This window comes from Colwellia sp. 6_MG-2023, from assembly GCF_030547765.1.
Taxonomy (GTDB): domain Bacteria; phylum Pseudomonadota; class Gammaproteobacteria; order Enterobacterales; family Alteromonadaceae; genus Colwellia.
In genome coordinates, this window is record NZ_JAUOPP010000023.1 from 1 (window position 1) to 57,671 (window position 57,671).

A 57,671-nucleotide genomic window follows, 5' to 3' on the forward strand; every position below is an offset into this window, starting at 1 on the left:
AAATAAGCCAACCCTTAATATTAATGACGTAGAGAAGAATGCTATGGTTAGGGCTTAACCCGATCTGAGGTTAATTACATTAGAAGTAATGTCTACATCATGGTCATAATCGTAACCAGAAGTTACTGAAGCAGAGGCTCCGGGTCTAACATCCCAATTTTCTGTACTTGAAAAAATAAAAAAAGTGCGTATGTCGGTATTATCTGAGAAATTCAAGGTTAATTCTAAGCTTTCAATACTTACAAAATCTGTTGCAGAAAAATCGAAATAATCATAAAAGCGACCACAGCCACTGCTATCATCTGTAATATTCACAGCGTTAGCTGTTAACGAATCACATGTATTACTTGAGTTAAGACTGTTTGGCGAATATTTATCGGCAGCATTACCGTAGTCATGCACTATGTCAACACTTGAACTAATAAGGGTAGCCTGTGAAAAAGTGGCAACTAAACTTAAGGTGGTTATTACAACTAACTTACTTATTAGATTATTCATAGTGCTGGTCCTATTTGTATTTAATATTATTAATATATTGAAGCTGATAATCATAAAGCAAAAATTAAACCTTGTGTTAAAAGTCAACGTTAAATTATTTATAAGTTATTGTTATAGATGAGTAAGTTGTAATTTTTTTATTTATTCTTTTGAACGGTTGTGTTTTTTTTAATCTAAGTTGTAAAATTTTACGACAGTACTAAAGCAGTAAAAAATAATATAAATTAGATATAATAAAAAGGGGTCGGTGACACTTGCTAGCTACTCTCATTCAAGTTGTCACTATATTTTTAAAAGCTCTAACTCCACTCTATGATGTCTAATGTCTTGAATGAGGCATAAGTTTATTTCTTTTTCGATGTTGGCCAAACAAAGGGAGCGTTCTTGTTGGTATCAGGCTTTTTAGAAGTCGGTTGTGCCACTTTATTATCTTGCGCGAGTATCGCTCTGATTATTTTTCCGGTTTCTTTATGCTTACTACAAAATGTTTTTAGGTATAAAATTTCCACTCTACTGCGCGCCCACGGGGTTGTACGTAGAAATTTCAAACTTGATTTAAGACGTGGTTTATTCATAAAACAACGAATGTTAAGTAACTCACCCATTTGTTCCCAACCAACTTTCTTTTCTAGTTCGGTTAAGATTTGTTCAAGTTTTATACCGTATAGTGGGTCATTACTGTTATCCATAGTTTGCCTAAAGTCTGCCTAAGATCAAAAATAGCATTGTAACAAGTTTCCTTAATATTGACAGGTTTAAGCGCTTAACTCAGATAATACCGAACAAATAACGTTATGGAGGTGTTCTTGTTTTTGTTGGAAAGGTTAGTGGTGTAAAGTACGCTTAAGAATTTAAAGCGGAATATTGCATAAATATATAAATAAATGAAAATATTTTTACTGACACATGAACGTGAATTACATAGAGGAACCAATACTGGCTCGCTTGCGATAGGCGATTCTAGTGACATTGTTGAACGTATACTTTGGGAAAGAGTAAATCCTAATAAAGGACTGACTAAACTAATAGAAAATAATGAGGCGTTGTTGTTATATTCCACAGGGCAGTCTACATCAGAAGTGTCATCGACAGTATCGTCAGCAGAATTATCTGCCATCTCATCAGCTATTTTATCGGCTAATTCATCGAGAAGCATTCAAGACTATGAAAATATTATTATTATTGATGGTACGTGGCAGGAGTCACAGAAAATTTTCAATCACAGCCCTTATTTAAAAAATGCGCCAAAATTCACCTTGAAAACGGCCAATGATTCTTCATATAAACTTAGAGCTAATCAACCTAAAGGGGGATTATGCACCATAGAATGTATAATCGAAGTATTGAAAATGAAAGGGCAAGATAAAATAGCATCAGAATTAGCTGTAAAGTTTGAGCAATTTAATCACTAAAAGTTTAATCAACAAAAACTTAACTACTAAATATTTAACAGGCATGAAAGCATGCGAGGAGGCGTTTATCTGTTTTTATGCATTAGTGATATGAGCTTTTATCTGGGGCTTAGATATCGCTGAGCATTGATGTGAATTAAGCGAACATGTTGGCTTATAACGTAAACAAAGCATCGTTTTCCTTGGGGTCCATCGTGAGGCTACACTATTTAATTACATGATCGTGCGTAAAAGAGTACTTTTATTTATACACTTTGTATTATTTATTTTATTTTTACATCCAAACCAAGCGATATTACGGTTCCTAACAGTGTTGTGATTACTACCGACACTAACGATCCTATTAGCACATACTCAGTCATACTTCGATCGTCAGATTTATTCAATTCACCGAATCTAAATATTGATTTAGCAGCCAATACAAACCCTATTGCCGCATAACTCCCAACAAGTGTAAAGGTGAGTATTAGTACTCGTTCTAAATAACCTATCAACTTACCGCCGGCGATAAGGCCATTAACACTTGCCTCATTATTGGTTGCTGAAATCGGATACTTTTTCAATATGCTACCAATCACAATGGACGTTGGTTTTAGGATGATCAAATAAGCAAATATGATCATGATAGCATCAGAAAACTTTTCATGTTGTATCATAGAGCCAATAGTTAAATCGTCCGTCATGTGAAATGAAATACCTGCTAGTACAAATATATGTAAAGTCTGATCAATAACAAAGTAGGAAAACTTATGACCGTTAGGTGTAGATACTTTCCATAGGTCTATAAAAAAATGACTTATGGCTACAATAACGACCAAGAAACTTGTTGATTGCCAACTAAGGCCTAATGCCATGGCAGGAATTAATAGCACGACACCGTGTAATAATGAGTGCAAATATAACTCAGGTGCGCGATGTTTTTTTTGTTTTTTTGCATCTACCCATTTTTTGGGTTGTAGATAAAAATCACCAATGATGTGTACAAGTAAAAAAGGGATTAGCGTATCAAAAAAATCAAACATGTTTGAGACCTATAACTCGGTTTATGAATCGGTAATTTAACTCGCTGATTAGTGACCAACCTGATGCTTTCAGTGATTTACTGGCTGTCGCAGCAGCAATATTAAGCCTACTTGATAGTTCATTTACTGATAAAGCGTCATTTGTTCTAAGCATTGGTAGCATAACTTCACATTGGCGTGCAGTTAATTCAGTTAGTTGTCTATCTAAATATTTAAAGAGTAAATTAAAGTTTTCTGAGAGCTCTAAGTGATCAGAGTCAAAATACAGTCTATCATTTTTTAAGTTCTTTAATCCTCGACCAGAAAGAACGAATGCTTCCCCCATCGATTCAGAAACAGACTCACGTAGATCAGCATTTGAAGCAATAGCAAAGCTAATACGGCTATCAAATTGCTTACCTAGCGCTTTAATAGCAACGCGATAGATAATAGTGTATCTGAGTGAGTTTTCAATATCATGTACTACGGTTTTAAATTCGTCACCTCGTTCAATACTATGTACATTTGATTTATTACCTTCGTTGATCCATGTTTGGATATCTTTGATCCGTGTAAGCAGTCGTTCGAATTGCTCAGAGCTTAGCTCCGTTGAGTTGATAATATCGCCACTGATTACTGAGATAGGTTTATAAGTAGATTTCACATTAAAATTCCTTGCTACACATAGAGTGTAATTTAGTCTTTTTTGGCTAATAATGCAAATTTAGCCTTTTTTGGCTAAATTGTTGGTTTTAGCCTTTTATGGCTAAAAAAACAAAGGAGGCTGAGCGTTTGGTTACTGAATTATTTTTTAATTATTATTTAATTACTTTTCGCGACTATTGTTTGCGTGCGGTTGTTTAAAAAATTGCTTGAATAGACTTTAAGTAGGTTGAAGCATTCGCTATTCATTAAAGTATACGTCAGAATTTCGTGTGATTTTACTTTAATTCAAGCCATGTTAGTTTAAAAGATATAAAAGTTAAACGAGGGTTGAGCCGAATTAATGCATTTATACGCTTTGTATAATTCATTTTATGTTTAAAACGGCTCAGATCTTATTTATAACAGTGATGTACTTGTACTTGTACTTGTGCTTAGATAGTAAACTAGTTACTAAGTCTAACCGCTAAATTTCTTTAACAACGCCTTTTCCATGAGAAACTTTTAAGTTAATTTGGCTTTTACTTTCGGTCTCAGCTTGCGTAGCTTTAGTAAAGAAAGATTTATCGTCTGAGTCTAAAGAATACTGATAGGTGCTTTCAGTAGGCACTTTAACAACGATATTACCATGTGAGTTTCGTCCTTCAATTTCAAATCTTGCTGACGATGTTTGTGTTAAGCTGATTTGCCCATGCGCATTTTTTGCCTTTATAAATTTAGCATCACCTTCATAGTATATTGGTCCATGCTTATTACTTAATACGATACGTTCTGAGTCTGTTGTATTGACGCGAATATTACTATGCGCAGCTTCAACGTCCGTCATTTGGCCTTTATGTTTTACAAAATCAATTTTTGAATGAGCACTATCAAACTCAACTTGGTCAAATTGACTCTCTTCAATATCAGCCTTGCCATGACGCCACTGCGCTTCCATTTTATTGCCTACGGCCTTATCAATATCTAAAGTACTATGGCTACCATTAAGAATTAATTGATCTGCATTGATCGTTTTAATAGCTAAACGACCATGGTGTAATTCCAACTCAGCTTGCTTTGCTTGTAAATTGGCGATATCTACCTCAGTATGACTAGCATTTAATGTAAGTTCACTGTAACTGGCGTTATCAAGAGTCATTGAACCATGTGAATGCTTGATAAGTAGATTATTTACACTTCCTTTGCCAAGTTGAATAACAAGCTTACGTTCAACAGAACAATTACTTCCCCAAACACTCGATTCTTTAATTTCAGCCGATAGTTTTAATGTGCTACTGCTGTGGTCTTTTGTGAATTTTTGTAAACAATACTCAGCCTTACCTTTTTTTAGTTTTTGTTCCATGCGAAGTAAAATTAAGTCACTTTCGTTTGCTGTAATACTAATTTTAGTATGATCAAAGTCTAACGAGAGGTTTTCAATATCGTTTAGTTCGTACTCAACTTCACTGATGACGGGGTTTGATGCTGCAAACACTAATGAGGAAGAAGCCAGTATCGCGCAAAGTATTAATGTTTTGCTTATGTTTTTAGTTATATTTTTGGTTATGCTGTTCATGTCAGTATCCTGTATTTTTATTATAGTTTATTGATTAATAAGGTTCTTATAACAGTAATTATGCCAATGTTTTATGTGTTTGATTTAAAGGATTTTAATAGGCGTTGTATTTTTAATATATTTTATAATATAAAATATTAACAAACTAAATGGTGATTACCACTATATAGTGGTTTATTTAACTAAATTAATCTTACACGTACGTTAAGGGAGCGTTAGCAAGCCTATTTTAATACATCTTAACCATGTTAAAGCATTCTGTTAGAATAGTAGGCTATCAATTAAAGTATACCGAGCCAGCATGTCAGAATTTCAAGCATTTTCACTTTTAGAGTCAATTATTGACCGTGTTAATCTTAAAGGTTATAAACAGCCTACACCGATCCAAAAAGAATGTATTCCAGCCCTTATTAATGGGGATGATCTGCTTGGTATAGCGCAAACAGGAACAGGAAAAACTGCGGCCTTTTCATTGCCTATTATCAATAAATTTGGACGCAATAAAATAGATATTAAGGTTAAGAGCACACGTTCGCTTATCTTAACGCCTACCCGAGAACTTGCTTCGCAAATAATGGAAAATATTGATGATTATTCTGAGGGTTTAGAACTTAAAACTAAGGTTGTTTATGGTGGTGTAGGAAGACAAGGTCAAGTTGACGCTATCGCAGCCGGACTTGATATTTTAGTGGCAACCCCTGGAAGGTTATTAGATTTAATTGAAACGGGCGATATAAACTTTAAAGCGTTAGAAGTGTTTGTGCTAGATGAAGCCGATACTATGTTAGATATGGGCTTTTTTAAAGATGTTCAAACCATTATATCTAAACTGCCGAAAAGCCGACAAACGCTTTTGTTTTCAGCAACCATGCCTGCGGAAATAGAAATACTTGCTGAGTCTATCTTAAATAATCCAACAAAAATTCAAATAGCGGCTGAAACCGTTACCATTGACTTGGTTAATCAAAGTGTATATCAACTTGAAAAAGCGAATAAAGTACCTTTGTTATTTAATATTCTCGAAAATTCTGCCTATGAAAAAGTACTCATTTTTTGTAAAACAAAGTATGGTGCAGATATTATTGTTAAAGCACTAGAAAAAGCGTCAATAACGGCTGCTAGCTTGCACAGTGGTAAAACACAAGCAGTGAGAGAGGAAGCGTTACAGAACTTTAAAGATGCTAATTTAAGAGTGTTAGTAGCGACTGATGTTGCTGCTCGTGGTATTGATGTTGATAATATTACGTTAGTAATTAACTATAATCTTCCTGAAGATCCAAGAAACTATATACACCGCATTGGCCGAACGGCTCGTGCTGGTAAAAATGGTATGGCCATATCATTTGCTGTAGAAAATGATGTAAGACAGTTAAATAATATTGAAAATAGCATAGGGCAAGTTATCCCGGTTGTTATCGAACAGCCTTTTCATAAAGAATTTTCAAAAGTGGTTAAGCCTGTTAAAAAGGCGATCAAAAAACAGGTTAAGAAAAACAGTAAGAAGCCAACTAAATCGAGAAGAAAATAAATGAAGTTTCAGCTACAGTAATGCACAGTTAATCAGTTAAAGGTCAAAATATTCCTTTTTTTTACAATAATTGTGTGCCGTAGTGTTATTATCCCCTATAAATAGAATCATTATATTGTTTTTTAAATACAGAGCTGAGTTAGGAAATAAATGAAAGAACATTTGCATAACATTTATACAGATGATTTAGCTGATGTTGAAGGATATCGGCGTTTTATTTTTATTGGCTCTTTTATTGGTTGCTCATTCTTACTGCTGTTTTCTTTTATTGATTATTTTTTATTCGATTTGTATTTGGATAGTGCTGTTGAAGCTATTGGCGCTATTGTATTATTTATAATACACCGTATAGAAACAAAAAGGCCGGCCCAATTATGGCCCGTTATTTTAGGAATTGTGACGGTTGCTTTAGTTGTTATGGTTGGCACTTTTGCTAGCCCCTCTGCTAATGGATACGTTGTTTGGTTGTCGTTATTCCCCTTTATTTGTTTCTTATTATTAGAGAAAAAAAAGGCTTTTATCCTTTCAATATTTCTTAATGTGTTGTTTGTTGTTGCGCTTATTTATTTTTCTGTTTATTACCCTGAAAAGGGCTTTAATATTTATGGTATTGTAGCAGCTGCGGGAGCATTAACTTGCGGCACAATACTCGCATGGGCCTATGCGGATAATAGAACGAAAATGATACACCTATTGGCTAAGCAGGCTAAAACGGATGCACTAACATCTTTGCTTAACCGACGTGGGTTAATGTCTTCCTTTAACCTTTACATCGCACTGTATAAAAGGCATAAACAAGATCTTTGTGTGTTTATTCTTGATCTAGATAACTTTAAATTAGTAAACGATAGCTTTGGTCATGATGTAGGTGATCTTTTAATTATTGAGTGCGCTAATGCTATTAAATCTGAGCTTAGAGATGTTGACTGTGTGGCTCGTTTAGGTGGGGAAGAGTATATTGGAATATTGCCTAACACTTCTTTAGAAGAGGCGGAAGTTATTGCTCATCGCATAAAGAAAACGATTGAAGAGTTAGCGATTAACTTGCCTGATAACTCATGCGTTAAAATAACAGCAAGCATTGGTTTAACATGTACATCTGAAAATAGAGTGTCGTTTGATGCTTTATATAAATCAGCTGATCAAGCGCTTTATAAAGCAAAAAACAACGGGCGTAATCGTGTTGTGTTAGCAGAAAAAACAGTCACGAGTTAAGTTAACTAAGTCTTAATTTATATAGTGATAAATAGGAAAAATAACGTTTTATTAAAAGCTTTAACCGTATTTATAATTGTTCAAATACTGTTAAAGGTCTGGTTGTTGTTATTTTTACACTCACTGATTGTCCTTGCTGCAAACTTACGTCGTGGTGAGTTCTTATCTTAAGTAATTTTTCACCTATTTCAACTTGATATAAACGACTACTTCCTTCATAACGCATTGATACTATTTTGCCATTACCTTGCTCATCTTCTTGTACTAAAATATCTTCTGGTCGTAATAATAAATCAACATGGCCACTCAGTTGTGCGTGCTCTACTACTTGTTCAAAACCGATATCTGACACAATTAGGTTTTTTCCTGTCGCGATTTCAGCGGAAAGAAAATTTGCTTCTCCTAAAAAACGTGCAACAAAGCGATTAACAGGGTGGCTATAACAAAATTCAGGTTTGTCAATTTGCTCTAATTTTCCTGCGCGCAATACACCAATACGATCGCCAACAGATAAGGCTTCTTCTTGATCATGAGTTACCCAAATAGCGGGAATACCGGCGGTTTTTAATGCGGTACGAATTTCCCAGCGTAAGTCATCTTTTAGTGCTGCATCTAAATTAGATAACGGCTCATCTAATAAAATAAACGCAGGTTGATGCGCTAGCGTTCGTGCTAATGCAACGCGTTGTTTTTGACCACCTGATAAGTTACTTGGTTTAACATGACGAAAAGCTTCTAAGCCTAAGGTTTTTATCCATCGGTCAGCTTGAGTGGTATCAGTTAATCGAAAGCCAATGTTTTTTTCAACGGTTAAATGTGGGAATAGGGCGAAATCTTGAAATACCATACCGACATTACGTTTTTCAGGGGCAATCTGTTGTTTTACATTGGCGGTCCAACTTTTATGGAATACTTCACCTTGCGCAATAGGTATTAAACCGGCAAGTGCTTTTAAAATTGTTGATTTACCACAGCCAGTAGGGCCCACTAGCATGAGTATTTCATCGCTAGCTAATTCTAAATTTAAATTGTCTATTACGGTCGTATGACCATACTTGATTGATAAGTTATTGATTGTGAGCATTAACGCTGTTCTTCCTCATTTAATTCAACACTATTCCAGCGTTCTGTACTAAACATAAGCGCTAAACCTAGCGCTGATATGAAAATTAATATTAAACCTGGAATGGCAGCTCGACCAAAATAACCGGCTTCATAGACACGCCATAAATAAGTCGCTAAGGTTTCAAATTCAATAGGGCCAAGTAGCAAGGTGGCTGGTAATTCACGCATTACTTCAAGAAAAACTAAAGCACCTCCGGCAACTATGCCACGCATTGTTAAGGGCAAAGTAATACGTTGATAGGCTTCTTTTGGACTAGCCCCTAGTACGCGTGCTGCGTTTACTAGTGAGCCGTCTAAGCTTTCGGTAGAGCTGCGTATTGTACCTACGGCTAGCGGTAAAAATCTTAATACGTAAGCTAATATCAATAAAGCGAGTGTTTGGTATAAAAATGGTAATTGTAAACCTGCATAGATTAAGGCTGTACCCATTACTATGCCCGGGATACCAAAACCAATAAAGGTTATCCGCTCCATAATACGACCCATTGTACCTTTAATCGCTGCATAAGCTAAAGGTAAAGCCAATATTACGGCAAAAAATGCGGCTAATAAGGATGCATAAGCGGAGTTTAATGCATAAGTAAAATCAAAGTTACCAGTGCCTTCACGCCATAACCATAAAGAGAAAATTGCAAGTGGCAGAACAATTGCTAACATCACTATTGGTAAAGTTGTTAATAATAATAAATTAGCTTGCCAAGGTTTAGGCCAAAAAGTTAAGTGTCGACCTGGAGGCTCTTGACTACCTTTAACTTTTGATTCTAAGTATAAAATTAACCCAACGACTACTAATAACTGTAAAGACAACATAGCCGCTTGGCTTAAACCAAAAGAGTTGTATTCAACATAAATTTCACGGGTAAAGGTATCTAATCCCATAATGGCTGGAGTGCCAAAATCAGACAACGCGTACATGGCAGCGAGTAATGTACCTGCTGCTATACCGTTACGAATACGAGGCAATACTACATGCCATATGCTTGATAGTAGTGGCATTCCTAACGTTCTTGCAGCATAAACTTGACTCGCGTCTAAACTACTTAACGCTGCGCGCGTACTCAATAAAACGAATGGATAGGTATATAAAGCCATGATAACGCTAGAGCCAAATAAACCATTAAGTGCAGGTGTGGCGATTCCGGTGACATTTTCTATTTCGCCGCCAGTGCCAAATGCGGCATAAAAAGTAAACGCGCCTAAATAGCTAGGTAGGGCAAGTGGTGCTGCTAACAGAATTAACCAAAACTTTCGCCATGGAATTTTTACATAGGTAACGAGTAACGCTAATGGTACACCTATGAGTACCGCGCCCACAGCGGTGAATAGCATTAACAATAAGGTATTGCTTAATATTTCTAGGTTTCGAATATCAAACATTTGTACGCTGTCAGATGCCAACGCAAATAGAATAATAACGGGAAAAAAAGCTAATAAAGCAATAACTAAAGAAATAGTATACGATAATGGCCAACGGGTCATATTATGCCAGCTTTACGCATTAAGTTTATTGTTGGTCTTAAATCAGCAAGCTTAGTTAGGTCAACATTAGGTGGAGAAAGTTGAGCTAAATTTGGAATACCAGCAGGTGTTGGTAACTGACCCGCGAGAGGTAGTTCATAAGCTTCGGTAGATAAATATGTTTGCACTTCTTTAGATAATAAATAGCGAATAAAATCAGTCGCCGTTTTACCTTCTTTTAATGCTAGTACGCCGGAAGCATTGATTAAACAACCAGCATCATTCTTTGTGAATGCTAATGCTAATCGAGCATCAGGTTTACCTGATTTTAATCTTAGGGTGTAATAATGGTTCGCTAAGCCTAGATCAACTTCACCACGTTCAACGGCCATAACAACACCAAGTTCACCGGCATATTGTTTAGTTTTGTTTTTCATTCCTTTTAGCCACTGTGTTGTGGCTCTATCACCTTCAATTAAACGCATAGCGGTAATAAAAGATTGAAATGAAGCATAAGCTGGCGCCCAAGCAATGGATAAGTCAGTATCGGGTAAGGTCATAATACTATCAGGAATTTGCGCTGCGCTAATACGATCAGGATTATAGGGCAGGGTTCTAATGCGTCCTGAAATAGGTGCCCAATGACTAAAACGAAATTCAGGTTGTAACTGTTGTGTTAAATCACCAGGTAGTTTTTGCGCAAGACCAGCATCAACTACTTGCCCAATAGCACCAGAATCAACCGCCCAAAAGAGGTCCGCCTGACTAACACCGGCTTTAGCTTCTGCCATGATCATATTTGCTAAAGCGGCTGTTGGTCCGCGGCGGATGCGTAAATTAAAGTTAGGATTACGCTTTTTTATTGCATCTAAAACATCTTCATATAAACCACCTTCACCTCTACCGAGATATAGGGTTAACTCTCCTTTTAATTCCGGTAATTCAGCGACTGGAATAGCACTACTTATCGCAGCAAAACCACGAGCAGATAAAAAAGGAAAGGCGCTTGCTGCACCTAAATAAGAAAGTGTTTTAATAAAGGTTCTACGTTGCATAACTTAAAATACAGCCTTTTTGTTTTTTGCATTTTTTTCTAATAAAGCTTTTGCTTTACTAATTTTTTGAGTCATAGCCAGAACAATTTCACGTACTTGTTCGACGCTCTTTTGTTCTTTAATTGCTTTTGGTAACGTTACGTTAAAATCTTTTTCTAAATCTTCAACTAAACTTGCATCTAAAGCGATAAGTTCGCCTTCAACACCTTCAAATAAGTTAAGGTATGTGTCATGTACCATATTTGTTGAAGTATCAATTAATTTTTCAGCATATTTTGCTACAACAGAATGTAAATTGGTATCAATTACTGCTAGTGCTTCAATTGAATTTTTTGGTGCATCAACAGTTGTTTTAACTTTGGTTAATAAACCATCGTCTTGATATTTAGCAGCCATTTTAACTGCACCTAATGCTTGCCATAATGCTTTTTCTAATTTAACTTGCTCAACTTTTACGTTTTCGATAGGTGACTGGTTATCAATACTATCTTTTACGCCATACAAACCTTGCCAAATTGACGCGTATATTAGCACATAGTTGGTTTCAATAGCTGCATGAAAATCAACTGCTTCCCAGTGTTCCATTAATGCTTCTGCATGAGCTGCTTTAGCACCACTTTTTTGATAGGCAGCAATAATACCTTCTGTTTTACTTGATAACCAATTTACTTCTTCTTCATACTTTTTGAGGTTGGCTGTAAGGTGATTAACATGTTCACCGACCTCACCATTGGCAAGCACAGAAAAAGTACTAAAACTAGCAAGTAATATTAAGCTAGCGACCATCTTTTTTGTTTGGATTAAGGCAAATTTCATTTGAATTGCTTTCCTTTGTGTAGAGTTAATAGAATAATTATGCAAATGATACTTATTCTCAACGAAATGGTAAAGTTATAACTGTTATTTTTACGTGATTATAAAATTTTAGGAATGCTGAAATTGATGTTGAAAGAAACATGGCTATGAAATCACTGAAGTTACGCTATTTTATGCTGCAAATTACCGCTTTGTATAAATTAATTCATTTGTTAAAAAATGTTACACCAATTGCCACTAGCATTATTTTAACGAATTATATTAATACCAACACAAATTGGTAAGAAATGTGAGTTTACACCATGATGAAATAGTAGATTCAACATAACTCTTTGGATGACAAAGAGAGAATGGAGGTAAATACCACTTATGCAATGTATTGTGCCATATGTGCTTATTTATAATATGAAGAAAGTGACTATACTAGCTTCGTTTGAATTACGCCTATGGCTGCACTCGTTTAGCTGCATCATAAACTGCATGGTATGGTGAGGTAATTAACACTTAGATGGATAGTGTATGGATTATCAATTTGTAAAACTAAGTGTAATGTCAGCGTTGGTGTTAGTTATGTAATTTTACGTCAGCAATTTAAAAGAAGTATTACTTCAATTTAATTTTTTAAAGGAATCAATTTATTATGTGGATAATTTTTGCATTACTCGCGACCGTTTTTTTCGGTGCCCGAGGAATAATGTATCAATGGACATCACAGAAGAAACTTAATCGTAATTTATTATTATTTGGTGTGTTTTTTGTTGGCTTTATTATCAGTATTTCAGGCGTGATTTTATTAGATCAGCAATGGTATGGTTGGGCAGATGTAGTTGTTGGTTTGGCATTGGGTTTTGGCTCTTTTGCCGCTAATGCTTTTTTGCATAAAGGCTTTTCAGTTGGTAAGGCCTCTCTCATTAGTGTTTTGTCAGGGTTAACACCTTTATTTGTACTGGCATTTGCCTTTTTGTTGTGGAGTGAAACGTTAACGTCACTTCAGTTACTTGGTTTTTTTATTATTTTTGGTGGCTTGTATATTATTCGCTATTCTAACGATATTTCTTTAACAAATTTACAAGGTGCGCAATGGGGATTACTTGCGGCTTTATTCTTCGCCTTTAATGACTTATTAGGCAAGCAGTCAACCTTGCTTGAAGCAGATACTTTTGCAACCTTAACGTCAATGTTTGGTTTTGGTAGTTTTCTTTTTGCTATGAATTGGATAGTAAAACGTAAAACTGGTGTTGTTGATCCACATAATACTCAGTCAGATTGGTCAGAAATAAAAACATTTTCTTGTGGGTTGCTTATTGGTTTGTCTAACGTAGCGGGTATGGTTGCAATAATATCAGCTTTTGCCATCGGCAATACCGGATTAGTCTCTGCTATTTCAGGCATGAATATTTTAATTATTTTGCTTTATTCTCGTATTATTTTAAAAGAGTCTTTTACTCGACAAGAGTTGCTCGGGTTAATAACTGCTTTTATAGGCGTTATTGTGCTGAGGTTGAGTTATTAGCAATAATTTTACCGATTAAACAATAATAAAGCAGCTGAACAAAATCATAAAATACACTGCGGTACTTTCAACAAAGTGTCGCCGTGTATGTCCATCAATAATCTTACACAATAATGGGTTCTCTTTATTGTGAAAATCATATCAATTTTTACTTTCATTTTGCTAATCATGAAAGCTAATCGAGGCGCTTTGAGCACAATAATAATCTCGCAATGCATACATCATTGTGTGAATGTTTAGCTTGGTGGCAAATAAATCATTAACAAAGAGGAGTATTAAAATGAAAAAGAAGTTAGCACTAATAGGCTGTGGTTATTTAAGTCAAACTATTGCTCAAGCAATAAAAGAGGGGGCTCTTCCTGAATATGAGCTGATTGCGGTATTAGGTCGAAATCCAATCAGAACAAAACAATTTGCTGATTATTTTAATTGTAAACCTTGTACCGATATTGATGGGTTGATGGCGTTAAAACCTGAATTTGTTGCAGAAGCTGCATCAGCTGAGTCCGTCATTGATTATACTGAAAGAATATTAGCAGATGGTGCACATATTATTGTTTTATCTACGGCAGCATTTGCAGATGTTGAGTTATATCAAAGGGCTGTAAAAGTTGCAGCAGACAATAATACTAAAATCTATATTGCTGGTGGTGCAACGGGAGGGTTTAACCTTCTTCAAACGGCTGCATTGATGAGTGCCACACCGATTGATGTGATTATAACATCTAAAAAATCACCTGGCTTTATTGCTCGAACACCTTTTTATAAAGATGGCTTGATGAAGATCACTGAGCAAGAAAGAGTTTTTACGGGCACAGCGAAGCAAATTGTTGAGGTTTTTCCTTATGTTTTTAATGTGATTTATGCCACCTCACTAGCGAGCGCTGGGCCCGAAGCGACTAAATTTAATATTGACGCCGTGCCTAACTTTACTGGCGATGATTATAGGATTGAAGTGAAAGGCGATAATGTTGCGTTAGATTTAACGATTAAGTCAGGTGATTATGCTATTGCAGCTTGGAGCGTTGTTTCCATTCTAAAAAATGCTGCATCCCCAGTGGTTTTTATGTAGGAATAGTTCAAAAAACACTGTCACGATTAATAGATTTTAAACGTAAAAGTAAAGGGGGCTTGCTCATACAGTGGTTTTCAATTTTATCATTGATTAGGTTACTTGATCGGAATTCCGTGCATGTGGTTGAATAAAATCGGGATGACAGATTGGGGTATAAATCAGTTAATAAAAAAGCAGATACTGCTACAAGTATCTGCTTTTTGCTTAACATATAAATTAATCGGCTAAGATTTTGTTACTTTTTATTGCTGATGATTCTTGTTCGACAATTACTTTTGAGGCGTAATCAAGTACTTCTCACCAGTGGCTTGTTTCGAGTAAGCTGCTATCGATTTTAATTGTAGTGCTTCTGCCAATGAAACTTCATGTGTATATTTGCTAGCAAATGTTGTGGTGATTTCATCGGCAACACGTTTACGCATCCCCATCACTGTTTTAGTGCCTAGTTTACCTAGTGCATTGAATAATAAGAATCCATTAACAGCCCAAGCAAAACCGAAGTTACGATTTAAGGTAATAGGGCCACGATCTAATGCACCATAAATGTAAACTTGTTTAAAAGTATCTGAGCCGTATACGCTATGTTCTGTCATATCACGAGACGCAGCAACTTCCATACAATTAAGGATGTCACTTGTTAATTTCCCGCCACCAATTGGGTCGAATGCAATGGTTGCACCTGTTTCAATAATTGCTGCAGTTAAGTCAGCAAGGAAAGTTTCGCTGCTTGAGTTAATCACATATTTTGCACCCATATCACGCAACAAGGTTTCTTGCTCAGCTTTACGCACAATATTGATTAAATCAACACCATCAGCAATACAAATGCGATTCAACATTTGTCCAAGACTCGATGCTGCTGCTGCATGAACGATTGCCTTATGACCTTCAGCACGCATGGTTTCAACCATAGCTAATGCCGTAAGAGGGTTAACAAAAGAAGATGCACCTTCTTTAGCTGTAGTCCCTTCTTTTAACACTAAGCAGCTTTGAACATTAGCACATAAATATTGACGATAAGTGCCACCACCAATAACCGCAACTGTTTTACCCATTAATGCTTGTGCCGCAGGAGAAGAGCCGGCCGCTACCACGGTTCCTGCACCTTCATTACCAACGGGTGTTGCTTTACCTACACGGGTTTTAACTGCAGGCATAAACTTAGCTGGGACGTCAGCAGTAATTGCTGGGCTTTGCTCTGTGCCTGATTGTTTCGCTGTTGACATATCAGCGACGCTGAACAGCACAGCTAAGTCTGATGGATTTAATGGTGCAGCTTCTACGCGAATAACGACTTCATCAGCACCTGGTTGTGGTATTTCTAAGTCTTGTAGCGCTAATGTTAATTTATTGTCTTCACTGATTGTTGAAGTAAGCTGAATATTTGATTTTGTCATGAGTTTTGCTCCTGCAAATTATAAATTTAGAATCAATAACCTTGTTGCTATTGATTGTGTTTTGTTACTTTTTTGAATCTATTGGTAGCGATAATGCTATTAATTTTTATAAATTACTGCTATCTCGCATTAGCTGCTTTAATTTGAGCGGTCACTTTTTCGATAAACTCAGGCATATTTGCTAGGCGGTCGGCCTCTACTTTTTGAGAAATAGTTAATTGGCTCATTTTATTGTTCCATTCTTTCATTCCAGCGACTTCTGCAAGTACATCCCATTCAAGTTGACTAGTAGCAAAAGTGTTAACAATGGTGTTGACGTAATAAACATAAATGTCAGCCATGGTAAATTGTTCACCTGCAATCCAAGGCGAAAATTTACACAAGCGGCTTAAGGCGTTAATACCACGGTTCTTTAATACCTGGCGAACTTCAGTTTTAACTGATTCAGGCGCATCGGTGCCTGACAGTGCATAAGGAATAAGTCGTCTGCTTGGTAATTCAAAATAAAGCTCTGCTATTTTCATAATTTGACGAACAACCGCACGTTCACTAGCCTCGTCAGGGTATAGTGCTGTGGTTGGGTAAGTCTCTTCGAGAAAATCACAAATAACACTCGACTCAGAAAGGTTAAGACCCTCAGTTGTGGTGATAACAGGTACTTTTCCGGCTGGACTGATTACTAGTAATTCATCACTACCACCATAAATAAGGTGTTCTTTAAATGGCAGGTTTTTGTATAGAAGTACATGTTTCACTAGGTTGTAATAGTTGCTAGCGGCAAAACCGTGCAGAGTAATCATAAGTCAGTATTCCATCATTAACGTGAAAATTTTCTAATTGCGCAAAGTGCAATTAAAGCGTCTGTATTTAAAACATTGCAACGGCGTTAGTTTGCAATGTTTAACTTAAAATCTATTATTACCCATTTAAATATGATGATATATAGGTGAAAATACCAATCACTATTGCTTTAAAGACAATAATAAGGCAAAAATTATTTATGGAGAAAAAAGTTGGATCAACTTCGTGCAATACGCTATTTCAGTACAGTCGTTGAAACGGGTAGCTTTACTAAAGCAGCAAAGGTTTTTAATGTGCCTCCATCATCATTATCTAGACGTGTGGCTGATTTAGAAAAGAGTTTAGGAGCCACTTTGTTAAAACGATCCACCCGAATTGTTAAACTAACAGAAGTAGGACAAATATATTATAAAGATGTACAGCAAATATTGAATCAGCTAGCACAAAGTAATGAAACTGTGCGTAGCTATCAAACAACGCCAATGGGACGTTTACGTATCAGTTCGATGGTAGGCTTTGGTGATAAAATATTACTGCCTTTGTTAGACGAATTCAGTAAGTTATATCCTGAAATTGTTCTAGATGTTAGTTTGAGCGACGAATTATCAACACTTGGACGTGATGATGTCGATATTGCAATTCGCGGTGGCTATGCGCCAAATGAGCGAGTTTTAGCAATACGATTAATGGAAAATGGCTTTATTCCTGTTGCTTCACCAAGCTATTTAGATAAGTACGGCATGGCTAACAATGTAATGGAGCTTAAAGAGCATAAAGGGCTTTATTTCAAAACACCAGCAGGACCAACACCCTGGTTATGTAAAATGAATGGTCAATGGCATGATGTATCTGGGCCCGCTGTAGCCATTTCAAACAACGGTCCTTGGTTAGCAAGAAAGGCCTGTAATGGTGAAGGTATTCTTATGTCAACGCGATGGGCACTCGCTTCACTTTTAGAATCAGGGCAGTTACAAGAACTTAAGTTTGAGCATGAATTAGCGATCACGCAAAATTCTGACTTTGCAGTGTATTTGATGTATCAAAAACAGCGCTACTTAGTACCCAAAGTAAAAGCGGCTGTAGACTTTTTGGTGAAAAACATAAAAGTAGCCAATGAATATTAAAAAAACTGAACAGTAAAAAGGAAATATTTGTTTTAGCAGTCAACAGCTTATAACAGTCATCCTATCTTTTTTACCTTTTAACTCAAAGCCACTAGTTACCGTTTATGATTGTGATAATCTAAAGAAAAAAATTTAGGATAAAAATATGAAATATACACTTTTATTGTCAACTTGTTTGCTACTTAGTGCTTGTGTCACTAAACCCACAGAACACGCTGATATTGTGATTAGTAATGCCACTATTGTTGATGTAAAAACAGGTGAACTAAATAAAGAACAGTCATTAGCTATTCGTGATGGTGTGATTATTGAACGCAGTAGTCATTCACTAAAAAATAATTATATTGTTGAGCAGCATATTGATGCTAATGATCAATTTATTATGCCTGGCTTGTGGGATATGCATGTACATTTTGGTGGTGGTAAAGAGTTAATTGCAGAGAATAAACAGCTTTTACCATTGTATATTGCTTACGGTATTACCACTGTTCGAGATGCTGCTGCTGATTTAAGTGAGTCAGTGTTAAGCTGGCGTGAGCAAGTAAATAACAACCAGTTAGTTGGTCCAACCATTTACACTTCAGGACCAAAACTTGAGGGTAAAGATTCTATTTGGCCAGGTGATCTTGAAGTAGAAACAGTTGAAGAAATGAATGCGGCGATTGATAGCCTTGATGAGATGAATGTCGACTTTATCAAAATTACCGATAGTGCGTTAACACCAGCGCTTTATTTAAAAGCGGTTAAAGAAGTTAAAAAACGTGGTTACCAAATATCGGGACATATTCCTTTTTCATTATCAGTCACCGATGTTTCTAATGCTGGATTAGATGCCATAGAGCATATGACTTACTTATTAAAAGCAGCAGCTATTAATGAGCCTGAAATCTCAAGAAAAGTAGCGTCTGGCGAACTTAGTTACCGTAGTGCTTTACCTATCATTACGGCAAATATTGATACACAAACTGCATTGAATAAATACGCAGTACTCGCTAATAATAATACGGCGGTTGTACCAACCTTAATTGGTGGACAAGTTATCGCTTATATTGATGAAGATAACCACCAAAATGATGAATTTTTAAATTATCTTGGTGAAGGGCTTAAAGCGACTTATCAATGGCGTGTCGATAGAGCTAATAAAGATACGCCTGAGCAAATAAAACAACGTAAAGAACGTTTTATAAAAACAGCTCAATTACTTGTGTTGGCACAACAGGCAGGTGTGTCCATTATTGCAGGTACTGATGCTGGCTTTTTAAATTCTTATATTTACCCTGGCATATCACTTCATCAGGAGCTAGCTATTTTTAGTGACTATGGTTTAACACCTTTACAAATTTTACAATCAGCTACGCTTGCCGGCCCTAAGTTTTTAGGTAAAAGTGAACAGTTTGGCGAATTGAGTAAAGGTAAAACAGCTGATATTATTTTCTTAAGTGATAACCCGTTAATTGATGTGCGTAATACGCAAAAACTTACTGGAGTTGTTTCACATAATCGTTATTATGATCAAGCTGATTTGGCGCAATTAAAAGCGCAAGCCAAGCAACTTGCTAATAATTGATAGTTCGTCAAAATACTTATTTATTAATTAAATAATCAAAACCGAGCGACCAGAAGTTATTTTCTAACTTTTTCAATGGTCGCTTTTTTGATCCTGGTGCTGCATTGTATAAAATCAGGTTAATAAGATCAGAGCTAACCGCGGGGTTACTATGAAAATAATCATGTCCGATTAAACCACCTGATTTTGGTACTTTAATTAAACTAACATTGCCAACAGAATTAAAGATGTTTTGCTCATTTTTATTAACATCTTTTGTGTTTAATCTTCCAAAACTCAAGCCATTTGTTAACCATTGAGAAATGCCTAAGGCGCTATCTTCTTGAGAGGTGTAAATAGTGATTTTTCCAAATGCAGGTCCAAATTGTTCAGCCATTAATCTTTGTTTGATAATACCAAAATCTAAATCGGGAGCCGCTAAAATTAAGTTTTCAATACGTAAGTCTTTTCTTGGGTTTCCACCACTGGCTCTATTTTCTATTATTAGTTCTCGTAACGTTGTGGTGACTACATCTGTACCACGGCTATGAGCAATGATATGAATTTTTTCTATTTCAGGATTTTTAAAGAGTAGTCGTAAGGTTTCTTTTAAATGAAAAATAGTAAATTGCCCTGATTCTTTATCTGCAAAGTAGGCATTAAAACCTTTGGCCGCAGCAGGCCAAGAATATACCACAGGCACACCCTGTCGTTTCATAAAGTGCCAAATACCTGCAAGGGTAAATACGGATTCGTTAAAGGTGTTATTAAAGCCATGTACAAATAAAACCACATCTTTATTTGCACTGTTTTTTAAGCGCTGGTTAATCTGGCGGTTGAGTTGATTTTCATGAAAAGACTTTTTCTCTAGAATCTCTTCATCAATTTGAAGTCGATCTTCTATGATTTTAAATTTATAAGGGGATAAAGGAAAACGTCCTTGCTCGTCTACTTGCTCTAAAACATAAGTTAAGTCGGTAGAGCGATCTTGAAGATTACTTTGTACTAGTAATTCATTCCACGGTAGTGATTTATCGCCAAAATTTACTTTGGCAACACCGTAAGCAATTGATGATGAGCGACTGGCATCATATTCTATATTTTTTTCTGCGAGGTGCCACGATCGGTAACATATATCAGCTCCATACCGGTTTCACGTAGCGCCTCTGGGATATCCTTTTCTGAGTATGGCGTATTTATAAATACATTGGGTGTTGGCATTAATTTGGGATTAGAAGAGCAAGCTGATAACAAGAGCACTAAAATAGAAACAAAAATAAAACCTTTGCCTGTCAGGTGGAAAAACATATTTATTCCTTATTTTTGCTTTTTGTAATGTGTTAGTCGGGGAGTATAAAATTCAATATGAATAGTTAAGCACTATGGTTAATACCAAAGCTAATATTCAACGTAATAGCGAAATTTATCACTATTAGAATAGCTAAATTTATAACCAAGCCAATCAAAATATACCAGACTTATACCAGCTTAGGAATTTTGTTATGGAATTATATTAGCGTCCTAAGAATTTTATTTGTTTTTATTGAAAATGGTGAATATAAATTTACTGGTGTTAAAAACACAGTTAGATAGTGGGTTAAAGGGCTATGGATGAAAATAGTACCGTTAATATGACGCTTTAATTAAAAAACTCTCTCAAAATTAACCTGTTACTAATTTTTAATGAGAGAGTTTTTGATGTTTTATTTCGTACTGAATGGGTTACTAGCTTCAGTCTATTTGGATAATACGTTGTAGACATATTAGCACTGAAATAAAAGTAACTTTCTATTCCATTGGCTCTTCAGTAGTAAAGGGCATTAACAGTACACGCATTGCGGGGCGCAATGCTAATAAAATAGTTTCTTTATCAACACCTGGATTAAGTGCTCTACGTAAGGTAATGCCACTTATCATTGAAAACATTACTTCTATGCGACTTTCAAGCTCTTTCTCACTGAGATCTTTTATTAAACTACGTTCACCTACTAATAAGCTGCGCATTTTATTTCTTGCGTAGCAGTCAGACTTTTGTAGTTGCTCTGAGACTTTATCGTTACGTGCAGCTTCGGCGAACATTTCTAAATTAAGCGCCCTTTGAGTGACATCACTATGATGATCTACAGCATGATCTAAGCCATCGATTAAAATTGTGACTAAATCTCCAGATTGATCTTCAAATTCTTGAAAAATTGAGAACATTGTTTCCATATCTTGCTCAATAATCGATTCAATAATGGCTTCTTTACTGGCAAAATAATTATAAATATGACCTGCGCTCATTCCCGCCGTTTTGGATATTTCGGCCATTCCGGCACCGTGATAACCTTTACGTCTAAAACAGTCTGCAGCTGCGCATAAAACTTGTTCACGTCGAGCTTGCGCAATCGCAGGATCTGTTTGTCTTTTAGATTTTTCTTTCATAGTAACTCCGAAAAGCACAGCTTCCCTTTAACCTAATACTTATCACTAGTTTACAAGACCTCAATTAACAATATTATGAGTTAAATCAACGAACTTATAAACGAGTGATAAAATATTAATTCTGTGGCACTAACGATTATTTACTCTGTTGAGTAGGTCGTTGCCAACCACCACCAATTGCTTTGTATAAACTAATTTGGCTAGTAATATAAGCTTGTTTACCACTAATAAGCTGTTGTCCTGCACTATACCAATTACGTTGTGCATCCAGCACTTGTAAATAACTATCAGCACCTTTTTCAAAACGTGCTTCAGAAAGTGTAAAGGATACTTTATTACTGTTATATAGCTCTTTAAGTGCACTTAACTGTTGCATATAACCCTCTCTATCCGTAAGTGCATCAGAAACTTCTCTAAACGCTTGTTGAATGGTTTGTTCATAGCTGGCTAAGGCAATTTCTTGCTGGGTTTGTGCTACATCTAAATTTGCTTGATTACGCCCCATATTGAATATAGGAATCGTTATTGAAGGGATAAAACTCCAAGTGCCAGTTCCGCCTGAAAACAAATTATCAAGATCAGCTGAAGCAGTGCCTGCATTTGCCGTTAGTGTAATACTTGGAAAAAATGCTGCCTTAGCGACACCAATATTAGCGTTCGCTGCTAATAACTTAAACTCAGCTGCTTTAATATCAGGGCGTTGTTCAAGTAATTCCGACGGTAAACCAACGGGAACATTGGGGAAGTTTAGTACTTCATCCAAGCTCTCAACGGGTAATAAGTCTGCTGCAACAGGTTTGCCTACTAATAGATCAAGTGCATTTTTATCACGTTTTAACATCCGTTGATAATTTGCAATATCAACTTTTGCCGCGGCCACTGTGCTTTGAATTTGTGCTAATGTTAACTTTGAAGCAGCGCCTAGCGCGTAGCTCTTTTCGGTTAATGCTAATGAAGCTTGCTGACTTTTTAGTGTTTCCATTGCAAGTGTTAATTGTTCTTTATCAGCTGCATAATTTAACCAGGCATTGGCTAATTCAGAAATTAAACTAATTTTCACACTCGTTTGAGTTTGCTCTGACGCATACAAGGTTTGTAGTGCTTGCTCGGATTGATTACGAACCTTACCCCATAAATCTAACTCATACGCTGTCATACCGACGGTAGCTGAATAGCTTTCACTAATTTGTGCACTACCTGTAGATGATAAATCGCTGGGTAAGCGCTGACGCGTACCCGAAGCTGAAAAATCAAGTGATGGATATAAAGCTGAGTCTTCAATTTGATAAAGTGCACGTACTTGCTGAACATTAAGCGCAGCAAGTTTAATGTCTTTATTATGAGTCAGTGTTTGTTCAATCAGTTGTTGCAGTTTTTCATTGGTAAAAAACTGCTGCCAGTGTAAATTGGCAATATCACCTTGTTCGCCTTGTACTGCATAACTTTCTGGAACTGGCAGTACAATATCTTCACGTGGTGGTGCCATTTGACAGGCACTTAGCACTACAACACTTAGACTAGCTAAGCTTAATGTTTTAAATGTCATTATGATTTATCCTCTGTCACAATTTTATGTTTACCAGGAAAAATTCGACGTACTAAAACAAAGAATAATGGCACGAATAAGACTACGATTAATGATGAGGCTAACGTACCACCAATAACTGAGATACCGAGTGCATTTTGTGCACCTGAGCCAGCACTTGACGCGATAGCAAGTGGTAATACACCACAAATAAATGCCATTGATGTCATTAATATTGGACGTAAACGTAATTTAACTGCAGCAATGGCTGATTCAACTAATGGCATACCTTCATCCATTTTATGAATAGCAAACTCCACAATTAAAATTGCATTTTTTGACGCCAAGCCTATGGTTGTTAACAAGCCTACTTGTAGGTAGATATCGTTTGATAAACCACCTAGGAAGGCTGCCATGGTCGCACCAAAAATCCCTAATGGTACTATCATCATAACCGCCGCAGGTACTGACCAGCTTTCATATAATGCTGCTAAACATAAGAATACAATTAATAGCGAAAGGGCATATAATAATGGTGCTTGGCCACCACTTAAACGCTCTTCATATGAAATACCTGTCCATTCAAAGCCAACACCGGCAGGTAAGTTTTGAACTAACCTTTCGATTTCATCCATCGCTTGACCTGTACTATAACCTGGCGCAGCTGCACCTTGAATTTCCATTGCTGAAAAACCGTTATAACGTTCAAGGCGAGGTGACCCGTAAGTCCAATATGATTGAGCAAAAGCGGTAAATGGCACCATATCACCGTTACTATTACGTACATACCATTTATCTAAATCTTCAGGAACCATACGTGACTCAGCGCTACCTTGCAGGTACACTTTTTTCACACGACCACGATCAATAAAGTCATTCACATAACTACTACCCCATGCGGTAGATAACGTGCTGTTAATATCAGATTGTGTTAGACCTAGTGCTTGCGCTTTGGCTAAATCGATATCGAGTTCAAGCTCGGGTTTATCTTCTTGACCATTAGGGCGAACGCCTGCTAACACAGGGCTTTGAGAAGCCATGCCAAGTAACATATTACGCGCTTCGAGTAATTTGTCGTGTCCCAGTCCTACACGGTCTTGCAAAAATAAAGTAAAACCATTAGCAGTACCAAGCTCCATAACCGCAGGAGGAGGGAATGCAAAAATAAAGGCTTCTTTTATGGTTGAGAAAAAGCCCATTGCTTTACCTGCAACGGCACCAACAGAAAGGTTTGGATCTTGACGTTCATCCCAATGATTTAAACCAACAAAGCCAATTGCTGCATTTTGTCCAGAGCCGGCGAAACTAAAACCTGTTACCGTGAATATTGAACGCACTGCATCAGACTGATCTTCTAAATAATGACGCTCCATTTTTTGCACTACATTCAAGGTTTGCTCAGTTGTTGATCCCGCAGGTAAACTAACTAAGTTGAACAAAATACCTTGGTCTTCATCTGGTAAAAAGGCTGAAGGTAATTGTGCAAAAATATAAATCATGCCACCAACAATGAGGCCGTAACATAATAAATAGCGTTTGCTTAGTCTAATCATACGACCAACAAAACTTTGTGCACCAGCATTGGTTTTATCAAAACCACGATTAAAGGCCATAAAGAAGCGACCAATAAATGATGAATCATTATGTACATGGCTTGGTTTTAACATTGTTGCACATAAAGCAGGTGTTAAAATTAGGGCAACCAATACTGATAAACTCATCGCGGTAACTAAGGTGACCGAGAACTGTTTATAAATAACCCCGGTAGAGCCGCTGAAAAAGGCCATAGGCACAAATACTGCCGATAACACCATTGCGATACCGACTAAAGCACCTTTAATTTCGTCCATTGATTTGCGTGTTGCTTCTAGAGGAGAAAGCTTCTCTTCTGTCATTACACGTTCCACGTTTTCAACCACAACAATGGCATCATCCACTAATAAACCAATCGCTAATACCATAGCGAACATAGTTAAAGTGTTAATTGAATAACCTAAGGTTTGTAGTACTGCTAAGGTACCTAATAATACAACAGGTACCGCAATTGTTGGAATTAATGTTGCGCGGAAGTTTTGTAAAAATAGATACATAACTAAAAATACTAAAACGACGGCTTCAACTAGGGTACTGACTACTTTTTCAATTGATAACTTAACAAAAGGAGTGGTGTCATAAGGAATAACGGTTGCTAAACCTTCAGGAAAAAGCGGCTCTAATTCTGCAAGGGCAGCTTTAATCGCATCGGCTGTATCAAGTGCGTTAGCACCACTTGCTAATTTAATACCTAAACCTGAGGCAGGTTTGCCATTAAAACGTGCTACAACGGCATAACTTTCACCACCAAGCTCGACTCTAGCTACATCACTTAAACGCACAACTGAACCATCAGTATTGGTTTTAACAAAAATATTTTCAAATTGTTCAGGCGTTTGTAAACGACTTTGAGCAGTAACTGTCGCATTTAACTGTTGGCCTGACATTGCCGGCAAAGCACCAAGTTGACCTGCTGATACTTGCGCATTCTGTGCACTGATAGAAGCACTGATGTCTGAAGGGGTTAGTTTATATTTTTGTAACATATCTGGATCTAACCAGATACGCATCGCATATTGCGAACCAAATAGTTGTACTTCACCAACGCCGTTTACTCGAGAGATGATATCTTGCACATTGGATGCTACATAGTCACCAATGTCGATATTACTCATACTGCCATTTTCTGAAACAAAGCCGATAACCATTAAAAAGTTACGGGCAGATTTAGCAACCGAAACACCTTGGCGCTGTACTTCTTGAGGTAGTAATGGGGTTGCTAACGCAAGTTTATTTTGCACTTGAACTTGTGCAATATCTGGATCAGTATCGGCATCAAAAGTTAGTGTTAATGTTGCTGAACCGTTAGATTCAGACGTCGATGACATATAAAGTAAGCCATCCAAGCCTTTCATTTTTTGTTCAATAACTTGAGTAACCGTATCTTCTAATGTACGTGCAGATGCCCCAGGATAGCTAGCTTGAATGCTAATTGTAGGTGGTGCAATTGACGGATATTGAGCAATTGGTAAACTCTTAATTGCAAGGACACCAGCCAACATAACAACAATGGCAAGTACCCAAGCAAAAATAGGCCGATCGATAAAAAATCGTGACATTTATGTGCTCCGTTATTGAATTTTAGCGATTGATTCGGCTGGCACTGCATTAACAGGGGCACCCGGTGCTATTTTTTGTAAGCCTTCAACAATCACTTGATCGCCATCATTTAAGCCACTTGTTACCAACCAATTAGAGCCTACGGTACGGTCAGTTTTTAATACGCGCGCTTCAACAGTGTTGTTTTTACTAACCACCATCGCTGTAGGTTCGCCCTTACTATTACGACTAACACCACGTTGTGGTACTAAGATTGCGTTAGCTTTAACACCTTCAACAATGACAGCTCTAACATACATACCTGGTAACAGTAGTTTTTCAGGGTTTGGAAATTCAGCTCGTAAGGTGACCGAGCCGGTGCTTGGGTCAACAATTACTTCTGAAAATTGAAGAGTGCCTTGATGCGGGTATACTGAGCCATCTTCCATTTTTAGCTCAACTTTTGATTGTGAAGTAAGATCTTTATTGAGCTCGCCATTGGCAATAGCTTTTTTCAAACGTGTTAATTCACTGCTTGATTGGGTAAGGTCAATATAAATGGGATCAAGTTGAGTAACTGTTGCTAGTGCAGTTGCCTGATTAGCACTTACTAAAGCTCCAGCTGTAACATTAGATTTACCTATTTGACCACTGATAGGCGATGAAACCTTACTATAGTTAATATTAATTTGCGCTGTTTTAAGTTGTGCTTGTGCGGTGAGTAAGTCAGCCTGCGCACTTTTATAATTAGCATCTGCTTCATCATAGTCTTGCTGGCTAACAGCTTTTATTTCTAGTAGCTCTGCATAACGATCTGATTTAGCTTTTGCATTAGCAATATTTGCTTGCGCTTTACTGATAGCTGCTTTACTGCTTGCTATTTGCGCTTCAAATGTTGCTGGATCAATTTGATATAACGCTTGACCTTTTTTAACTTCAGCACCTTCAGTAAATAAGCGTGTTTGTACAATACCATTTACTTGTGGACGAATTTGCGCTACTCGTGAGGCAGTCACTCGACCTGGTAACTCTTTTGTAAGTGTTAGTGGTTGGCTTGTTAATTTAATAACGCCAACAGGAGTAGGCTGCCGAGCCGGTGCATTTGCCTGCTGATTTTGTTCGCAACCAGATAAAACAATTGCACTTGCTAAAGCAGTGATAATAAAAATAATGACGCGTGAACGCTGCATGTTAACCAATCTCTCTTTTAGGGTGAACGTTCATTCTAATTTAATTTTTGATGTTTTCCAACACTAATAAACAATTTTTTTTAAAAAAATAATTTATTTTAGCCTGTTTATTCAGTTGTTAATCATTTAATTAAGTGCAATATCAGTGAGGTTAATAACGTCTTAATTCTCTTTTAAATCGTTAGTTACAAATCATAAAAAAAATTTACTTTAAAATTATTAGAGTAATAACTTTAATTTCAAGCATTTTTATATTTTAAAATTAATAAGTTAGATAAATTTTGCCAACTAAGGCTATAGGACTGAGTTAATGAAATGACTTACATTGAATTTTTTAGTTATATTGTTGTGATGCTGAAAGTCAGAGACGTTATCGCTTCATTAAAGTGATTTTATATTCACAATAACAGACTAAAAATAATATAGTAGACGAAATAAATTGGGGATAAAATATAAACAATTTAATCTTAAGTTATACTTAGTAATGCCGATACACTTTTATAAGCGCTAACTAATGAAGGTAATACCATGAGCTCACCCATTAATAGTATGAATACCGTTATGGCAAAAAATCCCTATAGCCAAGATACCAGTTCTATGACTAAGTCGACAGACAGTAATAACAGCGTTGAAGAGCCGCAAGTTACAACAGGTCAAACTGGCGAGGTTCAGGAGTCTATCGCGGTTTCTCAAAAGAAACAGCTTAATGCAGCTATTATTGAATCAACGTTAGAATTTAGTAATTCACTTGGTGATCAACCTTTATCATTAGCATTGAAAGCAGCTTTACAAGGTATTAATGAAGCATTGCAAGTAAGTGGTGTTGAAAGCAGTGTGGAAGATGCTTATGAGTCTGGCCTTGATTTTAGTCCTGAAGCAACAGCAGAGCGTATTGTGTCTTTTAGTACGCAATTTTTAGGTGCTTTTAGAGAGCAAAATCCTGATCTGAGTGAAGAAGAATCTCTTAATGCATTTATGGATGTTATCGGTAGTGGCATTGATCAAGGTTTTGGTGAAGCGAAAGACATATTGGGCGGTTTGAATGTATTAGAAGGTGAAGTAAGTGATACGATTGATACCACTTACGATCTTGTTCAAGAAGGATTGCAGGCCTTTGTTGATTCATTGAATGAAAAAGAAGAAGAGAGTGCCACTGAGTAAGATGCTTGCTTTCGAACGATAATTTTTCGTTGGTTGTTGTAATACTGAATATATTTAAGAAGTCAAAAATAAATCATCTTTGACTTCTCCTTGAAATCTTCTAGAGTCAAACCTCAATTACTTTTTGGTATTAGATTGATGGTGTAGTTTTACAAGTCACTTCGCCATCCCATGCCGGACTCTTCCATTAATCGTTCATATACACCTTCTATATTAAGTGGCAGCCAAGCTTCATATTGTCTTAAGTCTTTAAATTCACTTAACTTGACATTTTGCTTTATTTCATCAAGCGTTTGACCAGCTAAAATACCTTCGGTAACTTTACTGTACAGCTGTTTTAGGTAACGTAAATAGCGTTTTACATCATCCTTATTACCCATGTCAGCATGGCCACCGACAAAGGTATTAAAGTCATAATGAAGGACAGCTTGTGTGGAATTAATCATACCTTGGATATCGTAACTCCACAGTTTTTGCCATGGCATTCTACCTATCATTATCCAATCAACTACAAATAAGGTTTTTTGTTTTTCAAACAACATACTTATTGAGCCTCGACCGTCATTTGGTCCATGATAATTAAGTTTAACGTTTGAATCTCCTAGCGTCAGTGTGAGTTCGTTATCGAATATTAGATCAGGGCTAACTGTTTTCATTTTAGTATTTTTAATATCTTGTGCACTTAACCTATGAGCAACGAAGATTGTATGTGGGCTTTTAAATACTTCTGCACCGTAAATATGGTCGCTGTGATTATGACTATAAATGACATATTTAACAGGTACGTTAAAACGCGTTTTAATTTGTTCATTCAGCCAGGTAGCCGCTTTTTTATTAAGAGGGTCGGTAACAATGGCACCTTGTGGAGTGATCAAAAATACTGAGCGGTGTCTATCGTCTATAAAGCGGTATAAGCCATCGCCTAATTCTTCAATTTCAAGTGCCTGTACAGTGAAGCCTACAATAAGTAGCACTCCTGTTAATAGTTTTATCAATGACCTGGGCATACACCATTCCTTTAATAGAAAAAAATAATAATCTAGTTAAAAGAAGAGAGGAGAATAAGGTAAAAAATTTCAGCTAATTGTTTTTAGTGCGTCATCTTTAACTAATTATGTTCGAGATAAAATAGCTGTAATGAAATGATAAATAAATTATATAACTACATAATTGCCCTACATTTGGTGGTTAAGCTTACGACAATAAAGTATTAACGTTTAATTTTTATAGTTAATTTTGACGTTGAATTCTTAATGTTTAAGCATAATTTATTGGGGTTTAAAATGATGAAAAATTCGTGGGCAGCTTTACTGGTAGGAGTGTGTAGTTTATCACTAAGTGCATGTAATAATGGTAGTGAATTAACTCAGCAATATAGTGATACTAACGCGTTTACTTTAATAAGCCCTACTATGGAAGACGGTGGTAAATTACCTGTTACTTATACTTGTGATGGTGAAAGTGTTAACCCTCCTTTTAGTTGGAGTGGGGCACCTGAAACTACACAATCTTATACCTTGATTATGCATCATAATGCACCAGATGGTGTTCATTGGTACTGGACGATGTACAACATCAATGGGGATGCCACACAAATAAATAGTGGTGAAACACTCGGTTTATTGGGTAGTAATAGTGTTAACGATATAAACGAATATGCGCCACCGTGCTCTAAAGGTCCTGGAGTGAAAAGTTATACTTACACTCTTTATGCTTTGTCTGAGCCGGTTACTTTTCCTGAACGTAGTGTTTCTAATGAGCATGAAAAAGTCGATCGAGAGACACTTTTAGCGGCAATGAAAGATATCACGTTAGATTCTGCACAAATGACTGTAAGTTATGATCGTGATAACCAGAGGGCAAAAGGTGAGAGGGGAGCAAATAAACGTTCAAATGGTGAGATGAAAAAAGGCGTTGAAAAAAGACCTAAGCCAGCTCCTTTTATTCAACCTGATTTGACTAAACACATTGATTCTGCTCGTTGCACTACAATTCAACAGTCGGTAAGTGACGCAGGTTTTGATAAAAATGTTGATGTAATTTGCGATGAAACCTATGCCTACATTGCATCTTCTACCTATCCTGATCATGAAATGATGACAGGCATTACGGGCACTAATGAACAAATTCCCGTACCTGCACAAGGTTATGCAGCACCGATTAAACTCGAACCTAAAAAAGCAGATACATTAACCACTATTGATGCTGCCGTTGGCGTAGCTGTAAATGGTGTACCTATTTATGACTATTCATCGCAAGGTGAGTTAGATGTCAGTCAATATGATGCTAAACACGATACCTTAGTGTTAGGGCAGTTAGATAACTGTGGAGGGCATTCTGGTCGAGGTGACGACTATCATTATCATGTGTCACCAACGTGTATGATTGAGACTATGAAAAATAAAGACGATGATAGCATTATTGGTTGGGCATACGATGGTTATCCATTGTATGGCGACAAGAATCCTGACGGCAGTGAAATCAGTAAAGGTGATTTAGATGTGTGTAATGGTCAGGCAGATGACACTTTTGGTTATCGTTATCAAACCTCAGTAACTCCACCTTATATCATTCAATGTTTAGTTGGTGAAGTTGATACCGCAAAATTACCTAGAGTTGCTCCATTAAGTGGTGATACGCAAGGAATAAGAGCTGATCTTCGTCCACCTGCAGGTGGTGTTGAAAACTTAACTCACACAGTGTCAAAAGATGGCAGCCGTACTATGCGTTATTCATATCAAGGTGAAGAGTATTTCACGACTTATACGCCATCAAAGCAGGGGGATAGCTGCTATGATTTTAAACAAAAAACTATTAGTAATGGTGGTAAAGTTGAAGAAGGCACTTTTTGCAGAAACAGTGACCAAGCAAAAGCTGAACCAGCGAAAAATTTAGCTACAGAGCAAGAAGGCAGACCTAAGTCTGAACCTAAGCGTAAGCAAAATGTTTTAACACCATTAGTCACTGTTAATGCTACTAATCCAAACATTTCAGGTGAACACCATTTTAAGCTAGAAGCATGGGCTGACAACTGGTTTGCAGCATATGTTGGTGAAAATCTTCTTATTGAAGATTCAGTCTCTATAACCACTGAGCGTTCTTTTAATGCAGAAAGGGTTATCTTTTCTGAGGATTATCCTATCCAGCTTAATTTGATTATTAAAGATTTTAAGCAAAATGATTCAGGGTTAGAGTACATAGGTGCCAGAAACCAACAAATGGGTGATGGCGGTTTTATTATGCAAGTAACTGATATAGATACTAATGAAGTTGTTTCTGTTACAGATAGTAGTTGGAAATGTGAAGTACTTCATCGAGCCCCTTTGAACAAGTTATGTGAGCAAGAGTCTAACCCTGTTGCTGGCGAAGGCTATTGTACTTTTATGTCTAAAGAAGCGCCTAACAATTGGTTAAAAACTGATTTTGATGATTCATCTTGGGATGATGCAACTGAACATAATACTGCCTCGGTAGGGCCAAAAGATGGTTATAACGAGATAACTTGGGATGAAAATGCTCAGATAATCTGGGGTGATGATCTTGAAACTGTAAATACATTAATTTGTCGTGCAACCATTGAGCAACCTGAATCTCAACAGTAATAAATAACCGAGGTAACTAGAATGACGTTAGTTAGAAAATTGAAATGTACAAAAACCTTGCGTGCTTTAATGTTCGCTTGTATTGGTTATTTTATAACGCTTAGCATACCTTTAAGTGCTCATATTTTAAATGAGACAACTGCGCAAGTTATTTTAAGAGACGGGCAAATAGAAGTGAAAATGTATACCGATCTTGAACATTTTAGTGCTGCTTTACAAAGTGATCAGGCTTGGTTATTGGGCGATATTGATGCCGTAATGCCTGATAATTTAAATGCTAGCCAACAGGAAGCTTTCATTGTTGATGCGCTTAAACAAAAAATGCTTTTAACGGTAAATGGAAAACCGATAAGTATTGAAACTGCTTATTTAGGAACCGTTGTGGATAAAAATGATGATCACACCAGAGAAATTATTTTTCAAGCAAGACATAGTTATTCAAAGGTAACTGAACTCTCGGTTTCATTTCATAAAAGCTTAGGAGCAGTTCATACGAGTTTTGTTAAGCCTCAGTACAAATTACTCAGTGCTGGCGCTACTGCTCATATGACTTTTTAGCTCTTTAATATATAGATAGGTTTACTTAACAATAATTTGAGTAAGTCTATCTATTATGTGAAAACCTCAATTGTAGGCATATAGTCAATATGCAATACTGCTACAAAGTATAAAGCCATGATCTTAAATACCAGAGAGCCTATGAAGTTAATCCATAAATTCTTTTTAGCTTTTTTCATCACTAATATAACCTTAGTTGGCTTAATGTTTGCGTTTATCTATATGAATTTCTCAGTAGAGTTTAATCACTTTGTTGAAAAAGAAGAACATAAGCATCTTAACGAGGTTAAGCAACAACTTGTAAGTCTCTACTCTGAATTTGGCTCTTGGGATCCTATTAGTGACAATACACAACTATGGCGTTCTATTGTTGCACCTGAAAAGAATCCAAATACGTCAGAAGTATATTCAAAAGACAATACTAGCTTTGCCCATAATACACAGAGCATTAATAATAGAAAAGTAATAAATAAACAAGCAGCCACGCAAAAAAAGTCACCATCGATGTTATGGGTAAACCTTCCCGCTGATTTATTACAAACAGGTAAACGCATCAGTTTGTATGATGAAAATAAACAAGTTGTTGTTGGTAGGGCTGATATAAATGAAAACCCTTATATCGAAGCTGTTTTATTAAATAATACCGTGATCGGCTGGATCGGTTTAGTGCCTTCAAATTTAGTTGAAAATAGTCCAGCTGAAGCTTTTTTATCGGCACAACTTCATAATTATTTATTGATCACCTTATTTGTTATTCTCCTGGCTTTTATTATGGCAATTGTGTTATCTCGACATTTAATTAAGCCAATCAAACAAATTGTTGTCGGTACGAGTGAGCTTAATAAAGGAAACTTTTCCAGTAGAATTAAACCGCTTACTCAGGATGAATTAGGGACCTTATCTAAGAACTTTAATGAATTGGCGGGTACGCTTGAACATAATCAACAAATGCGGTTTCAGTGGGTGTCTGATACGTCTCATGAATTAAGAACACCGCTTACTGTTCTACGCTCGCACTTATTAGCTGTGCAAGAAGGTGTTTTTATTGCTGATGAAAAGCGCATTAGTTTACTCATTAATCAGGTTGATAATTTAAGTCATATTGTTGATGATCTTGCCCAATTAACTAACAGTGATACAGCTAACTTAACTTATAATGCGGTAGATATTGACGTATGCGAAATGCTTCAACAATTAATTGAAAGTTATACACCTAGATTTGAAGAGCACAACTTATCGCTTAATAGTCAAGCTTTACAACATACAGATTCATGCCTAGTTAGTGGTGATAAAGATAGGTTGCACCAGCTATTTGCAAACTTATTAGAAAATACCTGCCGATATACTCATGCTGGTGGACAAATAAATATAGAAATTAATAAATTTGAGCATGAGTTAGTGATAATTGTTCATGACTCTGCGCCAGGTGTGTTGCCTGAGGAGCATACCAAACTTTTTGAACGTTTCTACCGTGTAGAAAAATCAAGAAATAGAGATTATGGCGGCTCAGGACTTGGTTTATCACTATGTAAACAAATAGCAGAGGCACATGGTGGAGATATTGCTATACAAGATTCACCATTAGGTGGCTTGGCGGTAAAAGTTACCTTTCCTATTGTAGGTTAATATAATGACAACACATAAAATACTGATTGTTGAAGATGAAGAGCACATTGCTGAAGTGCTAATCGCTTACTGCAAACAACAAGGTTACTGCACTGAACATTTTAATAGTGGGCAGGACGTGGTTAATTTTGTAAAAAATAATCATGTTGATTTAATTCTGTTAGATTTAATGTTGCCAGATGTAGACGGTATTACACTGTGTAAAGAAGTCAGGTTGTTCTCGAATGTCCCTATTATTATGGTCACAGCTAAAAGCGAAGAGATCGATCGCTTATTGGGTTTAAACCTTGGTGCTGATGATTATATCTGTAAGCCTTTTAGCCCAAAAGAGGTGATTGCAAGAATACAGGCTGTGTTAAGAAGAACTCAGCAAACTAAAATGAATATTATTTATCAATCGGGTTTTGAGGTACATAAAGAAGATTATGTTGCGCTTCTTAAGGGGAAGGATATAGGTTTTACTGCGGTTGAGTTTAAAATATTTCTGCTTTTTATCAGTCAGGTTGGTCGTGTGTTTACTCGTGAAGATATTATTAACGCTATATATAATCAGGCGTTAGATATGTCAGATCGTAATATTGATACCCATATAAAAAATATACGTAAAAAGATAAACGAGATAGAAGAGGGGGTAAACCCGATCTCTGCAGTTTATGGTGTTGGTTATAAATTTAAAGAAATACTTTAGTTAATTAATTGTACCTTTCGGTAAAGTTTGACTTAAAATGTACCGTTAAGTACAATTGGTTTTATACTTGGTTGTTTAATTCGGAGTCATTGTGTCTAGCGGTAGAAAAAAATTATTTGATGAAAATACAGCTTTAAATGCTGCCATGGATGTTTTTTGGCAAAAGGGCTATGTTGGTGCTTCTCTTACTGATTTAACTAAGCGTATGGGAATTAATAAGCCGAGTATGTACAGTGCTTTTGGTAATAAAGAAGCGTTATTTGTTAAAGCGACCCAGTGCTATATTGATACTAAAATGAAGCCACTTATTAGCCTGCTTTTTGAAGAAAAAGTGACACTAAAACAACGTTTAAAAAATCATATGATGTCTATTGTAGCTATGCAATGTGATACAAGTGATGCAAAAGGTTGTTATTTGGCATTATGTCAGTCAGAGCTTGTAAGCGGTGATATTCCTGAACAAGCAGAGCAGTTACTTAAAGAAGCCGATGCTATGCCAATTCAAGTTTATACCGAACTGTTTAATAGTGATGCTGAGGCTATTAAATTAGGGCTAAATAATAATGCTCAAGCCAATGCGTTAAGTCTATACACTATATTAAAGGGGACTGCTTCGATGGCGCGATCTGGCATTGATAAATCAGAGCTTGAATATAGTATTGATAGTATTCTTGTTGGTATAGGTGTGCAATAAATAGTGTTAATTCATTTATAGAAATTAAATAAGACTCACTCAGTTAATAAAAATTGAGTTTAAGGTTAATAGGAATTATATATGGTAGACAAGCTAAAAATAGATATTATTTCGGATGTTGTTTGTCCTTGGTGTATTATTGGTTATAAAAACTTAGCGCAAGCAATTGCTGAATTAGGTGTTCAAGATCAAGTTGAAATTGAATGGCAGCCATTTGAATTAAACCCTGATATGCCACCAGAAGGCGAACATTTAAGAGAACATTCAGCAAGAAAGTATGGCTCTACGCCAGAAAGTAGCGCTAAGTTTAGAGTTGAGATGGCTGAGCGCGGCAATGAGGTTGGCTTTCAATTTAACTTTTTTGAAGAAATGAGGATAGTGAATACACGTGATGCACATGTTATGTTGGAGTTTGCCAAAGATTACAATCTTCAAACCGAATTAAAGTTACGATTATTCGCCGCTTGTTTTACTGAACAGAAAAACATTTCAGACCGTGAAGTCCTTATCAAAGAAGTTTCAGCCGTCGGTTTAGATGCGAATGAAGCAAGTGTTAGACTTGAAAATAAAAATGCAATTAAAGAAGTTCAAGAAAAAGAAATTGAATGGCAACGTTTGGGTATATCATCAGTACCAACTGTAGTGCTTAACCGTAAAGTTGCGGCAGCAGGAGCGCAACCTGTAGAAGCATTTAAGCAATTTATTATGTCGGAATTGCAAGCTAGCTAAGCGAGTATTATGAATAATAAGTGAGTTTTGTAGTCAATATAAGCAATTAAGCATTGATTTCAAAACTGGCTTATCGTTAACTTATATCAGGGTGGGAGATATCATTTATTAAGAGCAATTAAGTTGCTGGTTTATTATCCATAAAAAAGTTTACGTTATTTAAGTCAATCATGTAGTTACGTTTAACCTGTTTATTGTTTGCTAGCTTGTCTAAGTCACCAATCAACGTAACTAATTTGTCATGAGAGTGATGACTTGTTCTTTCATAATCTTCAGGCTTTCCGGTGTAATCAACACGCTCAGTTTCCTTTTTATCATGACTAGTTTCATTCTTCTCTAGCCAAATATCGTTAATTTGGCGAATACTGCTATCGTTTGTTATTCTTTCAACCAGTGCCGTTTCTAATTCATACTGATTTGTTTTTGGATTGAATTCGTATGTTTCTTTATCAATATCTACTTGGTGTTCTTGATCAAGACCGACTAATTCTTGCTTTTTAACAGCAGTATTAATGTTGTAACTTTCAGTTTTATCATAATTATCTGGACGGGTACCTTGATAATCAAAGTGAGCGTTAACTGTTTTACTTTGCGTTGTGCCGTTTAGTTCACCTGATTTATAGTGCTCGGTTACCTGACTTAATTCGACAGTACTTTTAGGATGTATAGGTCGAAGTCCTTCTGGCTCCGACGTAAATGAAAATTTAGCGTCAAAATCGGCTAGTTTAGAAATCCCCGTGCCTAATGTGTTATTAGTTTCTTCACCAAGGCCTTTATAACGAGGATCATTAGTCACCATGTTATCAACTAAATCGGCGACCATTTCTCTGCCATTAGTGAATTCGCGAGCGGCGACTGACTCGATATTACTATAGCGCTCGGCAGCTGATGACATGCTGGTAAAAGCGTCTTTAAATACAGCAAAACCTTGCTGCATACGTGCATCATTTTGCTTACCAAATGCAGAGTTTTCTTTGCTGTCATTACTATTAAAACGGCTATCTTCAAGGTTTTGGTCTAATGTGCTTAAGTATTGCTGCATTTGGTCTACGTCTTTACCACCAAAAATAGACATATCTAATGAAAAATCTATTTCGGTAACGCCAGCGTTTGACTTAAACGAAAGCGCTTGTGTATTGTGTTTTTCATCAAAATTATAACTTAGCTCAAAACTATTTTCTAAAGCGGCAATAGGTTGGTTTTCAGTAGTCGAAAAAGCAATGTCAAAGCCAGATAATTGCTCATTATTGAAATTAGCTAAAAAATCTAGGTTAAATTCAGCTTGGCCTGGCGGTACATATTTAGTGTATGAACTTTGCCCAAAAGAGTTTGCACTGACTTTAAAAAATTCATCAGCCATTTCGCCAACTTCTGACAATATTTGATTGAGTGCTTGATGCTCAGCTTCTGACAAATCACCGTTTACTTCATAGCTAATACCAAAACTATCAACCGCTTCACCTGTTGCTTCGTCATAACCTTGAGCAGAGTTAAAGATTATATTAACAATATCGCCTTCTTTAGTTTTTACTGACAGTTCAAAACGATTGCTGTCGTCACCCTCATTTATTTCGCGATAGCTGCTTTCCATTAACGGGTCTAACATGCGTTCAACGCGCTGTTCACTTGATGCTAAAAATGATTTTTGCTCGTGGCCTAGCTGTCCTAAACTCGATAAGATATCACTGGTATTTGCATAAGCGCCGTGAATATTTTCTACCGACTCATTCAAACGTTTCATTAATTCGTCGCTATTCTCGTTCTTATTCAACCCTTCTTGTTGGCTGGTTAATACGGTACGTACAGCTAATTCTTCAGGGGAAATATCATAGTTAACAGTGACCGGTTGACTCGTTAACGTAAGGATAGAGGCAAATTCTTTTTTGAGTAATGTTTCAACTTTTTCTTGGTCAAATTGACTTAGCAGCTCTTGAGCTATTTCTGGTGCAATATTTTTAAGCTCATCGGTGAGAGTGTGAGCTATATCATTGATTGGTTGGGCAACAGATGTTACTAAGCTAGATTGGCTATTTAATACATTGTTAATCATGATTTTTTAATGCTAAGTTGATGTTAATTATGTATCGGCAATAGAATAAATATCTTAAGTTTTAAGGTGATTTTTTAATAAGTCGTTTGTTGTCCTGGATTTAATCGATAAACCGATAGTGTTTTATATTTACGACGCTATATAATAAATAGCAGCTAACTAACGAGTAATGCCTTTGCGGTAATCTAAAATGAGCAATATTGTATGCATGTACTAAATCTTGATATCCCCTTTGATTGTCGTTTTACTTGTTGGTTTTGTGGTGAAGGGTCTCACCAAACGATTGTGACTACATTAAAAACACGTCAAGCAGTCAATATGCCAATTTGTGATGAATGTAAATCTTACCGATGCCATAACGAATCAAGTGCACTTGTAATACTTGAAAAGCTTATTAAAGATAAAATAGTAAAACAAAGTGCTAAAGCGTTAGCGATAGGGGCTAATTGGACCGAAAAAGAGCTGCAAGAGTCTGAGCTAACTGGCAGTGCCTTCGATGGCTTTAAAAAGAGTGGTTGGAAAATGTTCTTGATTGCTCGAGAGCGTGTTAATTTTAGTGGTTGGGAATTATCTATTGATGGTGTTCCTATTGAAAATACAGTAGTGGATGAGAATTTTGTATTTGATGGCCTGACTTTTACAAGCTTTATTACTATGTTGGATTACTTAAGCACTACTTTTTCATTAAATAAAGACTTTTTAGAGCAAGTATTAACGCTTTATGGCGATGACCGTGCAATAGAGGCGGTAAAGTTTTGTCGATTAGTGCCTAATGAGTCAAAGTCTGAACGTGAAAAAGCGCTGAATGATTTGATTGCTTCTTTTAAAGAAAAAGATGCAATGCGCTATTAATCGTGCAGTTATTCTAGTCGTGCAGTTATTCTAGTCGTGCAGTTATTCCCATAAAAGTAAATACCGGTCATCGTTATTAAAAAGGGGGAAAGCAGTATCACTGAGTTAACTTGGCTTTTATTGCTAAATAAATACCTGAAAAGATAAAAAGAATACCGACAATATGAAAGCTATGAATTTTCTCGTTCAGAAAAATTGAAGAGAGTAACAATCCAAATAACGGCATTAAATGAATAAATAGCCCTGCTTTTACTGCGCCTATATCGGCAACGCCTTTGTTCCAAAAAATATAAGCAAGGATAGAAGGGAAAATCGCCATGTAGAGCACCGCGTATGTGCTTTTGCTTCCCCATACAATATGCTCAGCAAAGTAAAATTCTACCGCAGAAAAAGGCAGTAATATGAGTGAACCAATAAGCACTGTTACCCCAAAAAAGGTGAAACCATCAAGTTCAGCAGGGCGCCAGCGTAATAATAATGAATAAATAGCCCAGCACAGTACACCGGTTAATACATATAAATCACCAACATTAAATGACAATGAAAGTAGGTTAGATACTTGACCTTGAGTTATCAGCATTAAAACGCCAATTAACGAAATAGTAACTCCGATCCACTGCTGAAGAGAAACACGTTCTTTTAACCATACTGAAGATAATATTAGTATAAATATTGGGATAGCTGATTGTAGTATTGTGGCATTAGAGGCATTTGTACTAGTAAGACCGATATAAATAAAGGTATTGAAACAAGCAACGCTAAATATTGAAAATACCGTCAGCATTTTCCAATGAGTTAATATTACAGCTTTCTGCTTAATAAGCCTTGGTATTAAAAAAGGCAATAGAATCACCAATGCTAATGTCCAACGAAGCTCCGCCATAACAATAGGTGGCAATACTGAGTGCATTGCTCGTCCTATAACAAAATTTCCTGCCCAAAATAAAGTGGTCAGTATTAAAAGTAAGTAGGGCATTGCAGTCTCGTTGAGTTATGTCGAAGATAAAATAGAATATTTGATAGCTATCAGAATACAGTAATGATATTTATCAGTGTTGATATAAAATAGCACTAGTCGCTAGTTATTGAGATTATATCAACATTTGTGCCTTAGCTTCTTACTATTTAGTCACTATATAACAATAAATATGACTAGTTGTGAGGATTAATTAGCAATAATTAACCATTATGATCTTAATGTAAGCGATACTAAGACCACGCCATGATCGATACTTTCGCCATCACGTTCAAAAATGGGATTAATTAAATGGCGATCGTAAGTTTCATGTGCACTAACTGCATAAAGACTGTCGTGATAATTAGCATCAAATTCACAAGATAATAAAATGTAATCAAGTACAGAGCTACTTGCGCCAAAATAATGTGTTGGGGGGCGCGTTTCTTCAGCTTTGTTAACAGTTTTTCCTTCATTGGCAAGCATAGCTTGATATAAATCCCAAGCATCATGTAAGCAATACTTAGCCAGATAGGCATCACGATCAATGGTTGAGACAAACCGTAAAGTGTTGGTGAGTATATGGCTTAACACCCCATCGGCTAAGGTATTATTAAAATCACCCATTAATACCATTGGTTGATTCGTTTCTTCACGGCGCTGTATCATATCCATCATTAATAATGTTGCTTCACTGCCACGTTGCACTGTTGAGCCCCAGCTACCGGCTATTTGTGCTTTTAGACTTTCAATAATGGTCTGCTCAGGTGAGAAGTTATTATTGTGCTCATTCAGTTCAATCATTGAACGTTTAGACTTAAAATGCACAACATAACAATCACAATTGCCTAAATGAGGAATCTCAATTGTTGCTCGTAATACTCTACGACTAAAAGAAAACTGATCGGTTAAGCCTAATTTTTGGGCAAACTCAATGTTAGGCTCTACCGAAAATACTTCAATAATAGGGTAACGAGAGGCAATAGCGACAACAGGACGCTGATAAATAAAATCATCAATTACTTGAGGTTGATCAACCACGGCAAAATATTGATACCCTTGACTCGCCACTAGCTCCTTTAATGAATTAGGGCTAAATACTTCTTGAAAGCCAATAATATCCGGTCGATATTCGTCTAAATATTCACTAATCCAACGTTGTTTTTTTTGCCATTGTTCAGCACTAAAAATACGTTCGAACTCATAAGCGGCATTCGGTGGTTCAAGGTAATTAAATAAATTGAATGTAGCGAATTTGAGCTTTGTATTGGCAAGTGAGCTTGTTAAGGATGGACTATCAAAGGGGATGTCTTGGCTACTTGCTTGATCTTGATGATTGATAAAATAACTCTACTAATTAATAAGGAAAAATTAAGTAAACAAGAGGCGGAATAATATTAAGCACAATATTAAATAATTATTCAAGTGAAAAGTAACTCAAGATTACCGAGGTGATTTTTCATATCATGGTCGTATTTTTTGTAAAAATCAATAAAAGTACTAAGCTCATTATTAGCTAATAGGTTAGTTATATTTTTTATTCAAAAATAAATTTTTATTTCAATGATATATAAATACTGGAAAATTGTTAAAAGACAACTATGCTTTTAAAAAGCTAGTATTGATAAAGTCATTACTTCGTATATTCACTAGCCTACAATATTAATTATATCTGATAAATACTCCCACCAAGGTTATTTTTAAAATGACTTTTAATCTAGTGAGCAGATAACCTTGAATGGCATTACATGATTTTTAAAAATACTATCTGGACGAAAAATAAATTAAAGTCCAATGGTACAGAGAAAACTCAGCGTTTTTCTGTATCTATGAAACTGAATATCGTAAATTTTCTTATTATCATTTCAAGTTTAATAAGTATTATTGGTGCGTACGAAATTCAAATAGGCGGAAAAATGCATGAGTTAAACTACTTTCATCAAAAATATATTACCCAGTTAGTGAAAACTGTAAAATCATTTGAAGTTGACTCGGTATCTACCAATGATGTGCGACAAGATATAATGTTGGTGAGAGAGCAACCTATTAAATGTATAGAACTTATTGGCTCTTTTGAAATATTGATAATGAAGTTGATAGGGACTAAAAATATCCTGCAAGTGTGTCATGACGATCTTGCTGTTGCGGATAATCTTCTTCAGAAAGTGCAAGAATTCGATGCAGCGGTGTTTGATAAAAAAGCACTTACACATTTTCTTTATCAAGGAATTAATGAGTTTGAATACAGTGGAATGAGATTTGAACCTTTAGTGAGTAAAACCGTAAGGGTACTTTTCTTTATTGTTATTAGTATTTTGATTACCAAAGCTTTTATTGTGCCTTTAATTGGGTTAATTCTTTCAAATAGTGTTGCTCAAGATTATCAATTACTATTAATAACAAAGACTAATTTAGAAGAAGAAAAGCAACGTAATGCACTTATACAATCTGAACGAATTGAATCGTTAACCATTATGGTTGCCGGTATGGCCCATGAAATTAATACCCCAATTGGCATAAGTATTACCGCTAATTCGTATTTAGGGGATACCTTGAGTATGCTCAGGAAATCTTATGAAGATCAAGAGTTAACTAAGAGTAAATTTGATCATTTTATTGCGGAAATGGAAAAGAGTAATACGTTGGTGATGAATAATCTTTCACGAACAGCGAAGTTAGTGAAAAGCTTTAAAGAGGTATCTGTAGATCAGTTCGTAGATGAATTGCAAAATATTAAATTAAAGCCATACATTGAACAGATATTAGTGAGTTTAGTTCCTGTTACCCAAAGCGCTAATATTAAGTTTAAACTATGTTGTGATAATGACATACAAGCTAGTATTTATGGTGGGGTATTTAGTCAAATATTTACTAATCTTGTCACTAATGCAATTAATCATGCTTTCCAAGATAAAGAGGCCGGAATAATATCTATTTCTGTTAAAGAGTCTTCTGACAATGAAATACATTTTTCTTTTGAGGATGATGGCTGTGGTATTTCTGAAATAGATAAAATTCATATTTTTGACCCTTTTTTTACTACCAAAAGAGGTGAAGGTGGTACAGGTTTAGGACTTCATATACTGCATAACCTTGTGACTGATAAATTGCAAGGAAGAGTATTATGTACAAGTGAAATTGGTGCTGGCACTCGATTTGATATTTACTTCCCTAAAATAATAAAAGTTACTGATTAGGCCATGTTTTATGATGTGAGTAAGTAATATCTATTCACACAAGCTAAAAAAGGTAAAGTTAGTAAAAGTTACGGTAAAGGTAGAGGGGTTAATCCTTTCATCTTACTATTTAAAAAATCGGGAATATCTACAGTTTCAATGGGTTTAGAAAAGTAGAAACCTTGAAGAAAGTGGACACCTAATTTAGTTAGTTCTTGTGCTTGTTCTTCGGTTTCAACACCTTCAGCAACAACTAAGAAATTTAATGAGGAAGCGATATCCATTACTGCTGAAATGATAGCATGGCCATTACCATTCAAGTTGTTTACAAATGATCGATCAATTTTAACTGTGTTTACCGCTAAATCTTGCATAACAGAAAGCGAAGAATATCCTGTGCCAAAGTCATCAATCGAGACTTTAATTCCGAGCGCTTGAAGACGTTTTATTTGATTCAAAATAGAGTTGGTATCTGCCGAAAAAACGGATTCGGTAATTTCTATATGCAACAATTCTGCTGGCAACTTACTCGTTGAAAGAGCATTTTCAACAATATTTATAAAGTTATCATCTTTAAACTGAATGACTGAAACATTAACTGAAATAGCTAGTTGTAGTTTTCTCTCCCATCGACTCGCTTCCATACAAGCGTGTTGAAGTACCCATGCACCTATTTCATGTATTAAACCATATTGCTCTGCAATAGGAATAAATTCATCCGGCGTGATATTCTCGCCTTTTACTTGCCAGCGTAAAAGCGCTTCAAAGGCAAAAACATGATGATTACTAGATAAAACTAAAGGTTGAAAAACCAAGCGTAGTTGTTGATTATCAATAGCCTTAGTAAGTTCATTTTTTAAATAAAGTTCGTGTGAATAAAGTTTTTCCATTTGTTCTGAAAATACACCGACAGTTGAACGAGCTTTTTTCTTTTGAAAGTACATCGCCATATCGGCTGATTGAATAAGACTATCTTCCGTTGTGGCATGATCCGGATATAGTGCGATACCTATAGTTGCTCCAACAGTTAAAATACTATTATCAATACAGTGGGGTGCTGAAAGCTCTTTTATTAACTGTAATGACTGCTTAATGGCACTTTCCTCTCCTGTATTAGGGAGGGCAATAAGAAACTCATCTCCACCCCAGCGGCAAACAAGAGCGTTATTAAGGTTTTCTTGTTTTAGGCGTCCGGAAGTTTCTCTTAAAATTTGGTCACCTGCTTTATGACCAATGGAATCATTGATATTTTTAAAGTTATCTAAATCAATAAATAATAGAGCAATATTTTTTTGGGGGTGTTCAGCTGACTTTTTAGAAGATTGCTCAATAATAGCTTTTAAATGACTTAAAAAAGCGGCTCGATTGTATAGTCCGGTCAGAGGGTCAAGATTAGAAAGTTCGTAAATTTTTTGTGTTCGTTGTTTAACTTTTTCTTCCATCTCTTGAATTAATGCCAAGTTTTCATTTTTTAACATTATAGTATTAAGTGTAAAATCAGCAGATTTTTTTGAGATGAGTATCATAACGATACAAAAGGAAAAACCAAGAATACCAAGTATTTTTAGAGCAAAAATATCGGATACTATCAACCCTAAAGAGCCAGGCGCGAGTAATATAAAGGAATAAAATAATGCTGTTTTTTTATGACCCGATAGAACCGTCGCAGAGCCACCAGCCATTGAACCAACAGCAATAATAGAGGTGGTTAGTTCAATGCCATCATTATTTATCGTCATATAAACTAAATATATCGACCACATTATAGCCGTAGGGTTCACACCTAAAATAAAGCGATTAACGGCTTTCTGGCCGTCGAATTTAGTGTGATGTAATTTAGTTTTCCACCAGATTACATCTATCATTCTAACGGTAAGCAGAAAACTCATGCCGCACCACCAGACTAACTGAAATGACGAAGTTTCAGGGTTCTTAAAAGCAAATGCCAAAAAACTAGAGGTGATAGCGCTGATGGTTATACCTGCAACTGCATTGCCGTAGAGCAATGTTGCAGCATCACGTTGCATAGATTCGTTTAATTCTGGTGTAATGCTAGTCAAGAAGCACCTCTATATTTTTTAATACGTTGTTAATTTTATTTTTGAACGTAATTTATGTTAACTATTTAAGACCATGCTTCGTATATTCACCTTTTACTGTTAACTTAACAGTTATAGGAGAATTTGTGGTGTTTTTCCAATACCAGCCATGTGATCCCGCAAAAGGAGTGGTAAAACTTCCTTTCATATTATGGGCCGTTGCAATCGCATAGCTTTCAAAATAACCGCTAGTATCGCCTGTAGGCTCACCATGTAAATCAAAATATAATGAGGTGCCATCCGTAGTCCATTCATAAGTAAGCTTTTGATATTGTTCCATTGTAAATTTGTATTCTACACCTCGCCCGGCAGGTACTATTACTGTAGTAGTTTCGGTAGAGTCTTCTAACTTTTTAGCTGTCTCTGGTGATGAAAGTGAAGTCGATATTTCTGTATTTTCTTCATTAAAAACAGTTAGCCCGAGTTTTTTTCCTATACCTGTAGGGTCAATATTATATTCTGCAGGTAAAATCACGAAAACTAGTATGACTACAGCGAACACTAAACTGTATATTGAGTACATAAATAGGGCACTTTTCCCTAACGAAATATTTTCAGGTGTCGTTTTAGACATTGTTTTATCTCTTTAATCATTAAATTGATGCAATTAGTAAATGCGATAATCTAATTGGTATTAGCTAATAAAATAGCCGGTTAATTGAAAGCCTATCAACATAAATCCTGTGCTCATTAATAAACTATTTGTGATAGTTGCAAATTGTGAAAAACTGTTGTGTTTACGCCAAAAGTTAATGATTAATATAATAATGGCTAATGCAGTAAATTGCCCCAGTTCAACTCCAACATTAAAGGCAATCAAATTAGTGACTAATCCATTATTTGCTAATTGAAGCTCTTGTAACTTAGTTGCTAATCCAAAGCCGTGAAAAAGACCGAAGATCAATACCGCTAGTTTGGTATTGGGAGACTTACCAAAGAAGTGATTAAAACCACCTAAATTATCAAAGCCCTTATACACAACAGAAAAACCAATAATAGCATCGATTAAATAAGCGTTAATTTGAATATCACTGAGCACACCAAATAATAAGGTTAAGCTATGCCCTAATGTAAACATACTGACATACAATAAAATATCACGACTTTTATACAAAAAAAACAGCACACCGACTAAGAATAATAAATGGTCGTATCCTGTTATCATATGCTTAGCACCAATATACAAAAATGGAATGATTTGTACGCCAGAGTTTTGCTCCAAAAACCGTCGAGTATCATCATCAACACCATGAGCTATGGCGTTGGTTGGTAACCATATGGCAAGTATGACAATAAAACTCAACCAACCATATCTTTTTAACATATTGACCATTAACGGCTTCCTTTGAAAACTTGTTTTAGTGGATACTCCTGTATGATTGTTAAACGTATGATTGTTAAACGTATGATTGTTAAACGTATGATTTATTCATCGTTTGATAACATTAAAACTATAACGTTAATTTATGAGGTTAAATTTCTTTATTTGCTTTGGCAACACGGATTGATGCCTTAATAATCTTAATTTCTTCTTTTGTTCTGCCTCTTCTACTACCTAATGTTTGTATTTTAGCTAAACTATCATCTAATCCTTTGACTACTTTACCAAAAATAGTATGTTTATCATCTAGAAAAGGGGTAGGTATAAAAGTAATAAAAAATTGACTGCCATCAGTACCTGGACCAGAGTTAGCCATACTTAAAATACCTGGTTCGCTATGACTTCTCTCATTAGTAAACTCACCTTCATATTTATAGCCAGGGTTACCCGTTCCATTACCCAGCGGATCACCACCTTGCGCCATAAAACCAGGAATGACACGGTGAAAAATCAGATCATCATAAAAACCAAGTTTAGTTAAGTAAATCGTACTCGAAACATGCATAGGTGCAGTATCTGGAAATAATTTAATGGTGAGGTTACCCTGGTTTGTTTCAAGTTCCCAAAAATAATCTTTTTCAGGGGTAAAGGTAAGTAAAGGAGGTTTGTTTAAATTAGTTTTCCAGCTTGCGTCTGATTTATCTACTTTTTTGATCACTTCATTTATTTTTTTTATTGCTGGATCAGGGCCGCAACAAGCGGTTAACGTTAATATTAAACAAAGGCTAGTAATGATGTTTTTAGTCATATTCATATAAAACTCTTATTTCTGCTTGATGAAGAAGGTAAATTGTACAAGCGCTCATTATTACCTTAATTTATATTTTTATCTATTATGATCTTACTGTGAATATTAAGCAGTGAATAAAATGATGTGATAGAAAGCTCAATTTTTATTAATGAGCTATTGGACTAAAGGCTGAAATATTATAACCTATATCTTTAAAATATAGCTTGAAACTGGATTTCTATGAAACTGATTACATTAGCAGCTGTTGCTGCTATCACATTTACCACATCTGCTTTTGGTAATGAAAGTATTATCCCCGTATCACAAGAGATTAAAGATACCACTGCTAATCTTCGTGATAAAGCCATAAAAGATGATAGTGCTTATGAAATATTAAAGTCACTTACCACTGAAGTAGGGGCGCGCCATCCTGGAACTCCAGGTGAAAAAGCAGGGATTGAATGGGGTGTTAATAAACTAAAAACTTTAGGGTTTGATAAAGTTTATACCGAAGATGTGAAAATGAATGGCTGGCTTCGTGGCACTGAAACGGCGGAAATTTTACTACCTTCTTATCAAAAAATGGTTATAACAACACTTGGCCGTTCAAAATCAACACCTAAAGGTGGATTAGAAGCTGAGATTGTACATTTTAAAAGTTATGCTGATCTTGAAAAAGCAACCGATGGTAGTTTAAAAGGTAAAATAGCTTTTATCAGCAAACGTATGGAGAAGTTTAAAGACGGAGCTGGTTACGGTCCAGCGGTTATTGCTCGCTCTAAAGGTCATGAACTTGCAGCCCAAAAAGGTGCTGAAGCTTTATTAATTCGCTCTATCGGTACCGATGACCATCGTAATCCTCATACCGGCTCTACTAACGTAGCTATGGGTTACACCGCAGTACCGGCTATTGCTTTATCAAACCCGGATGCTGATCAATTAATACGTTTAATGAATTATGGTCACACCCCTAAAATTCGTTTGAACGTTCAAACTCAGGATCTTGGTCCTATTGTGACTAAAAATGTTATCGGTGAAATTACGGGGCGAGAATTTCCTGATGAAGTTGTAGTCATTGGTGGTCATCTAGATAGCTGGGACCTAGGTACTGGTGCTGTTGATGACGGGGCGGGAGTTGCTATTGCTATGGCGACAGCTGCTTTGATAAAAAATAATACCAAGGAGCGTCCTCGTCGTACTATTCGTGTAATCCTTTGGGGGGCAGAAGAGCTTGGATTAATTGGTGCGCGTGCTTACGCTAAAGCGAGACAAGAAGATGGCACTATTGCTAAGCATGTGATTGGTTCTGAATCTGATTTTGGTGCCGGCCCTATCTATGGACTTCAGTCGTCTAGTAATGTTTCTGATAACGCATTACATGTAATTGATACTATGGCTAGTTTAATGGGTACTTTAGGTGTTAGTCGTCGTAGCGGCGATACCACTGGTGGCCCAGATATGATTCCATTGTCTAAGCTCGGTGTACCTGCATTAAAACTAATGCAAGACGGCACTGATTATTTTGATTTGCATCACACGCCTGATGATACTTTTGATAAAGTGAATCCTGAACATATGCGTCAAAATGTAGCGGCTTGGACAGTATTTACTTATATCGCTGCTGAATGGCCAGGATCTTTTAAGTAAATATTTTATAAGTTAATTTTTATAGGTTAACTCTCATAAGTTAGCTTTCATAAATTAAGATGAGAAATCCTCGTTATTGCTGACGGGGATTTTTTTTGTAGTTAAGCAAGGTAATAGATATTAATGCTTGTTAATCAAAGCCAATTAAAAGATCAATATAACGATAAAGGTTATTTTGTTATTCGAAATTACTTTAGTGATATTGAAATTTCGCAACTAAGAGAAACCATTTTAACGTTTCATGAATTGTGGAAAAAAGACAACGAAACATTCTATCAAGAAGAGGCGTTTAACTCTTCGTTAATTACCGGTAGTCAATATTTATCATTTGACGATAGGATATTACTGTTTAATTTTATTAGCTCACCTAAAGTTATGGCAGTTGTGGAATCGTTGATTCCTATTAGTCCTGCATTTATGAATACTCAATTGTTTTTCAATCCGGTCAATCCCGCACAAAAAGACTTCTGGCATAGAGATTGTCAGTATGATCATGATATTGAAGGACAGAAAATAGCTATTAACAATACCCAAGTAGTACACCTTAGAGTGCCTTTGTTTGATGAATTAGGTATTGAGCTTGTTCCTGAAACGCATAGACGATGGGATAATGATGAAGAGTTTAATGTTCGACAAGAAGAGCAAGGGAAAGTCAGTAGCGATGAACTTTCATTAGGTAAAAAAATTAAACTAGCTGCTGGCGATTTATTAGTTTTTTCTGCCGATATGATACATCGTGGTCTATATGGTATGGATAGGTTAGCCTTAGATATTCTCGTATTTGATCCTGATAGCGACTTTGCGGATTATGTTGATGAAGATTGTTTACCTGATCCGGCCATGATGGAAAAGATTAATGATGCTAGGCTATTTCAAACGACTATCGATTTAAAGTCGCAGTTATTAGTAAAATAGAGCTACTAATAATTTAAATAACTGTTATCAAAGCCATTAGTAGGTGGGGCCTTACCTAATAGGGCTAATAGCCGTTACTTCTGTATTAGCCAACTATTATTATGAAGTGGTTTATTATTAAACAAAACCTTAGCTAAAGGTCTTATTGTTTAGCTAGTTTGCTTTTGTTAGAGTCCGCCGCTTAATTCCAAATTGAAAATGAACGGTAATTATTTCCTCGTTCCTTTTCGTTCAGTTCTATATTCAAATACACAAAGAGAAACGTACTTTATGATCATCTTTTTTATCTGTCTTACTATTCTAATATTGGGCTACAAGTTTTATAGTCCTTTTGTAGAAAAGCAAGCTGGCTTGGACTCAACCATTGATACACCACAAAAACGCTTTAGTGAAGGTGTTGACTATGTTGCTATTCATCCGGTACGTGCTTTTTTAATTCAATTTCTAAATATCGCTGGAGTTGGCCCCATTTTTGGTCCAATACTCGGGGCTTTATATGGTCCTGTTGCCTTAGTATGGATTGTCTTAGGTAATGTATTAGGTGGGGCGGTACACGATTTTTTCTCAGGCGTTATGAGTATAAAAGAAGATGGTAAAAGTTTACCTGAGATAGCCGGAAAATATTATAACGTGGTGTTTAAAGGCTTTATGCTGTTATTTACTGCCATGTTACTATTTTTTGTTGGCGTAGTCTTTATTATGAGCCCGGCAGGTTTACTGAGTAATTTAGATTTTTTTGAGGGCACTATTTTAGCCAATAATACTTTTTGGGTATTAACTATTTTAGCGTATTACTTTTTTGCAACCTTATTACCTATTGATAAAATAATTACTAAATTTTATCCATTTTTTGGATTATTAATGATTGTAATGACAACATGTGTTGCTATCGCATTATTAATTAACGCGCCGCACTTACCGGTAGCTGGTGACTTTTTAGCATACTTTGAAGCTGATCATGCTCATGACTTTTTAGAGCCAAATCCGGATGGTTTACCTACTTGGCCATTGCTGTTTATTACCATTACTTGCGGTGCTATTAGTGGCTTTCATTCTACTCAAGCGCCAATTATTGCTCGCTGTTTGACGAACGAAAAGCACGTTCGTCCAGTTTATTATGGTGCAATGGTATGTGAAGGTATAGTTGGTTGTGTATGGGCTTTAGCCGGTATTGCTGCATTTCCAGAAGGTTATGCAGGTTTGAAAGTATTACTTGATCAAGGTGGCCCAGGCTTGGTTGTTAATCATGTAGCGAACAGCTACCTTGGTGTGTTTGGTGGTATTATGGCAATAGTTGCTGTAGCTGTTTTCCCTATTACTTCTGGTGATACGGCATTCCGTTCATTACGTTTAACGGTTGTTGATGCTTTTAATATTCCACAAAGTTTACGTAACAGATTATTGCTTGCTGTGCCTATTTTAACAATTGCCTACTTTATGACTAAGCTAGACTTTTCGCTTATTTGGCGTTATTTTGCCTTCTCAAATATGCTGCTTTCTACCAGTGTTTTGTGGCTTGCAACCAAATATTTATTCGACCGTGGCACATTCCATTGGATTGCTAGTATACCAGCAGTAATCGCAACAGCAGTGACCTTGTCGTATATTATGACAGCGTCAATAGGTTTCAACATATCAAGTGATTTTGGTAAGCCAATTGGGGCTGTTACCGCTATTATTGTTTTAATTGGACTTGCTATAGTGCATGCAACTAAGTTTAAAAAAAGAGTTGAAGTTTAGTTAGCCTAAAATTTAACTTTAGCCCTAACTTAGCTTAGCACTGAGATTAGCTTAGCAATAAAATACTAAAGCCGTTGTAGTTGTATCGTCAATTACAGCGGCTTTTTTATATCCTATTATTTCTCACCTATCATCCATCATTTGGCTGTATTGAATATGATGGAAACGTTAAAAACAGTTGTGTTTTTATCAACACATAGTTGCCAATATAAGTATTAGCTAAGGTGGTAAGTGATGTACATAAGGTAATTAAGTATAGGCAAGTTTTCTTCATGATTGATTCTTCTCGTGTTTAAAAGATAGCGCAATTAAACCATAAAGAATGTGAAGAAAATGTGAGGAAAAATAACTTTTTATATTGATATAACTAAATAAGGTAACACTTATTAGTTATAAGCTTTACTTGTTACTCAAATAAGGATTGTCTTTTATCCTCAAAAGCGTATAATACGCGAGCTTTTCTGTCGCCTATAGACAGGAAGTGTCTGGAAAATCCGTTTTAACACTAAAATATAAGAGGGCGATATGGTTACCATTCGTTTAGCTCGTGGTGGCGCTAAAAAGCGTCCATTCTATCAGGTTGTTGTTGCAGATAGCCGTAACTCTCGCGATGGTCGTTTCATCGAGAAAGTTGGTTTCTTCAACCCAACAGCACAAGGTCAAGCTGAAAAATTACGCTTAGACCTAGACCGTATCAACCATTGGGTTGGTCAAGGTGCTGGTTTATCTGATCGTGTGGCTAAGTTAGTTAAAGATGCTCAAGTAGCAGCTTAATAGCAAACTTAGTAGGCAATAGTAGAAATTAGTGAGTTGTTATGAGTACACAAGATCAAATTACCTTAGGTAAAGTAGGCGCTGTTTACGGTATCAAAGGTTGGTTGAGAATTCATTCATTCACAGATGAAAGCGATGCCATACTTGACTATTTTCCTTGGTCATTAAAATTAGGAAATAATACGCGAACAGTAGATATTACTGATTGGCGCAAGCACAACAAAGGCTTAGTCGTAAAAGTTGCTGGTATTGATGACAGAGATGATGCGCAAGCATTGGTCGGTTCTGAGATATTAATCAATGAGAGTTCATTGCCAGAATTATCGCAAGGTGATTATTACTGGCGTGACTTAATCGGCATGTCTGTTGTTACTACTCAAGGTTACGATCTTGGTGTGGTATCTGACATGTTGGAAACTGGCGCTAATGATGTACTGGTTGTGAAAGCGAACCTTAACGATGGCTTTAGTAAAAAAGAGCGGTTAATCCCTTATCTTTTTGAACAAGTAGTTGAATCGGTAAGCATTGAAAATAAACAAATTTGTGTTGACTGGGACCCAGGTTTCTAGCTTGTGACTAGTGTTGATTCTTCATTGAAGAAAAGCAAAATGTGGATAGGGGTGATAAGCCTTTTTCCCGAAATGTTTGACGCTATCACTGAGTATGGGGTGACAGGCCGAGCGATACGTGGTGGGTTAATTGAGTTTCATAAATGGAACCCAAGAGACTTTACCCATGATCGACATCGTACCGTTGATGATCGTCCTTATGGCGGTGGTCCAGGTATGTTGATGATGGTACAACCACTACGTGATGCTATTAATTTTGCGCGTAAAGCAGCAGAAGAAAATGGTAGAAAAGCGAAGGTTATTTATTTGTCGCCGCAGGGACGAAAACTGGACCAAGCAGGTGTAAGTGAATTAGCACAAGATGACTGCCTGATATTTATAGCAGGTCGTTATGAAGGCATAGACGAGCGATTATTAGCGTCAGATATTGACGAAGAATGGTCGGTTGGCGATTACATTTTAAGTGGTGGGGAACTGCCTGCGATGAATGTAATTGATGCTGTAGCACGATTAGTGCCTGGTGTATTGGGACATAAAGAATCAGCAGAGCAGGACTCCTTCTCTAACGGTTTATTAGATTGTCCTCATTATACTAGGCCAGAAGTACTGACTACCGCTTCGGGGGATGAAATGTCAGTACCAAAAGTTTTGTTAAGTGGTAATCATGAACACATACGCTTATGGCGCCAAGAACAGTCTCTATTGAGAACATGGACCAGAAGACCAGAATTATTAACTAACCTAGCTCTGACAGATGAGCAGGATAAAATGTTAGTTTCTATTAAGAAACGCATAAGTTCCACTTAGACTGTGCATACTAGGAAGAAGGTATTATGAGTAAAATTATTGAAATGCTCGAACAAGAGCAATTAAAAAAAGACCTACCAGATTACGCTCCAGGCGATACTGTTGTAGTTCAAGTAAAAGTTACTGAAGGTGATAAATCACGTCTTCAAGCATTTGAAGGTGTTGTTATTGCTGTTAAAAACCGTGGCTTACATTCTGCGTTCACTGTTCGTAAAATCTCGAACGGTGTTGGTGTAGAGCGTGTATTCCAGACACATAGCCCAATTGTTGATTCAATTGAAGTGAAACGTCGCGGTGACGTTCGTCAAGCGAAACTTTACTATCTTCGTGAACGTTCAGGTAAATCTGCACGTATCAAAGAGAAATTGGCTAAGAAGTAGCTTTTTAAAAGTTAAGCTTCAAGCTACTTTCCTTGTAAAGAAAGTTGATGAAAAAAGGGTGAATATTAAATTATTCACCCTTTTTTTATTGTAAATTATCAAGAGACACTTATATATTTGATAAAGCCTTTCAGAGTCATTTTTATACCAGTTTCATTAATTAAGTGAACAACTAGTTATTAAATAAATAACGATGTAGTTGGTGATTTTAACAAGTAGAAATGATCACATAGTTAGTGAGGTTGGTATTATCTGTTTTTAAATCGGCTTTATAAAAATCACGTATTGTTAACAGTATTATGAAGTAATCTTTATTGCTAATTAATTAGAACTCTATCAAGCTGCTTAATATTTGATCGTTTTATTTCTCTATATATGTCAATATGGTGATTCATTTACTAGGAAAATAACAATGAAAAAATTAGTGCTAACTTTTATCGTTTCACTTGTTGTATTGATGGGGTGTCAATACAACAAGGATTTAAAAAGTATGGAGCAGGTCACTATGTCAGCTATTGCGCTTACTTCTACAAATTGGACGTTAGGAGAGCTTAATGGCGTGAAAGAAAATACAACGCAAAATGAAATGCCAGTAAAAAGTATGACTCTGCATGTTAACGATAATAGTGTAACTGGTTTTTCTGGGTGTAATCGTTTTTTTGGACGCTTTGTTGCTGAAGATTTGGTTAATGGGCTTGGTAAACTAAAATTTAATAACATAGCCTCAACAAAAATGGCTTGCATGAATGTTGAAATAAATGAACAAACCTACTTTAATGTTTTAAATGATACTGTTTTTTATCAACTTGATGATAACTCATTAATATTGCTTAATGAGGCGTTAACCGTATTAGCTGTATTTGAAAATAAAAAATAAAAAATAAAAAATAAATATCATGTTTAATTTTTTGTTGACGTAAATATAAAAGAGGGAGTTTTATGAAAAAATTGTCAAAAATAATAAGTGCTTGTATTGCTGTTTTATTGAGTTTTAATTTATTCGCCACAAGTTTACAAGTTGGTGAGCAAGCGCCAAATTTTAGATTACAAGCTACTACAGGGGGATACTTTCAACTCAGCGATTATCAAGGTAAACAAGCGGTGGTTTTAGCTTGGTACCCAATGGCGAATACTCGTGGGTGTACAATTGAATGTAAATCTTTAGTAGAACAAGGCCATCTCATTAGAGAATACGATGTGCGCTATGTTATGGCTAGTGTTGATCCATTAAATGATAATTTAGACTTTGCTAAGAAAACTTCGGCAGACTTCCCTATGTTAAGCGATCCAACAAAAGCAACGGCTAAAGCGTATGATGTACTTAATGTTTTTAAAGTAGCAAGCCGAGTGACCTTCTATATATCTAAAGAAGGAAAAATATTAAAAATAGATGAAAATGTTAAGCCTGCTACTGCTGCAGAAGATATTGCTAAGTCTTTAAAAGCGCTAAATGTTACGTTACTACCTTCAGATTAAAAATATTTTACTGTTTTTTGAACACTAGTAGACGATTATTCGCTGGCATCGTATGATCGTCTACTAAGTTAAGGCCTGCTGAGCTGGCTAACGCTAATATTGCTTCAATATCTCTTATACCACTATTTTTATCTCTTTCTTTTAACCATAAATCAAAGTTAGCATTACTTTCGCTAGTAAACTTTCCTTGGTAATTAAATGGACCATAGATACAAACATTAGCGCCAGATTTTAAATTATTAGCAATACCTTCAAAAAACTTAACGACAAGTGCCCAGCTTATTATATGTAATGTATTTGCTGTGTAAATTGCATCTATAGTTGTATCACTTATTGGCCAATTTTCATTTAAATCAATCACGATAGGCTTTAATACATTCGTTAATGCTGCTTCATCTAACCATGAGTGAATACCTGGATGATTAACAGGTAAGTCACTGGTTTGCCAGGTTAAATGTGGTAGATGCTGTCCAAAGTAAGTAGCATGTTGTCCAGTACCAGAGCCAATCTCTAAAACATGCGTATTATTTGAAAGTACATTTGTTAAAATAGCTAAAATAGGCTGTTTATTGTTTTCGGATGCTTGTGAAAAAGGTTTATTCATTGTATTTTTAACTCATTAATTTGATTTTCTAAAGGGTAGCATCTGCTGACATTGCTTTTGGTAAGTTAGCATATGCGATCGCTCTTGTTGACAAAAGTTTTTAATTATCTCTTTAAAAGCAGGATGTTTTATCCAGTGATAAGAGTATGTTAACACTGGCTCGAAGCCTCTTTGTATTTTGTGCTCGCCTTGCGTGCCCGGATTGAACATTTGTAGGTTATGTTTGAGACAAAACTCGATACCTTGATAGTAACAGAGCTCAAAATGCAAATTATTAATTTGTTTAGTGCAGCCCCAATACCTTCCATATAATTGATAATCATCATAAAAGAATAACGCACAAGCAATATCTTCTTGTTCATGGCTAGCAATAACTAGTAACACATTATCGGATTTTTTAGATAT

Annotated in this window: 52 protein-coding genes (1 of these 52 running past the window's edge); 25 read left to right on the plus strand and 27 right to left on the minus strand. The window is 36.0% G+C overall.

Going from position 1 to position 57,671, the window contains the following annotated elements:
• Window positions 1–54 precede the first annotated feature (54 nt).
• Entirely contained in the window at window positions 55–498 is a 444-nt protein-coding gene (locus tag Q4503_RS14225) for a hypothetical protein (protein ID WP_303602662.1), read from the minus strand.
• A 344-nt stretch (window positions 499–842) separates the two neighbouring features.
• Entirely contained in the window at window positions 843–1,187 is a 345-nt protein-coding gene (locus Q4503_RS14230) for a VF530 family protein (protein WP_303602663.1), read from the minus strand.
• A 195-nt stretch (window positions 1,188–1,382) separates the two neighbouring features.
• Between Q4503_RS14230 and Q4503_RS14235 the strand changes: the two genes are divergently transcribed.
• Entirely contained in the window at window positions 1,383–1,910 is a 528-nt protein-coding gene (locus tag Q4503_RS14235; RefSeq protein WP_303602664.1) for a tRNA-uridine aminocarboxypropyltransferase, read from the plus strand.
• A gap of 263 nt (window positions 1,911–2,173) precedes the next feature.
• Here the strand turns inward: Q4503_RS14235 and Q4503_RS14240 are convergent, their stop codons facing one another.
• The 3 genes from Q4503_RS14240 to Q4503_RS14250 all read right to left on the minus strand — a co-directional run bounded on the left by Q4503_RS14240 (window position 2,174) and on the right by Q4503_RS14250 (window position 5,129).
• Window positions 2,174–2,932 (minus strand): DUF3307 domain-containing protein, encoded by a 759-nt coding sequence (locus Q4503_RS14240; protein WP_215974380.1) that lies wholly within the window; start codon window positions 2,930–2,932, stop codon window positions 2,174–2,176.
• Window positions 2,925–3,575, minus strand: coding sequence for a hypothetical protein (locus Q4503_RS14245; protein ID WP_303602665.1), 651 nt, complete (start codon window positions 3,573–3,575; stop codon window positions 2,925–2,927). The genes Q4503_RS14240 and Q4503_RS14245 overlap by 8 nt, the downstream gene beginning before the upstream one ends.
• Before the next feature lie 465 nt (window positions 3,576–4,040).
• The gene (locus Q4503_RS14250) at window positions 4,041–5,129 is read right to left on the minus strand and encodes a DUF4097 family beta strand repeat-containing protein (protein WP_303602666.1); all 1,089 of its coding nucleotides are present in this window, start codon (window positions 5,127–5,129) and stop codon (window positions 4,041–4,043) included.
• 301 nt (window positions 5,130–5,430) lie between these two features.
• On the opposite strand from Q4503_RS14250, the gene Q4503_RS14255 reads away from it, so the two are divergent.
• Window positions 5,431–6,657, plus strand: a complete 1,227-nt coding sequence (locus tag Q4503_RS14255) for a DEAD/DEAH box helicase (RefSeq protein ID WP_303602667.1) — start codon at window positions 5,431–5,433, stop codon at window positions 6,655–6,657.
• Window positions 6,658–6,807: 150 nt separating this feature from the next.
• Window positions 6,808–7,872 (plus strand): GGDEF domain-containing protein, encoded by a 1,065-nt coding sequence (locus tag Q4503_RS14260; RefSeq protein ID WP_303602668.1) that lies wholly within the window; start codon window positions 6,808–6,810, stop codon window positions 7,870–7,872.
• Between the two features lie 70 nt (window positions 7,873–7,942).
• Here Q4503_RS14260 and Q4503_RS14265 read toward each other — a convergent pair whose 3' ends face one another.
• From Q4503_RS14265 to Q4503_RS14280, 4 genes are read right to left on the minus strand one after another with little or no spacing between them, the layout of a single operon-like run.
• Window positions 7,943–8,956: an ABC transporter ATP-binding protein gene (locus Q4503_RS14265; protein WP_303602669.1), complete on the minus strand. Its 1,014-nt coding sequence runs from the start codon at window positions 8,954–8,956 to the stop codon at window positions 7,943–7,945.
• On the minus strand, window positions 8,956–10,476 hold the full coding sequence (locus tag Q4503_RS14270; RefSeq protein WP_303602670.1) for an iron ABC transporter permease: 1,521 nt from the start codon (window positions 10,474–10,476) through the stop codon (window positions 8,956–8,958). Before Q4503_RS14270 ends, Q4503_RS14265 begins: the two co-directional genes overlap by 1 nt.
• A complete protein-coding gene (locus Q4503_RS14275) occupies window positions 10,473–11,510 on the minus strand; it encodes an extracellular solute-binding protein (protein ID WP_303602671.1) in 1,038 nt (345 codons plus the stop codon). Before Q4503_RS14275 ends, Q4503_RS14270 begins: the two co-directional genes overlap by 4 nt.
• Window positions 11,511–11,513: 3 nt before the next feature.
• On the minus strand, window positions 11,514–12,326 hold the full coding sequence (locus Q4503_RS14280; protein ID WP_303602672.1) for a hypothetical protein: 813 nt from the start codon (window positions 12,324–12,326) through the stop codon (window positions 11,514–11,516).
• A gap of 640 nt (window positions 12,327–12,966) precedes the next feature.
• Between Q4503_RS14280 and Q4503_RS14285 the strand changes: the two genes are divergently transcribed.
• Together Q4503_RS14285 and Q4503_RS14290 are read left to right on the plus strand one after the other, a co-directional pair.
• Window positions 12,967–13,839: a DMT family transporter gene (locus Q4503_RS14285; protein WP_215974371.1), complete on the plus strand. Its 873-nt coding sequence runs from the start codon at window positions 12,967–12,969 to the stop codon at window positions 13,837–13,839.
• A 280-nt stretch (window positions 13,840–14,119) separates the two neighbouring features.
• Complete coding sequence (locus tag Q4503_RS14290) at window positions 14,120–14,911, plus strand: aspartate dehydrogenase domain-containing protein (protein ID WP_303602673.1); 792 nt, start codon at window positions 14,120–14,122, stop codon at window positions 14,909–14,911.
• Between the two features lie 272 nt (window positions 14,912–15,183).
• On the opposite strand, the gene Q4503_RS14295 is transcribed toward Q4503_RS14290, so the two are convergent.
• Complete coding sequence (locus Q4503_RS14295) at window positions 15,184–16,311, minus strand: zinc-binding dehydrogenase (RefSeq protein ID WP_215974369.1); 1,128 nt, start codon at window positions 16,309–16,311, stop codon at window positions 15,184–15,186.
• A gap of 119 nt (window positions 16,312–16,430) precedes the next feature.
• Window positions 16,431–17,111 (minus strand): glutathione S-transferase family protein, encoded by a 681-nt coding sequence (locus Q4503_RS14300; RefSeq protein WP_303602674.1) that lies wholly within the window; start codon window positions 17,109–17,111, stop codon window positions 16,431–16,433.
• 213 nt (window positions 17,112–17,324) lie between these two features.
• Between Q4503_RS14300 and Q4503_RS14305 the strand changes: the two genes are divergently transcribed.
• Together Q4503_RS14305 and Q4503_RS14310 are read left to right on the plus strand one after the other, a co-directional pair.
• Entirely contained in the window at window positions 17,325–18,236 is a 912-nt protein-coding gene (locus Q4503_RS14305) for a LysR family transcriptional regulator (protein ID WP_303602675.1), read from the plus strand.
• 145 nt (window positions 18,237–18,381) lie between these two features.
• Window positions 18,382–19,803, plus strand: a complete 1,422-nt coding sequence (locus Q4503_RS14310) for an amidohydrolase family protein (RefSeq protein ID WP_303602676.1) — start codon at window positions 18,382–18,384, stop codon at window positions 19,801–19,803.
• A gap of 16 nt (window positions 19,804–19,819) precedes the next feature.
• On the opposite strand, the gene Q4503_RS14315 is transcribed toward Q4503_RS14310, so the two are convergent.
• The 6 genes from Q4503_RS14315 to Q4503_RS14340 all read right to left on the minus strand — a co-directional run bounded on the left by Q4503_RS14315 (window position 19,820) and on the right by Q4503_RS14340 (window position 28,053).
• Window positions 19,820–20,575: an alpha/beta hydrolase gene (locus Q4503_RS14315; protein WP_303602677.1), complete on the minus strand. Its 756-nt coding sequence runs from the start codon at window positions 20,573–20,575 to the stop codon at window positions 19,820–19,822.
• A gap of 302 nt (window positions 20,576–20,877) precedes the next feature.
• Window positions 20,878–21,090 carry a hypothetical protein gene (locus tag Q4503_RS14320; RefSeq protein WP_303602678.1) on the minus strand — a complete coding sequence of 71 codons (213 nt, stop codon included), beginning with the start codon at window positions 21,088–21,090 and terminating at the stop codon, window positions 20,878–20,880.
• Window positions 21,091–21,570: 480 nt separating this feature from the next.
• Window positions 21,571–22,206 (minus strand): TetR/AcrR family transcriptional regulator, encoded by a 636-nt coding sequence (locus Q4503_RS14325; RefSeq protein ID WP_303602679.1) that lies wholly within the window; start codon window positions 22,204–22,206, stop codon window positions 21,571–21,573.
• Between the two features lie 136 nt (window positions 22,207–22,342).
• Window positions 22,343–23,752: an efflux transporter outer membrane subunit gene (locus Q4503_RS14330; RefSeq protein ID WP_303602680.1), complete on the minus strand. Its 1,410-nt coding sequence runs from the start codon at window positions 23,750–23,752 to the stop codon at window positions 22,343–22,345.
• Window positions 23,752–26,883, minus strand: a complete 3,132-nt coding sequence (locus tag Q4503_RS14335) for an efflux RND transporter permease subunit (protein WP_303602681.1) — start codon at window positions 26,881–26,883, stop codon at window positions 23,752–23,754. Before Q4503_RS14335 ends, Q4503_RS14330 begins: the two co-directional genes overlap by 1 nt.
• A 12-nt stretch (window positions 26,884–26,895) precedes the next feature.
• The gene (locus Q4503_RS14340) at window positions 26,896–28,053 is read right to left on the minus strand and encodes an efflux RND transporter periplasmic adaptor subunit (RefSeq protein ID WP_303602682.1); all 1,158 of its coding nucleotides are present in this window, start codon (window positions 28,051–28,053) and stop codon (window positions 26,896–26,898) included.
• Window positions 28,054–28,581: 528 nt separating this feature from the next.
• On the opposite strand from Q4503_RS14340, the gene Q4503_RS14345 reads away from it, so the two are divergent.
• Window positions 28,582–29,214 carry a DUF5610 domain-containing protein gene (locus tag Q4503_RS14345; RefSeq protein WP_303602683.1) on the plus strand — a complete coding sequence of 211 codons (633 nt, stop codon included), beginning with the start codon at window positions 28,582–28,584 and terminating at the stop codon, window positions 29,212–29,214.
• 149 nt (window positions 29,215–29,363) lie between these two features.
• On the opposite strand, the gene Q4503_RS14350 is transcribed toward Q4503_RS14345, so the two are convergent.
• Window positions 29,364–30,221 carry an MBL fold metallo-hydrolase gene (locus tag Q4503_RS14350; RefSeq protein ID WP_215974360.1) on the minus strand — a complete coding sequence of 286 codons (858 nt, stop codon included), beginning with the start codon at window positions 30,219–30,221 and terminating at the stop codon, window positions 29,364–29,366.
• A gap of 276 nt (window positions 30,222–30,497) precedes the next feature.
• Here Q4503_RS14350 and Q4503_RS14355 point away from each other — a divergent pair, with 276 nt between their 5' ends.
• The 6 genes from Q4503_RS14355 (at window position 30,498) to Q4503_RS14380 (ending at window position 37,111) form a co-directional block, all read left to right on the plus strand.
• Window positions 30,498–32,816, plus strand: coding sequence for a YHYH protein (locus Q4503_RS14355; protein WP_303602684.1), 2,319 nt, complete (start codon window positions 30,498–30,500; stop codon window positions 32,814–32,816).
• Window positions 32,817–32,837: 21 nt separating this feature from the next.
• Complete coding sequence (locus Q4503_RS14360; RefSeq protein WP_303602685.1) at window positions 32,838–33,374, plus strand: hypothetical protein; 537 nt, start codon at window positions 32,838–32,840, stop codon at window positions 33,372–33,374.
• Window positions 33,375–33,491: 117 nt separating this feature from the next.
• Entirely contained in the window at window positions 33,492–35,000 is a 1,509-nt protein-coding gene (locus Q4503_RS14365; protein ID WP_303602686.1) for an ATP-binding protein, read from the plus strand.
• Window positions 35,001–35,004: 4 nt separating this feature from the next.
• Entirely contained in the window at window positions 35,005–35,688 is a 684-nt protein-coding gene (locus tag Q4503_RS14370) for a response regulator (RefSeq protein WP_215974358.1), read from the plus strand.
• Window positions 35,689–35,779: 91 nt separating this feature from the next.
• Window positions 35,780–36,382: a TetR/AcrR family transcriptional regulator gene (locus Q4503_RS14375; RefSeq protein ID WP_215974357.1), complete on the plus strand. Its 603-nt coding sequence runs from the start codon at window positions 35,780–35,782 to the stop codon at window positions 36,380–36,382.
• A gap of 81 nt (window positions 36,383–36,463) precedes the next feature.
• Entirely contained in the window at window positions 36,464–37,111 is a 648-nt protein-coding gene (locus Q4503_RS14380; protein ID WP_215974356.1) for a DsbA family oxidoreductase, read from the plus strand.
• Between the two features lie 118 nt (window positions 37,112–37,229).
• Here the strand turns inward: Q4503_RS14380 and Q4503_RS14385 are convergent, their stop codons facing one another.
• Window positions 37,230–39,161, minus strand: a complete 1,932-nt coding sequence (locus Q4503_RS14385; protein WP_303602687.1) for a hypothetical protein — start codon at window positions 39,159–39,161, stop codon at window positions 37,230–37,232.
• 204 nt (window positions 39,162–39,365) lie between these two features.
• On the opposite strand from Q4503_RS14385, the gene Q4503_RS14390 reads away from it, so the two are divergent.
• On the plus strand, window positions 39,366–40,013 hold the full coding sequence (locus Q4503_RS14390) for a hypothetical protein (protein WP_303602688.1): 648 nt from the start codon (window positions 39,366–39,368) through the stop codon (window positions 40,011–40,013).
• A 97-nt stretch (window positions 40,014–40,110) separates the two neighbouring features.
• On the opposite strand, the gene Q4503_RS14395 is transcribed toward Q4503_RS14390, so the two are convergent.
• Together Q4503_RS14395 and Q4503_RS14400 are read right to left on the minus strand one after the other, a co-directional pair.
• A complete protein-coding gene (locus Q4503_RS14395) occupies window positions 40,111–40,989 on the minus strand; it encodes a DMT family transporter (RefSeq protein WP_303602689.1) in 879 nt (292 codons plus the stop codon).
• Between the two features lie 210 nt (window positions 40,990–41,199).
• Window positions 41,200–42,276 (minus strand): endonuclease/exonuclease/phosphatase family protein, encoded by a 1,077-nt coding sequence (locus Q4503_RS14400; protein ID WP_303602712.1) that lies wholly within the window; start codon window positions 42,274–42,276, stop codon window positions 41,200–41,202.
• Window positions 42,277–42,884: 608 nt separating this feature from the next.
• On the opposite strand from Q4503_RS14400, the gene Q4503_RS14405 reads away from it, so the two are divergent.
• Window positions 42,885–44,165, plus strand: coding sequence for a sensor histidine kinase (locus Q4503_RS14405; RefSeq protein ID WP_303602690.1), 1,281 nt, complete (start codon window positions 42,885–42,887; stop codon window positions 44,163–44,165).
• 68 nt (window positions 44,166–44,233) lie between these two features.
• Here Q4503_RS14405 and Q4503_RS14410 read toward each other — a convergent pair whose 3' ends face one another.
• From Q4503_RS14410 to Q4503_RS14425, 4 genes are all read right to left on the minus strand, one after another.
• Window positions 44,234–46,204, minus strand: a complete 1,971-nt coding sequence (locus tag Q4503_RS14410) for a bifunctional diguanylate cyclase/phosphodiesterase (RefSeq protein ID WP_303602691.1) — start codon at window positions 46,202–46,204, stop codon at window positions 44,234–44,236.
• A gap of 61 nt (window positions 46,205–46,265) precedes the next feature.
• Window positions 46,266–46,817: a hypothetical protein gene (locus Q4503_RS14415; protein WP_303602692.1), complete on the minus strand. Its 552-nt coding sequence runs from the start codon at window positions 46,815–46,817 to the stop codon at window positions 46,266–46,268.
• A 60-nt stretch (window positions 46,818–46,877) separates the two neighbouring features.
• Window positions 46,878–47,576, minus strand: a complete 699-nt coding sequence (locus tag Q4503_RS14420) for a HupE/UreJ family protein (RefSeq protein ID WP_303602693.1) — start codon at window positions 47,574–47,576, stop codon at window positions 46,878–46,880.
• Between the two features lie 139 nt (window positions 47,577–47,715).
• Window positions 47,716–48,378 carry a peptidylprolyl isomerase gene (locus Q4503_RS14425; protein ID WP_303602694.1) on the minus strand — a complete coding sequence of 221 codons (663 nt, stop codon included), beginning with the start codon at window positions 48,376–48,378 and terminating at the stop codon, window positions 47,716–47,718.
• 216 nt (window positions 48,379–48,594) lie between these two features.
• Here Q4503_RS14425 and Q4503_RS14430 point away from each other — a divergent pair, with 216 nt between their 5' ends.
• The 9 genes from Q4503_RS14430 (at window position 48,595) to Q4503_RS14470 (ending at window position 56,662) form a co-directional block, all read left to right on the plus strand.
• Entirely contained in the window at window positions 48,595–50,001 is a 1,407-nt protein-coding gene (locus Q4503_RS14430) for a M20/M25/M40 family metallo-hydrolase (protein ID WP_303602695.1), read from the plus strand.
• Between the two features lie 123 nt (window positions 50,002–50,124).
• On the plus strand, window positions 50,125–50,916 hold the full coding sequence (locus Q4503_RS14435; protein WP_303602696.1) for a phytanoyl-CoA dioxygenase family protein: 792 nt from the start codon (window positions 50,125–50,127) through the stop codon (window positions 50,914–50,916).
• A gap of 270 nt (window positions 50,917–51,186) precedes the next feature.
• On the plus strand, window positions 51,187–52,656 hold the full coding sequence (locus tag Q4503_RS14440; protein ID WP_215974347.1) for a carbon starvation protein A: 1,470 nt from the start codon (window positions 51,187–51,189) through the stop codon (window positions 52,654–52,656).
• A 525-nt stretch (window positions 52,657–53,181) separates the two neighbouring features.
• Window positions 53,182–53,430 carry a 30S ribosomal protein S16 gene (gene rpsP / locus Q4503_RS14445; protein WP_076420269.1) on the plus strand — a complete coding sequence of 83 codons (249 nt, stop codon included), beginning with the start codon at window positions 53,182–53,184 and terminating at the stop codon, window positions 53,428–53,430.
• Between the two features lie 41 nt (window positions 53,431–53,471).
• Entirely contained in the window at window positions 53,472–53,999 is a 528-nt protein-coding gene (rimM, locus tag Q4503_RS14450) for a ribosome maturation factor RimM (protein ID WP_215974343.1), read from the plus strand.
• A gap of 39 nt (window positions 54,000–54,038) precedes the next feature.
• Window positions 54,039–54,806 carry a tRNA (guanosine(37)-N1)-methyltransferase TrmD gene (gene trmD / locus Q4503_RS14455; RefSeq protein ID WP_215974452.1) on the plus strand — a complete coding sequence of 256 codons (768 nt, stop codon included), beginning with the start codon at window positions 54,039–54,041 and terminating at the stop codon, window positions 54,804–54,806.
• Between the two features lie 26 nt (window positions 54,807–54,832).
• Entirely contained in the window at window positions 54,833–55,186 is a 354-nt protein-coding gene (gene rplS / locus Q4503_RS14460) for a 50S ribosomal protein L19 (RefSeq protein WP_215974342.1), read from the plus strand.
• Between the two features lie 412 nt (window positions 55,187–55,598).
• On the plus strand, window positions 55,599–56,063 hold the full coding sequence (locus Q4503_RS14465; protein WP_303602697.1) for an META domain-containing protein: 465 nt from the start codon (window positions 55,599–55,601) through the stop codon (window positions 56,061–56,063).
• Window positions 56,064–56,125: 62 nt separating this feature from the next.
• On the plus strand, window positions 56,126–56,662 hold the full coding sequence (locus Q4503_RS14470; RefSeq protein WP_215974340.1) for a redoxin domain-containing protein: 537 nt from the start codon (window positions 56,126–56,128) through the stop codon (window positions 56,660–56,662).
• Between the two features lie 7 nt (window positions 56,663–56,669).
• Here the strand turns inward: Q4503_RS14470 and Q4503_RS14475 are convergent, their stop codons facing one another.
• A complete protein-coding gene (locus Q4503_RS14475; RefSeq protein WP_215974339.1) occupies window positions 56,670–57,266 on the minus strand; it encodes a DUF938 domain-containing protein in 597 nt (198 codons plus the stop codon).
• Window positions 57,267–57,281: 15 nt separating this feature from the next.
• Window positions 57,282–57,671 carry the final stretch of a GNAT family N-acetyltransferase gene (locus Q4503_RS14480; protein WP_303602698.1) on the minus strand. Its footprint extends 726 nt past the window's final position, so the window shows 390 of its 1,116 coding nt (coding positions 727–1,116); its start codon lies beyond the right edge, outside the window — the gene reads right to left on this strand; the stop codon is at window positions 57,282–57,284.

Excerpts from the sequence above, each read along its gene's own strand:
- Q4503_RS14425 (WP_303602694.1), bottom strand. The coding sequence starts at position 48,378 with ATGAATATGACTAAAAACATCATTACTAGCCTTTGTTTAATATTAACG.
- Q4503_RS14350 (WP_215974360.1), bottom strand. The coding sequence starts at position 30,221 with ATGCCCAGGTCATTGATAAAACTATTAACAGGAGTGCTACTTATTGTA.
- Q4503_RS14365 (WP_303602686.1), top strand. The coding sequence starts at position 33,492 with ATGATCTTAAATACCAGAGAGCCTATGAAGTTAATCCATAAATTCTTT.
- Q4503_RS14285 (WP_215974371.1), top strand. The coding sequence starts at position 12,967 with ATGTGGATAATTTTTGCATTACTCGCGACCGTTTTTTTCGGTGCCCGA.
- Q4503_RS14475 (WP_215974339.1), bottom strand. The coding sequence starts at position 57,266 with ATGAATAAACCTTTTTCACAAGCATCCGAAAACAATAAACAGCCTATT.
- Q4503_RS14325 (WP_303602679.1), bottom strand. The coding sequence starts at position 22,206 with ATGAAAGAAAAATCTAAAAGACAAACAGATCCTGCGATTGCGCAAGCT.
- Q4503_RS14280 (WP_303602672.1), bottom strand. The coding sequence starts at position 12,326 with ATGAAATTTGCCTTAATCCAAACAAAAAAGATGGTCGCTAGCTTAATA.
- Q4503_RS14385 (WP_303602687.1), bottom strand. The coding sequence starts at position 39,161 with ATGATTAACAATGTATTAAATAGCCAATCTAGCTTAGTAACATCTGTT.
- Q4503_RS14470 (WP_215974340.1), top strand. The coding sequence starts at position 56,126 with ATGAAAAAATTGTCAAAAATAATAAGTGCTTGTATTGCTGTTTTATTG.
- Q4503_RS14265 (WP_303602669.1), bottom strand. The coding sequence starts at position 8,956 with ATGCTCACAATCAATAACTTATCAATCAAGTATGGTCATACGACCGTA.
- Q4503_RS14250 (WP_303602666.1), bottom strand. The coding sequence starts at position 5,129 with ATGAACAGCATAACCAAAAATATAACTAAAAACATAAGCAAAACATTA.
- Q4503_RS14230 (WP_303602663.1), bottom strand. The coding sequence starts at position 1,187 with ATGGATAACAGTAATGACCCACTATACGGTATAAAACTTGAACAAATC.
- Q4503_RS14225 (WP_303602662.1), bottom strand. The coding sequence starts at position 498 with ATGAATAATCTAATAAGTAAGTTAGTTGTAATAACCACCTTAAGTTTA.
- Q4503_RS14355 (WP_303602684.1), top strand. The coding sequence starts at position 30,498 with ATGATGAAAAATTCGTGGGCAGCTTTACTGGTAGGAGTGTGTAGTTTA.
- Q4503_RS14395 (WP_303602689.1), bottom strand. The coding sequence starts at position 40,989 with ATGCCCTACTTACTTTTAATACTGACCACTTTATTTTGGGCAGGAAAT.
- Q4503_RS14330 (WP_303602680.1), bottom strand. The coding sequence starts at position 23,752 with ATGACATTTAAAACATTAAGCTTAGCTAGTCTAAGTGTTGTAGTGCTA.
- Q4503_RS14405 (WP_303602690.1), top strand. The coding sequence starts at position 42,885 with ATGCATGAGTTAAACTACTTTCATCAAAAATATATTACCCAGTTAGTG.
- Q4503_RS14300 (WP_303602674.1), bottom strand. The coding sequence starts at position 17,111 with ATGATTACTCTGCACGGTTTTGCCGCTAGCAACTATTACAACCTAGTG.
- Q4503_RS14240 (WP_215974380.1), bottom strand. The coding sequence starts at position 2,932 with ATGTTTGATTTTTTTGATACGCTAATCCCTTTTTTACTTGTACACATC.
- Q4503_RS14465 (WP_303602697.1), top strand. The coding sequence starts at position 55,599 with ATGAAAAAATTAGTGCTAACTTTTATCGTTTCACTTGTTGTATTGATG.
- Q4503_RS14320 (WP_303602678.1), bottom strand. The coding sequence starts at position 21,090 with ATGTTTTTCCACCTGACAGGCAAAGGTTTTATTTTTGTTTCTATTTTA.
- rplS (WP_215974342.1), top strand. The coding sequence starts at position 54,833 with ATGAGTAAAATTATTGAAATGCTCGAACAAGAGCAATTAAAAAAAGAC.
- Q4503_RS14345 (WP_303602683.1), top strand. The coding sequence starts at position 28,582 with ATGAGCTCACCCATTAATAGTATGAATACCGTTATGGCAAAAAATCCC.
- Q4503_RS14415 (WP_303602692.1), bottom strand. The coding sequence starts at position 46,817 with ATGTCTAAAACGACACCTGAAAATATTTCGTTAGGGAAAAGTGCCCTA.
- Q4503_RS14420 (WP_303602693.1), bottom strand. The coding sequence starts at position 47,576 with ATGGTCAATATGTTAAAAAGATATGGTTGGTTGAGTTTTATTGTCATA.
- Q4503_RS14290 (WP_303602673.1), top strand. The coding sequence starts at position 14,120 with ATGAAAAAGAAGTTAGCACTAATAGGCTGTGGTTATTTAAGTCAAACT.
- Q4503_RS14360 (WP_303602685.1), top strand. The coding sequence starts at position 32,838 with ATGACGTTAGTTAGAAAATTGAAATGTACAAAAACCTTGCGTGCTTTA.
- Q4503_RS14295 (WP_215974369.1), bottom strand. The coding sequence starts at position 16,311 with ATGACAAAATCAAATATTCAGCTTACTTCAACAATCAGTGAAGACAAT.
- Q4503_RS14370 (WP_215974358.1), top strand. The coding sequence starts at position 35,005 with ATGACAACACATAAAATACTGATTGTTGAAGATGAAGAGCACATTGCT.
- Q4503_RS14390 (WP_303602688.1), top strand. The coding sequence starts at position 39,366 with ATGCATGTACTAAATCTTGATATCCCCTTTGATTGTCGTTTTACTTGT.
- Q4503_RS14275 (WP_303602671.1), bottom strand. The coding sequence starts at position 11,510 with ATGCAACGTAGAACCTTTATTAAAACACTTTCTTATTTAGGTGCAGCA.
- Q4503_RS14380 (WP_215974356.1), top strand. The coding sequence starts at position 36,464 with ATGGTAGACAAGCTAAAAATAGATATTATTTCGGATGTTGTTTGTCCT.
- Q4503_RS14435 (WP_303602696.1), top strand. The coding sequence starts at position 50,125 with ATGCTTGTTAATCAAAGCCAATTAAAAGATCAATATAACGATAAAGGT.
- rimM (WP_215974343.1), top strand. The coding sequence starts at position 53,472 with ATGAGTACACAAGATCAAATTACCTTAGGTAAAGTAGGCGCTGTTTAC.
- Q4503_RS14340 (WP_303602682.1), bottom strand. The coding sequence starts at position 28,053 with ATGCAGCGTTCACGCGTCATTATTTTTATTATCACTGCTTTAGCAAGT.
- Q4503_RS14310 (WP_303602676.1), top strand. The coding sequence starts at position 18,382 with ATGAAATATACACTTTTATTGTCAACTTGTTTGCTACTTAGTGCTTGT.
- Q4503_RS14235 (WP_303602664.1), top strand. The coding sequence starts at position 1,383 with ATGAAAATATTTTTACTGACACATGAACGTGAATTACATAGAGGAACC.
- Q4503_RS14255 (WP_303602667.1), top strand. The coding sequence starts at position 5,431 with ATGTCAGAATTTCAAGCATTTTCACTTTTAGAGTCAATTATTGACCGT.
- Q4503_RS14430 (WP_303602695.1), top strand. The coding sequence starts at position 48,595 with ATGAAACTGATTACATTAGCAGCTGTTGCTGCTATCACATTTACCACA.
- Q4503_RS14270 (WP_303602670.1), bottom strand. The coding sequence starts at position 10,476 with ATGACCCGTTGGCCATTATCGTATACTATTTCTTTAGTTATTGCTTTA.
- Q4503_RS14440 (WP_215974347.1), top strand. The coding sequence starts at position 51,187 with ATGATCATCTTTTTTATCTGTCTTACTATTCTAATATTGGGCTACAAG.
- rpsP (WP_076420269.1), top strand. The coding sequence starts at position 53,182 with ATGGTTACCATTCGTTTAGCTCGTGGTGGCGCTAAAAAGCGTCCATTC.
- Q4503_RS14260 (WP_303602668.1), top strand. The coding sequence starts at position 6,808 with ATGAAAGAACATTTGCATAACATTTATACAGATGATTTAGCTGATGTT.
- trmD (WP_215974452.1), top strand. The coding sequence starts at position 54,039 with ATGTGGATAGGGGTGATAAGCCTTTTTCCCGAAATGTTTGACGCTATC.
- Q4503_RS14335 (WP_303602681.1), bottom strand. The coding sequence starts at position 26,883 with ATGTCACGATTTTTTATCGATCGGCCTATTTTTGCTTGGGTACTTGCC.